Genomic DNA, 56273 nt, shown 5'->3' on the forward strand with positions numbered 1-56273 from the left:
TTTGAGGACGAGGCCGTCCAGGCCGAAGCGGGGGTCTGGGGGCGGCAGCCCCCAGAAACAAGGGACGGGCAGGGGCGGAGGGGGCGAAAACAGCCCTGCCCGGACCCCGACGACGACACAGCCGCACGGATCCGGACCCAGGCCACCGCCGCCTACGACCTCACCGTCGACGCAAGGCCCCCGACCCTCAGCCCAGCACCTCGACATCGCGCCTGGAGAAGACCAAGTCGCTCTCGCCGAGCAGCGGCCCCCGATGCCGCACCGGAGCACGCGGCGTGCCGCTCAGCGCACGCGGGTAGCTGTGCGAGGCGTAGTCGTTCTCCATCCGGTACACGTGGAAGCCGGCGCCGACCATCGTCTTCATCAACTCATCGGCCGAGTCGCCGAGTTGAGCCATCCGGTCGGGCGTGACCTCGATCGAGATCTCCGCGTCCGGCCGAAGCTTGTCCAGGAGGGGCGCCAGGCCGCGGACGACCTTTCCTTCCGCGCCCTCCACGTCGATCTTGATCACCCGGGCCCTGGCGACCTCTGAGGGATCAAGCAACTCGGGCAGCGGACGTGCCTCGATCTCGAACGTGGATTCCGCCGGGCCGTCGTAGGGAACGATGCTGTTCGCTCCCATGTTGCGCGAGCTCGCCAGCACGAACGTCAGCGTCCGGCGGCTGTCCGAGACCCCGGCGTTGACCGCGCGAAGGTTGCGGCACCCGTTGAGCCGGGACTCCTGCAACAGCCGTTGGTGGAACACCGGCGAGGCCTCGATCGCGACCACCTGGCCCTCCTCGCCCACGAGTTGCGAGGCCAGCACGCTGAACACACCGATGTTGGCTCCGACATCGATGAAACCGTCCCCCGGCTCCAACCGGCTCTGGAGCCAGCTCGTCAGGTGCGGCTCCCACACCCCGAACAGATACAGATACCGCTGGATCAGATCCTGGGTGTCCACGGCGAACCGGGCGCCGAAGCGCGTCTCGACGACCCTGCGGCGCGGATGCTCCCTCAGGTGGGGGTTGAGGAGGCGCGCGGCCAGGAACGCCTTGCCGAACGAGCCCGGGGCGCCACGCACGTACCCGCGACCGAGGGTGACCAGGGCCTCCGAAATGGGACTGCTCATCCGCTCGCCTCTCCGCAGGTCCGGCGGAAACCGTAGCGCGCCGATCCTCCGAGGTCCCGGCGGAGCCCGGTGCCCCGGATCACCGGCGGAGCCCGGTGCCCCAGCTCCTACTCAGTTATCACGATGGCCTGGGACGGACACCAGTCGGCCGCCTCCCGGACCTGCGGATCGTCGCCGCTGTCCTCGCGGCCCGGCAGGACGGAGCCGTAACCGGGGTCCACGAGGGCGAAGACGGAGGGGACTCGGTGGGCACAGTCGCCGGAGCCGTAGCAGACGTCGCGGTCGACGGAGACCTTCATTCGTACTCCAGTTGCCAGGGGGCGCCGTCCCTGGGAGCGGGCCGACGAGCCGGTCGGAAGCCGGCGGACTTCCGGCTTCCCCACTTGACTGCCCGCCGGGCAATTGACTGAATCGGCCGGGCAATCAACTGAATCGACGGCGCGCCCCGCCGTCTACCTGCCCTGGTCAAACGGAAGTTGCAGCATCCGGATCGCGTTGCCCCGCAACAGCTTGTACGTCACCTCTGCGGAGAGCCCGGCCACATGGTCCGCCGCCACCTCCTTCGTGTGCGGCCAGGTCGAGTCGACGTGCGGATAGTCCGTCTCGAAGGTCGCGTTGTCCACGCCCACGGTCTCGATGGACGCGATGCCGTGCTTGTCGCGGAAGAAGCAGCAGAAGATCTGCCGGTAGTAGTACGTCGAGGGAGGCTCCGGGATCAGGTCCTTCACCCCGCCCCACGCCCGGTGCTCCTCCCACACGTCGTCGGCGCGCTCCAGGGCGTACGGGATCCAGCCCATCTGACCCTCGCTGTACGCCAGTTTGAGGCGGGGGAACTTCACCAGGACCCCGGAGAAGAGGAAGTCCATCATCGACGCCATGGCGTTGTTGAAGCTCAGCGAGGCCTGGACGGCCGGCGGTGCGTCCGGTGACGCCGCCGGCATCTGGGACGACGAGCCGATGTGCATGTTGACCACGGTCCCGGTCTCCTCGCACACCGCGAAGAACGGGTCCCAGTAGCCGGAGTGGATCGACGGAAGCCCCAGGTACGTCGGGATCTCGCTGAAGGTCACCGCCCGCACGCCACGGGCCGCGTTGCGCCTGATCTCGGCGACCGCGAGGTCGATGTCCCACAGCGGGATGAGGCAGAGCGGGATCAGCCGCCCTCCGCTGTCGCCGCACCACTCCTCGACCATCCAGTCGTTGTAGGCACGGACACACGCGAGCGCGACCTCCTTGTCCTTGGCCTCCGCGAAGGTCTGCCCGCAGAACCGCGGGAAGGTCGGAAAGCAGAGCGAGGCCTCCACATGATTGAGGTCCATGTCCTCCAGGCGCGCCTTCGGGTCCCAGCAGCCGCGCCGCATCTGCTCGCGCGTGATGCCGTCGAGGGTCATCTCGTCCCGCGAGAAGCCGACGGCCGCGATGATGCGTTTGTACGGGAAGACCTCGCCCTCGTACCTCCACCAGTCGGTCATCTGGCCCTTCGGGTCCGTGGTGAACCGGTACTTCCCGCCGACGTACTGAAGGTCACCGATACCGGCGGTGAAGGGCTGCGGCCCCAGGTCGCGGTACTTGCCCGGGAGCCATGTCTCGAAGAGGTGCGCGGGCTCGATCACGTGGTCGTCCACGCTGATGACCCTGGGAAGGTCCCCGGTGCCGCTCTCGGTACTGACCACGTCCTACCCCCTGCTGCCTGTCCCTGCCCGTCGAATCCTCGACTCGAATCCGGCAAATCTGACGGTCCATCAGATTCGCGAATCCAGGCTAGGCGACCACTCCCCCGACAGCAAGAGCAAGGGCCCACGCCCCCACACGGCTCTGATCTCCTCGCGCCCCCACCCGGCTCGGGCCCTCTCAACGCCCTCTCCATATCCACTGGTCAGCCCGCCCGTTCACCTCCCGCTCGGCCACGGCGTTTCTTTCCGATCATCCGAATCGTTGGTCCAGTCGTGTCCGCCCCTCCACTGACCTGTCAGCATCCCGAGGGCATGCGAACGGAGAGCTCTGTGCGATTGACCGACATCCAGCGTTGCGAGATCCGGCCCGGATGTCTCGTGGAGTGGACCTTGCATCCGAAGGCCGTCGAGACAGCGGCCGAACTGCCGGAGGACGGCCGACCACCCGCGTACGTGCAGGAGTCGCATGTCCGGACGGCGCGAACGGTGCGGGAGGACGGATTGTTCGTGCCCACCTGGCTGGGCACCGCGTTCGACATCCCGGGAAAGGTCGACCTCGACGTACTCCAACACGCCTTGAGGGACTGGACCCTTCGGCACGAGACGCTGCGCAGTGGGTTCCGCTGGGTCGGCGACGACATGCGCCGGTTCACGCTGGACGCCGACGCGGTCGCCCTGCACCGCGAGGACGTCGGCGACTTCGCCGAAGCGGCCACGCTGACCCGGTATCTGCAGGACCGTTTCGACGTCGCGGCCGACGCGCTCAGCTGGCCGAACTTCATCTACACCGCGGTCGTACGGGAGGACGACGCGAGCGTCTACATGGCGTTCGACCACAGCAACGTCGACGCGTACTCGCTCCAACGCATCGCCGCCGAGATCCACGAACTCTACGAAGCCGGCCTCGAAGGCCGCGCGTTGGACACGGCACCGGTCGCCAGTTACGTCGACTTCTGCGCGATCGAGCGCGCGCAGGCCGACCGGATCGACGACACGCACGCGATCGTCGCCCGCTGGCGGGAGTTCATCGCCCAGTGCGACGGGAAACTGCCCGGCTTCCCCGTCGACCTCGGACTCGATCCCGAAGGGCCCTTGCCCGCACAGAAGTTCATGCACGAGATGATGGCGGACGACGCGGACGCGGCGGCCTTCGAGGCGTACTGCAGGCCGTACGGCGGCAGCCTGGTCGGCATCCTCGCGGCCACCGCCCTCATCGTCCGCGAGATCGGCGGGCAGGACGTGTACCGCACCGTCGTGCCGTTCCACACCCGGGCGAAGTCCACGTGGTCGGACTCGATGGGCTGGTACGTGGGCGGTGCGCCGATCGAGATTCCGGTGGCCCGCGCGACGGACTTCGACAGCGCGCTGAGGATGGTCCGCGCCGCACTGCGGGAGAGCCGGCCGCTGTCGCGGATGCCCATCGCCCGCGTGCTCCGCCTGCTGGGCTCCGACTTCCGGCCCACCTCCCCCGACCTGTACTCGATCGTCTCGCTCGTCGACTCGCGCGCCACCCCGGGCTCGGAGCGGTGGCAGGAGCTGAAGGCGTACGGGCTGATCCGGATCTCCTACGGCGACCAGGTGTGCGTCTGGCTCACCCGGGTCCACGAGGGTCTCCAGTTCGCCAGCCGCTACCCGGCCACCGACATCGCGTACAAGAACATGCGGCTCTACGCCGAGGGGCTGCGGGAGTACATCGTCTCCGTCGCGGGCGGCCGGGAGCAGGAGTTGACTGCCCGCGCCCGGGTCTGAGGTACGGGGACAGCCGCCACCGGACCGCTCCTCGTCGGTACGTCCGTCACAGACCTGCCGCGTCCACCACAGCACCCGGGACGACGAACCTGAAGCCCGTCGCCGTACGCGTACCGCCCTCGGCATGCCGCGTTGGTGTCGCCCCTTCTGTGCGGGTCGTCGTCGGCAGGCCTGGTGGAACCGCTCGTACAGGTGAGGCAGTCTTCTCTCCCGTGGTGAACCTTCCGTCTCAGAGCGCATCGAACGCATCGAACGCACCGGGCACATCGCGTCCCTCGGGCTCGTCGGGCTCGTCGGGCTCGTCAACTGACGTCACCGCGCACATGATCGTGTCCGGGGACGACGCCCTGGCGCACCGGTTGGCCGCCGAACTGCGCGGGGTGTACGGGGAGCAGGTGACCCTGGTCGTGCCGCCCGCCCATCGCAGCGTGCTTCCGCCGGTGGTGGGGCGGACGCGGGCCACCGCGCTGTTCGACCGGGTGTCCGCGGCGGTGAACCGGGCCGCCGGGAACGGCGATCCGGCGAACGCCCGGGCGGCCGAACCCCCGGGCACCGAGCGTGTGTTGGAGGCCGCCGAGCTCACCGAGGCGGTGCTCTCCGACGCGGGAGTCGAGCGGGCCGCCGCGCTGGCGCTGGTCCATGACGACGACGAGACGAACATCCGGGCCGCGCTCACCGCCCGGCGGCTCAACCCCCGGATCCGACTGGTCCTGCGCCTCTACAACCGGCGCCTCGGCCAGCACATCGAGGCCCTCCTCGACCAGGCCTCGGCACTGGCCGCCGCCGGCGAGGGCGGGGACACCGGCGGGTTCGACGCGTCCACCACTGTCCTGTCCGACGCCGACACCGCCGCGCCCGCACTGGCCGCGACCGCCGTGGCCGGCACCAGCAAGGTCGTCCAGACCGACGGGCTGATGCTGCGCGCGGTGGAACGCCCGCCGCCCGCTCCCGGAGAGGTCGCCGACCCCGGGCTGTGCACACTGGCGCTGCTGTCCGCCACCGCCAGCGATCCCGCGGGCGCCGACGGGTCCGAGAGCAGTGGCGCGCAGGGGCCCCGGCTGCTGCCCGACGAGAGTGCGATCGCCGCCGCCACCGGGCGTGGCACGGTCGTACTGGAGACCGTCTCGTACTCCGGGCCCTCCTCGTCACCGGGACGCAGCGTCGTGCCCTTCGGCTCGCTGATGTCGCGGCGGCTGCGGTGGTCGTTCGCGGGGCTCGTGGCGTGTGTGATCGGCCTCGCGGTCGCGTCGATGTTCGTCACCGGGGAGCATCCGCTGCGTGCCACGTATCTGACACTGCTCGATCTCTTCGGCATCAACGACCCCGCGATCGGGCGGCCGATGGGTGAGCAGGTCCTTCAACTGCTTTCCGGGCTCGTCGGGTTGCTGCTCCTTCCGGTGCTCCTCGCCGCCGTCCTTGAGGCGCTCGGCACCTTCCGCAGTGGGTCCGCGCTGCGGAGACCGCCGCGCGGTCTCTCCGGGCACGTGGTGCTGCTCGGGGTCGGCAAGATCGGCACGCGCGTGCTGGCGCGCCTGCGTGAGCTGCACATTCCTGTCGTCTGCGTCGAGGCCGATCCCGAGGCGCGGGGGCTGGCGCTGGCCCGACGCTTGCGGGTGCCTGTGGTACTCGGTGACGTGACGCAGGAAGGGGTACTGGAGGCCGCCAAGATCCATCGGGCCCACGCGCTGCTGGCGTTGACCAGCGCGGACACGACGAATCTGGAGGCCGCGTTGTACGCCCGGACCGTGCGGCCCGATCTGCGGGTGGTGCTTCGGCTGTACGACGACGACTTCGCGACCGCCGTGTACCGGACGCTGCGGGCCGCGCATCCGGGTGCTCTCACTCGGAGCCGGAGTGTGTCCCATCTGGCGGCGCCCGCGTTCGCCGGGGCGATGATGGGGCGGCAGATTCTCGGCGCGATTCCGGTGGAGCGGCGGGTGTTGCTGTTCGCGGCGCTGGATGTGGGCGGGCATGCGCAGTTGGAGGGGCGGACGGTGGGGGAGGCGTTTCGGGCGGGGGCGTGGCGGGTGCTCGCGCTGGACACCGACCCGCCCGCGTCGTCCGCCAGGCCCGCGTCGTCCGCCAGGTCCCCGTCGTCGCCGAGGTCCCCTCGGTCGTCTTCTGGGCTGGTGTGGGACCTTCCCTCCACGTACGTGCTGCGAGCTGAGGATCGGGTGGTGTTGGCGGCGACGCGGCGGGGGCTGGCGGAGTTGCTGGGGAGGCGGGCTCGGGAGCGGGCGGGGGCATGAGGGGGGTGGGGCTGGTTTGTTCGCCCCCTCCGCCCCAGACCCCGCTCCTCAAACGCCGGAGGGGCTGGATTTAGCCCGTCCGGCGTTTGAGGACGAGGCCGTCCAGGCCGACAGCGGGGGCCTGGGGGCGGCAGCCCCCAGAACCAAGGGACAGGAAGGGGCGGAGGGGGCGAAGAATCCGCCCGCTACCCGCCGAGGTGCCGCTCCGCGAAGTCCAGTTCCAGCCGGACCTGCTTGATGCGTTCGTCCACGACCAGGGACCCGTGGCCCGCGTCGTAGCGGTACACCTCGTGGACGGCGTCGCGAGCGGTGAGACGGTCGACGTAGTTCTCGACCTGGCGGATGGGGCACCGGGGGTCATTGACCCCGGCCGAGATGTAGACCGGCGCCTTCACCGCGTCGACGTACGTCAGCGGGGACGACGCCGCGAAGCGTTCCGGGACTTCCTCCGGGGTGCCACCGAGGAGGGTACGGTCCATGGCCTTCAGCGCCTCCATCTCGTCGTGGTACGCCGTGACGTAGTCGGCGACCGGCACCGCGGCGATGCCGAGGGTCCAGACGTCCGGCTGGGTGCCCAGGCCGAGAAGCGTGAGGTACCCACCCCAGGAACCGCCGGTGAGGATCAGCCGGTCGGGGTCGGCGAGCCCGGACGTCACCGCCCATTCGCGGACGGCCGCGATGTCCTCCAGTTCGATGAGACCGACGCGGTGCTTGAGCGCGTCCGTCCACTCACGCCCGTACCCGGTGGAACCGCGGTAGTTGACCCGCACCACCGCGTACCCCTGGTCCACCCATGCCGCCGGCCCCGCCGCGAACGAGTCGCTGTCGTGCCAGGTCGGGCCGCCGTGGATGTCGAAGACCGTGGGGAGGGGCCCACTGGCGCCCACCGGCTTCTGGACGAGGGCGTGGACGCGGCCGCCGGGGCCTTCCACCCAGACGTCCTCCACCGGGACGGATCCCGGGGACTTCAGGCCCGGCGGGTCCAGGACCACGGCGCCCGTCGTCGAGCGGACCACCGACGGCTCGGCCGCCGACGACCACAGGTACTCCACCGTTCCGTCCGGCCGGGCCGTCGCCCCCGACACCGAGCCCGGCGGGGTCGGCACGGGGATCAGCTCGTGGGACGCCAGGTCGTACTGCCACAAATCGCTGCGCGCCTCGAAGCTGTGGGCGACGAGCAGCGCGGAGCCGTCCGGATACCACTCGGCGCCCACGTCGCCGGGCAGGTCGAGGGCCAGCTCCGTCTCCTCGCCGGTCGCCACGTCCCACACCAGGGGCTCCCAACGGCCGCGCCGCTGATGCCCGATGAGCAGCCGCGTGTCCCCGTCGACCGGGGCGAAGCCCAGCACCTCCAGGCCCAGCTCGACCGTGCCGCCCTTGGTGTCGTCGAGCTCCGCGACCGCCGAACCGTCCGGGCGCAGCACCCGCAGCGCCGAATGCATCGCGTCACCGTGCTCGGTGTGCTCGACGGCGATCAGCGAGCCGTCGTGCGAGAGGTCGCCGACGCCCGCGGACTCGCGGTGGCGGTAGATCTCCACAGGGTCCTCGCCGGCCCTGGCCACATGGATCGTCGAGCCGTCCTCGTCGGTGGAACGCCCCACGACAGCCGTACGCCCGTCCCGGCCGATCGCGAGTCCCCCGGGGTAGGAGGGCTCAAGGCCCGGGGCCGCGGGCTCGTCGGGGCCACCGGAGGCGTCGGAACCGTCGAAGCGCTGGCGGCGCCAGATACCGAACTCGTCGCCGTCCTTGTCGTCGAACCACCAGATCCACTCGCCGTCGGGCGAGAGCACCCCGTCCGTCGTGCCGTTCGCCCGGTCCGTGACCTGGCGCTGCTCCCCCGTCGCCCGGTCCCACGCGTACAGCTCATACGTCCCCGTCGCGTTCGAGACGAACAGCGAGCGGTGCGGTGCGTCCTCCGCCCAGTCCGGCAGCGACACCCGCGGCGCCCTGAAGCGCTTCTCCCAGTCCGGCATGGATCCGTCCTGCGCTGCGGTCGCTTTCCCCTGGAGGGGCCCGTTGCTCTCAGTCATGGCCCCATAGTGCCTGCCCCACCCGGCAATCCGCTGCCGGGGTCCCCAGCCTGTGGATAACTTCCCGGCATCGTGGACGCCGTCCTGCGAAACGGCGCCGTACCCCGACGCCCGGCCCCGCCCGGCGGCCCCGTACCTTTGAAGGCGTGTACCGGTTTCTGCTCACACCCCGCTGGTGGGGGATCAACGTCTTCGTGCTGTTGGCCATCCCCTTCTGCATCTTCATGGGCTCTTGGCAGTTGGGGCGGTTCGAGGACCGGGTGCAGAGCAGCAGGGACGCGGACAAGCAGGTCGAGGCGGCGAAGACGGAGGCGCCGCGGCCGCTGGCCGAGCTGCTCCCCGTGGACAAGAGCACGTCCGGCAACCAGGCCATCGCGACCGGCCGCTACGCCGACCAACTGCTCGTGCCGGACCGCGACGTGGACGACAAGCAGGGCTTCTACGTACTGACACTGCTGCGGACCGACGACGGCAGGGCGCTGCCCGTCGTCCGGGGCTGGCTGCCCGGCGAAGCGGACCCGGCGAAGGCCCCGGCCCCGCCGAGCGGCGAGATCACGGTGACGGGCGCGCTCCAGGCGTCCGAGAGCCCGGGGTCGAACGGGGTGAGTGCCGTCGGCGGGCTGCCCGAGGGCCAGACCGGCGCGATCAGCGCGGCGTCGCTGGTGAACCTGGTGCCGTACAAGGTGTACGACGCGTGGATCACCCTCGACAAGGCCGACAGCGGGATGACGGCCGTGCCCGCGACCGCCCCGCAGGACACCGGCCTGGACCTGAAGGCGTTCCAAAACCTCGGCTACACCGGTGAGTGGTTCGTCTTCGCGGGCTTCGTGCTCTTCATGTGGTTCCGGCTGCTGCGCCGCGAGGCGGAGTTCGCGCGGGACTCGGAACTGGGCCTGCTCCCGGACCCGGACCGGGATGTCCCGGCCGAGGAGCCGGTACCGGACGCCACCGCCCGTACACCGGTCTCGTAGACCTTCCCCGGTCCACAGTTGCACCGGTCTCGTAGGCCCGCCTCAGCCCCGGTCCTCAGCCCTTCGCGAAGACCCGTGGGAGCCGGTTCAGGTCCCCCCGGCCGCCAGCACCCCCGTGCGGTACACCGTGCCCGCGCACGCGTTGGAGATCGTCGTGGCCGCCGTGGCCGTACCCGTCTGATCCGTGTGCGAGACGGTGACGCTGCCGTCGGTCGCCCCGTCCTCCGTGACCATCTGCGTCGAGGCGCCGCCGGAGTCCGTGGAGGTGCCGCCGGTGGTGCCGTCGCCCGTCGGGCTCGGGTCCGGCGAGGGCTCGCTGGTGATCGGACAGGTCTCCGAGGGCACCCAGGCGAACCTCACGACGTACGAGGTGCCCGGCTGAAGTACCAGCGAGGTGACCTCCGTGGAGGGGTCGGGCAGGCCGGTGGCCGCGTCGCCCGTCACGTGGTTCACCACGCTGACCTTGGCGGCGTCCGCCGCGCCCTGCGTGACGGTGCCCACGCTGCCCGCGCCGCTGACCGCGCACGCCGTGGTGGAGACGTTCGAGACGGCGAAGGAGCCGTAGACCGTGCCGGTGGAGTCCGGGTCGCCGAGGGCGCTGGTGGCCCCGCCGAGTTGGGCCGCGGTGCACAGGGGCGCGCTCATCGTCGAGGGCACCGTCTCGTCGGCGCCCCCGGTGCTAGCCCCGCTCCCCGCGTCCTTGCTCGCCTCCGGCGTGCTCGTCGTGCCTCCTTTGCCCGGGTCCGTGACCCTGCCGGAGGAACCGCCCACCGCACGTTCCCCCCCGTCCGCGGTCTTGCCCTCGCCGGAGCCGCCCTGCGTCTGCGAGCTACTGCCCGCGATGTGCGGATTGTCGTTCGATCCCGAAGCGTTCGAGACGTGCAGCAGAGCCGGCACCGCGGTGCCGATGAAGAGCGCGGCGGCCGCCATGCCGACCACGGCCTGGCGCTTGCGAGCTCGCCTGACCGGCACCGCACGGCGCAGGTGATCAAGGGTTCCGTCGGTGGGCTCGATCTCCTGAACGGCCTGGCGCAGCAACAGCCGCAGCACCTGCTCGTCCGAACCGAACCCTTCGAGGTCCTGTCCGTCGGAGCCAAGTCCTCCGGAGGCGGGTCCGTCAGGACCGAGCCCTCCCGAGCCCAGACCCGCCGAGCCCAGTCCCGCCGAGCTCTGTCCCGCCGAGCCCCGTTCCTCCGGGCCGACTCCGTCGCGGCCATGTGCTTCGGGGCCGTGATTCACAATTCCGTTCCCAGCATGCGATTGCTTGTGCTTGTCCTCGGGGCGCCGGGGTTCCCCGGGACGCCATTGCTCGTCGTACCCACTCATACCGGCGCCTCCATGGCGACACGGAGCGCCGCTATACCGCGCGAGCCGTACGCCTTGACCGATCCCAGCGACACCCCGAGCGTCTCGGCGACCTGGGCCTCGGTCATGTCGGCGAAGTAGCGCAGGACAAGGACCTCGCGCTGGCGGCGCTGGAGTCCCTTCATCGCCTTGATCAGCGCGTCGCGCTCCAACTGGTCGTAGGCGCCTTCCTCGGCGCTCGCCATGTCGGGCATCGGCTTGGAGAGGAGCTTGAGACCGAGGATGCGCCGACGCAAGGCGGAACGCGAAAGGTTCACCACGGTCTGACGCAGGTACGCGAGCGTCTTTTCCGGGTCGCGGACGCGTTTGCGCGCCGAGTGCACCCGGATGAAGGCCTCCTGGACGACGTCCTCGCAGGAGGCGGTGTCGTCGAGCAGGAGTGCCGCGAGACCCAGGAGCGAGCGGTAGTGCGCGCGGTAGGTCTCGGTCAGATGGTCGACGGTGGTTCCGGCGGCCGTGCTGTCCTCGGCGCCGTCGCGCTGGTCCGGAATGCGGGTGGGCCGCGCTGAAGGCATGGGCGCGATCACCGGCATGCCACCGGGCGCACCGGGACTACGGAGTCGGCGGGGCGGACGCAGGGCGCTGCCCCTTGTCTGTACCGCTGTGAAATCGAGTACCTCTGCCACGCCAGTTGGACACGCGTCCCCCCGCCAGGGTTGTACGCATCAGGCGTCGCGTTTGCGTCAGGCACCCCTTTTGACAATGCGTCAAATGCCCTCATGCGACCAGCTCATCCCCTATGTCCCGTTTTACCGCGACGTCCGACCACCCCTGAACGGCGACCGCAAAGACGCTCCCCGCCCTCCGCACGGTTGCGGAGGACGGGGAGGAAAATCTTCGAACGACTTGATGACTCGTTTCAAGTGGTGTGGACCATTACCCTCACCACACATCCGGCCGACCGCACCGGCCACACGAACACCGGGAAGCCCCTCCGGACCCACCGACCACCTGAAGACCGAGACGCCCGCACAGACCCACCGACCACCTGAAGGCCGGAGTTTCCGTCCAGACCCACCGGTCACCTGAAGACCGGCGCGTCCATCCAGACCCACCGGTCACCTGAAGACCGGCGCGCCCATCCGATGCTCGCACCACGCATCTGACACAGATCCTACAAACGAATCCTTCTGTCGCCACCAGGATTCCGACTTTCGGACACTCCGAACGCAGAACTCAGGCCCGCGTGATCTCCGCCGCCACGAGCTCCGCGATCTGTGCCGTGTTCAATGCAGCACCTTTGCGCAGGTTGTCCCCGCAGACAAACAGTTCAAGTGCCGTCGAATCGTCCAGCGAGCGGCGTACCCGTCCGACCCAGGTCGGGTCCGTGCCCACCACGTCGACGGGCGTGGGGAATTCACCGGCGGCCGGGTTGTCGAACAGCACGACGCCGGGCGCGGTGGCGAGGATCTCCCGCGCCTTGGCGACGGTGACCTCACTCTGGAAGCGGGCGTGGACGGTGAGGGAGTGCGTGGTGACGACGGGGACGCGTACGCAGGTCACGGCGACGGGAAGCGTGGGGAGCCCGAGGATCTTGCGGGACTCGTTGCGTACCTTCATCTCCTCCGAGGAGAAACCGTCCTCGGCGAGGGACCCGGCCCACGGCACCACGTTCAGCGCCACCGGCTCCGGGAACGGCCCGGTGTTGTCCCCGACCGCACGCCGTACGTCACCGGGTTTGGTCCCCAGTTCCGTACCCGCCACCAGCGACAGTTGCTGGCGCAGGGTGTCGATGCCCGCGCGGCCCGCCCCGCTCACCGCCTGGTAGCTGGACACCACCAGCTCGCGGAGCCCGAACTCGGCGTGCAGCGCGCCGAGGGCCACGATCATGGAGAGGGTCGTGCAGTTCGGGTTGGCGATGATCCCGCGCGGACGGACGCGCGCCGCGTGCGGATTCACTTCCGGTACGACGAGGGGCACGCCCGGGTCCATCCGGAAGGCGCCGGAGTTGTCGACGACGACCACGCCCTTGGCGGCGGCGATCGGCGCCCACCGGGCGGCGACATCGTCCGGTACGTCGAACATGGCGACGTCGACCCCGTCGAAGGCCTCCTCCGTGAGGGCCACGACCTCGACCTCCTCGCCGCGCAGGGCCAGCTTGCGGCCGACCGAGCGCGGGGAGGCGATGAGACGGATCTCGCCCCAGATGTCGGCGTGCTGGGACAGGATCGGGAGCATCACCGTGCCGACGGCTCCGGTCGCACCCACGACCGCGAGCGTCGGCCGTTCGGTCCGCGCCCCGGTATGGGCACCGGTACGGGCCATCAGTGGCCCGTACCTCCGTACGAGTCGCACAAGTCGTACGAGAGGACGGTCATCGTCCGGTGCCTCCGTAGACGACGGCCTCGTCGCTGTCGGAGTCGAGGCCGAAGGCGGAGTGCACGGCGCGCACGGCCTCGTTCACGTCGTCGGCGCGGGTGACGACCGAGATGCGGATCTCGGAGGTCGAGATCAGCTCGATGTTCACGTTGGCCTGGGTCAGGGCCTCGAAGAAGCCGGCCGTGACACCCGGGTTCGTCTTCATACCGGCGCCGACGAGCGAGATCTTGCCGATCTGGTCGTCGTAGCGCAGGGACTCGAAGCCGATGACGTCCTTCGCCTTCTCCAGGGCGTCGATGGCCTTGCGGCCGTCGGTCTTGGGGAGGGTGAAGGAGATGTCGGTGAGGCCGGTGGAGGCCGCGGACACGTTCTGCACGATCATGTCGAGGTTGATCTGGGCGTCGGCGATCGCACGGAAGATCGAGGCGGCCTCGCCGGGCTTGTCCGGGACGCCGACGACCGTGACCTTGGCCTCGGAGGTGTCGTGCGCAACACCCGAGATGATGGCCTGCTCCACCTTCTGGTCCCCTCGCTGAATCGGTTCGCTGCTGACCCAGGTGCCCTGCAGTCCACTGAAGGAGGAGCGCACATGGATCGGGATGTTGTAACGGCGCGCGTATTCCACACAGCGGTGGAGCAGCACCTTGGAGCCGGAGGCGGCGAGCTCCAGCATGTCCTCGAAGGCGATCCAGTCGATCTTCCGGGCCTTCTTGACCACCCGCGGGTCGGCGGTGAACACGCCGTCCACGTCGGTGTAGATCTCGCACACCTCGGCGTCGAGAGCCGCCGCCAGCGCGACGGCGGTCGTGTCCGACCCGCCGCGCCCGAGCGTGGTGATGTCCTTCTTGTCCTGCGAGACGCCCTGGAAGCCGGCGACGATGGCGATGTTGCCCTCGTCGAGCGCCGTACGGATACGGCCCGGCGTGACGTCGATGATCCGCGCTTTGTTGTGGACCGAGTCGGTGATGACACCCGCCTGGCTGCCCGTGAACGACTGGGCGCTGTGGCCCAGGTTCTTGATCGCCATGGCCAGCAGCGCCATGGAGATCCGCTCTCCCGCGGTCAGCAGCATGTCGAACTCCCGCCCGCTGGGCATCGGAGACACCTGCTCGGCGAGATCGATCAGTTCGTCCGTCGTGTCGCCCATCGCGGAAACGACCACGACCACCTGGTGGCCGTTCTTCTTCGCTTCCACGATTCGCTTGGCGACACGCTTGATGCCCTCGGCATCGGCTACGGAGGAACCTCCGTACTTCTGCACGACAAGGCCCACGTGCGCTCCTCGATCAATCCGTCTCTGCACCGCACAACTGCGGTCGGCTCAGTCTAACGAGCGGCCGGAATTCCCCTCCGGGGTATCGCATCGTGAGATGTCCCGCCCACGAAGTGATCACCCGGTCCGTCAGGCCGGCGGAGTCCTCCGGCCGCTCCGCACCGCACCTGCCCGCGGCCGGGACCCACCATTCGGAAAGTGCGCCGCGTCACACCCGAGCGCGCTGCGGCGGAAGTCGGCGGCTTCTTCGTATACGAGGACGTGGAGCAGGCGACTTCCGAGGCGGTACGGGATGGGCCGCTTGGTGAACGGCCTGCTCGTGGCCGCCCGGGCAGCGGCGAAGGTGTCCGCGGCGGAGGTATCCGAGCCGAAGGTGTCCGCGGCCGAGGTATCCGAGCCGAAGATGTCCGTGGCGGAGGTGCTGCCGCTGCGGGAGCTCGTCGAGGAGCGGCCGCACGCGTGGCGGCCGGCCGCCGAGGAGCGCGGGGTCGGGCATCGCGCTGGAAGACAAGTTCGTCGGCCGGCCGGCCGACCGTGTCGGCGAGCCCCGGGCACCTGGAGCAGGTGCTCTCCAACGCCCTGGAGGTGTCCTCCGACGGCACCACGATCACCGTACATACGGGTGTCAGCGGGCCCCGACTCGGTCGAGCCGGCGGTCCTCGACCAGAGCCCCGGCATGTCGGACGCGGACAAGTCCCGCGCCTTCGACCGCTTCTGCCTTCGACCGCTTCTGGCGCGGCCAGGGCCTGACCGGGCGCCGCGGCTCCGGTCTCGGCCTCGCCATCGTCAAACAGCCAATGACCGACGACGGCGGGACCGTGGCCTTGCGTTGCGGAACGCGACCGGAACCGGGAGCGGCCTGTGCGGGGCGGTCAGCTTGCGGCGGGCAGCAGAGAGGAGTGGTGGTTTTCGATCAGCCAGTGGCCGTCCTGCTTCTCGTACTCGAACGTGTAGCGCGCCTCGACAGTGCTCACCACGCCGGTATCGGGATCGGTGAGTTGGAACTCGTAGAGCCCCGTGTCGATGGCCTCGTTGTTGTCGAGAACCTTGATCACGGTCTGGACCTTCGAGGCCACGGGCTTCTTGGCGAGGAAGCTCGTCATGTAGTCGACGATCCCCGCGCGGTCCGTACGGATTTCGGGCGAGAGGGTGGGGAGCAGCACCGCGTCGCTCGCGTATCGGTCGGCGACGATCTCCGGGTCGCCCGTCGCCAGCGCGGCTCTCCAGCCGTCGAAGAGGCCGGCGATCTCCGCCGTGGTGGGCTTGGTGCTCTTCGCCTCAGGGCTGGCCGTGCTGACACCGGCGGTGATGGTGCCCGCGGCGATCAGGGCCGCGGCGGCGGCTATGGCCGCGCGAGTCCGTATGTGACGCATCACAACTCCTGTGCAGGTTAAGTTAGTTGCTCCCGCTTGGTGCCTTCCGGGAGCGGTTTCCACTTTCCTCTCGTGCAGGCAAAGACCCGCCCAGGAAACGATCAGCGCATGGCCAAGACTTCCCGGGGATTCAGCGGGAGTCCCGGCCGGCGCGGCCAATCGTGACGGTCAGCCCACGGGCGGAAGCAGAGCGGAGTGATGGTTCACGGTGAACTCGTAAAGCCCCGTCTCGATGGCGGAGTTGCTGTCGACGTGGGAGGGAGACGAGTTGCTCCGCTGCGCCATGGGAAGAGAGGTGGGTTGCTCCGCTGCTACGGGAGTTGTTCCACCTTCTCCGCGCACTGGTTAGGGGCTGTGCGGCGGACATGCAGGGGACGGCCAGGGTCTGTCCACTTCAGGCGGGAGGTTCGGGGGACGCCGGAGGTGCCGCCGACGGCGCCGGTGGCTCGGGAGGCTCAGCGGGCTGCGGGAAGAGCGACCTGAGCAGCATCCCCGCGAGCGGGCCGTCGCCGAGTGCGCTCTCGATGTCCGCCGCGATGTCCGGTACCAGCGCGTGGGCGCGCGCCTCGTCTCCGGCCGCCCGCAGGAGCACGACCTGCAGAGCACGGGCGTGCAGGGTCGGCATGCCGGTGTCACCGAGGATCCTCCGGTTCACGGCCACGGCCTCCCCGACCAGCCTGAGAGGCTCGTCGATCTCACCGGCCTTCCGCAACGCGAAGAGGAGCTCCATCCTCAGGTCGGAGACGGTGGAATGGTCTTCCCCCAACGTCGCCACCGCACGGGAGAGCTGGTCGGTGAGGGTACGAACGAAGGTGTCCCCCTCCTGTTCCCCTCCCCCTCCCTCTTCCGTTCCCCCTTCCGTTCCCCCTTCCGCTTCCTTGGCGGAGTCCCGCTGGATGGAGTGCAACGTCAGCCGGGCGTCGTGGGTTTCGGGGTGATCCTCACCCAGCACCCGCGCCGCAGCCTCGGCGTTCTCGCGGGCGAGCGTCAGCGCGCGCTCATGGTCGCCGGACGCCGCGAGCATGTCGGCCGTGGCGCCACGAGCCTCGAAGGTCTGCAGGTGATCGGGGCCAAGCGCCCGTTCGCAGTCCGCCAGCACCTGCGTGATCAGGGTGAGAGCCCGGTCCAGCTCCCCCGCGGCCCGATAGCTCAGGGCCAGCCAGCTCCGGGACTCAATGGTCCTCTCGTGGTCCGGTCCGCAAAGACGCAGGGCGGTGTCCGCCGCCCGCTCGCACAGCGCCACCCCACGCACGCCGTGACCGTCCAGCGAGTACTGCAGCCCAGCGGTGCCGTAGAGCTCCGCGGTCACCACGGTGTCCGTCTCCGGTGCGGACCGGGACGCCAGAGCCTCGACGTGCGTCGCCCAGACGCGACGGGAGCCCACCGGCTCGCCGTCCTCCTCGTCCGCCGCCTCCCTGTCCTCCAGCAGCCGTACGGCGATCTCGCGACCGGCCTCGACGAGCCGGGGAGACCGGTGCGCCCCGGTGAGCTCCGGCGTGCGCGCCACCGCCTGCACCAGCCGGTGCACCGAAATCGTGCCGTCGCCGCGCAGCGTGATCATGCTGTGGGCCGCGAGACGCCGGATCGCCTCGGTGACCTGGGGCGGGCTCCCGAGCGGTTCGAGGTACGTACGCGGAATGCCGTCCGGCGCCCACCAGGCCGTGACCAGCAGGATCATCCGGGCCTCGGGGGTGTCACCGAGCCGGTCCAGCGTCATGCGCCAGACCCGGGCCACCGCGCGCTGTGCGTCACCGCCTTCGGCCGTGGCCGCGTACATGTCCGCGGGATAACCGGCGAGCAGCTTCAGGTACTTGCGCGGAGTGATCCCCGCTTCCCGGCAGTACGCGGCGGCCTGGTCGACCGCCAGCGGCAGGCACCCCAGTTCGCGGCACAGCTCCTCGACACCCGCGTTGGGCCCCTGGTGGACGCCCGTGAACAGTTCGACCGCCTCCGCCAGTTCGAGCACGTCGAGGTCCAGCGGCTCGGCGATCCCCCGCCAACTCGTCGCGCTTCGACGGGTGGTGATCAGAAAGCGCCCGCCCGGCACCCGAGCGAGCAGGGGCTGGATGTCGGCAGGGTCGGAGACGTTGTCGAGGACGAGCAGCCAGCCGTCGTTGGCGGCCAGCCATTGGAGGGTACGTTCGCGGAAGGCGTCCTCGGACAGGAGGTCGACCAGGGCGGGCTGAAGAGCACGGCCGAGGGCGGCAAGGCCCGCCTCCACGTCGGTCCGGGACTCGGCGGTGATCCACCAGACCGGGTTGAAGTCCGCCGCCCGGCCGGTCGCCCAGTGCGCGGCCAGCGTGGACTTCCCGATCCCGCCCAGCCCGTGCACGGCATGCACGACCACGCCGCCGGGTGCGCCGAACGACCTGTCCAGCAGGGCGAGTTCACGCGCCCGCCCGACGAACTGCGCACCCCGCGGGGGCACGTTCCGCACCGGAAAGGTGCAGGGCCCCAGCGTGAACGCCTCCGCCGGCAGCACCGTCGCCCGCTCGGCCAGCGTGACGAAGTCCCCGGTCACCACCTGCCCGATGTCCCCGCCCGCGGCAACCGACCGCTCCCCGGACGCCTCCACCGAACCGCCGCTCACGCGTCGCCCGTCGACACGCTGCCGATGTCACCGCCGGCGGAGACGGAACGCTCACCGGAGGCGGTGACGGTCCCGCCGGGGGCCGGTGGCGGACCGGGCATGGCCGGTGGAGTCGCAGCCGCGGTGCCGTTTCCGGTAGCCGCGGATCCAATACTCCCGCCCGCGGCAACGGACCGCTCACCACCAGCGGTCACCGAAGACATGGACGCCGCGGGCGCCGACGACGACGGCATGACCAGCACGTACAACGTGAGCGCAAGCCCCACCAGCCCCGCGGCCCCTCCCGCCACACTCGCCCACGGATCAGCCGCGTCGACGTCGAGCAGACCCCCGACGACCAGTCCCACGGCCCCCGCCGTGCACAGCCCAATCCCGGTCCACAGCACTGCTTTTGAGCTCATACGTCCATGATGACGTGCCGGAGTGCCGAACGTGAGGGGCTGGTGGGGGAAGGTTGCAGGCGAACCTCTCCCGGAACCCACGGGAAGAGCTCGGGTCCCGGGGCTCAAGCTCCGGGGTGAACTGCGGAGATGAAGGCGGTCCAGGCGGGGGACGTGATGTGGAGTTCGGGGCCGGAGGGGACCTTGGAGTCGCGGATGTGGATACGAGCGGAGAACGCGACTTCGACGCAGTCACCGCCCTCGTTGTCGCTGTAGCTGGATTTGAACCACGTCAACTGGTCACTCATGACTGCTCCACCATCCGCTCGATGAATCGGGCCGACTCAGCAGGGCTGAGGGCCTGCGCGCGGATCATGCTAAGCCGCTCGGTCACGCGACTGACAACATCCGGATCGGCGGACAACTCACTGGCGAACGGCCCTTCCGTGAAGGCGAACCGCTCGTGGTCGCGGGTCTCCAGCACCACCATCGGGCCCATGAGCGCGTCGCTGATGGCCCTTTCGAAGGGGAGCACTTGCAACGAGACGTTCCGCAGCCGTGAGGCCTTCAAGAGGTGGCGAAGTTGTTCGGTGTCCACCTGCGGGCTACGCAACACGGCCTCGTAGAGGACAAAGTTCAAGGCCACGGGAGGCTTGCGCTCCGTGAGAATGGCCTGTCGCTCCATCCGGGCCGCGATCCGCTCCTCCACCGTCTCCTCGTCCAGAGGCGGGTAGCGGTTCTCGATCAGCGCCCGGGCGTACCCCTTCGTCTGCAACAGCCCGGGGATCAGAGTGACTTCGTGGGACCAGCGACTGATCGCCTCCTTCTCGCGCTCCATGAAGTCCTGCGCCCGCGGCGGGAACTTCTCCCGGTTCAGGAACTCCTTCGCCGCACTCAGCATCCCGTCGGCCCGGCACAACTCGTCGGCCGCATCGAGCACTCGGGACGTCGGCATCCGGGCGCCCTGCTCCATCGCCGCGATTGTGTCCGGCGAGTAGTTGGCGGCGGCGGCGAGTTCCTCTCGGCTGACGCTCGCCTTCGTGCGCCAGCGCTTCATCTGATTGCCGCTGTAGCGCCAGGCCACCGGCGACTGGGAGTTGGAGTTGGAGTTGTACAGCCCTGGCACAGCGCCACCTCCGACAGATACACCCTGGCGTGTAGGACCTCGGTCACTACCGAGCGTAGCCTCGCGACCGTCACCGTGTGACCATGATGAACGCAATTCACCAGCCCGACTGGATCCCCGCCTCCGGGCATCAACTCCGTGTGACCGGCGTCTACTTCGACGCCGTACGAATCGAGGGTCCCCGAGGGGAACGGGTCGCCGGGCGGCTCATCGACACGACCGATGGTGACGCAGGACCGATCATCTGCGAGGCGACCGGGTACCGGTGGATGTACTTCCTGCTCGCTCCGGGGGATGTGCGACGGCACGACTGGCCCCTGGGCGTGCAGCAGTTCGGCGGGAGGAGCACGCTCACCCTCACGTACATCGGCATCCCGGCGCTGGACGGGAACACCTGGCCGCTGCGCTGGTACAGCGAACCGACGGCTACGGCGCCTTACGTGGAGGCGGGGCGGCTGCTCGCGCTGATGTGAGATCGGGAGGTCAGGCCTCAGCGCATCAAAGACGACCGCTACTGGACCGTCCGCAGCCCCAGCGGCTCCGCGATCTCCTCCGCCATGACCTTGCCGGCCTCCTCCGCGAGGGCTTCCTCGCCGAGGTCCTGGTCGGTGTCGAGGCCGTCCAGTTCTTCCAGGGGCTGGTTGAGGCGGACGTGGGCGACCACGGACTGGAGGGCGCGGAGGGTGGCGGAGGCGGTGGAGCCCCAGTTGGAGAAGTAGGAGAACTGCCACCACCAGAGGGCTTCCGTGGTGCGGCCGGCGCGGTAGTGGGCCATGCCGTGGCGGAGGTCGGCGATGACGTCGGCGAGGTCGTCGGAGATGCGGGCCGGGACCGGGGCCTTGCGCGGCTCGTAGGGGTCGAAGACCTCCGAGTACACGTCGATCGGCTCCAGCATCACCGCCAGGCGCTCGCGGATGTCGTCCACGTCGGGCTCCGGGCCCAGGTCGGGCTCGTAGCGCTCGTCGGGAAGGATGTCCTCGTGCGCGCCGAGGCGGCCGCCGGCCAGCAGGAGCTGGGAGACCTCCAGGAGGAGGAAGGGGACCGCCGAGTCCGGCTCGTCGCCCTTCGCCACCTCGGAGACGGCGACCAGGAAACTCTCCACCTGGTCCGCGATCTGGACCACGAAGTCGTCCGGGTCCTGGCTGGTCGCGTGAAGCGTGGCGTCAGACATCTAGGAGTCGTCTCCCCTCGAAGGCGCGGCCGAGCGTGACCTCGTCCGCGTATTCCAGGTCGCCACCCACCGGGAGGCCGCTGGCCAGGCGGGTGACCTTGAGGCCCATTGGCTTGATCATGCGGGCGAGGTACGTGGCCGTGGCCTCGCCCTCCAGGTTCGGGTCCGTGGCGATGATCAGCTCCGTGACCACACCGTCGGCGAGACGGGCCAGCAGTTCCCTTATGCGCAGGTCGTCAGGGCCGACACCCTCGATCGGGCTGATCGCTCCGCCCAGGACGTGGTACTTGCCCCGGAACTCGCGGGTGCGCTCCACCGCCACGACGTCCTTCGACTCCTCGACCACGCAGATCACCGACAGGTCGCGGCGCGGGTCGCGGCAGATGTTGCACAGCTCCTCCTGCGCGACGTTCCCGCAGGTCGCACAGAAGCGGACCTTCGCCTTGGCCTCCATCAGGCACTGCGCGAGACGGCGGACATCCGTCGGCTCGGCCTGGAGGATGTGGAAAGCGATCCGCTGCGCGCTCTTGGGACCGACGCCGGGGAGTCGCCCCAACTCGTCGATGAGGTCCTGGACCACGCCTTCGTACAACGGACTGCCTTTCCTGGGTCCTCACGTGCGTGCTTCGGCGGTACGTACGTACCGTAGTTGGCCCTTGCCCTTCTTAGAAAGGCAGGCCACGTCCCAGAACCGCATGCCGTGTCTCAATCGGCACGCCTTGTCTCAGAACGGCAGCCCGGGGATACCGCTGCCGCCGCCCAGACCCTGGGCGAGCGGGCCGAGCTTCTGCTGCTGGAGCGCCTGCGCGTTCTCGTTCGCCGCCTGGACCGCCGCGACGACCAGGTCCGCAAGGGTTTCGGTGTCGTCCGGGTCGACGGCCTTCGGGTCGATGACCAGGGCCCGCAGCTCACCGGAGCCCGTCACCGTCGCCTTCACCAGGCCGCCGCCCGCCTGGCCGTCGACTTCGGTGCGCGCGAGTTCCTCCTGCGCGTTCGCGAGGTCCTGCTGCATCTTCTGGGCCTGCTGGAGCAGCTGCTGCATGTTGGGCTGGCCACCACCGGGAATCACGATCAGCTCCTGGTTTCGTACGGCTGTGAGTGCGGTTGTCATACCGCTTCGGGTACGGCTGCGAGTACGGCTGCGAGTACGGGATTTTCCCTCTCGGCACGAGCCTACGTGGTCCGCGGGCCCGTCGCTCAAGCACTCTTTCGAGTGAGACGGTCCGGAAGCCTATACCTGATCAAGCCCCACTTCCGATCAGAAAAGCGGTGAAACCCGGGCCATCGCCACCCATTGGGCGGTAAGAAGAGTGCGACGCTCCTGCATCATGCGTCACGTGACGTCACGGAACGTCATCACCGTCGTCAGTAGGGAGTGCCGGGTGAGCCAGCCGGAGATGCAGCCCGAGGGGCCGCCCCAGGACGGCCGGGGCGGGCCGGGCGGGCGCGACGACGGCGCCGCGGGGGCCCGGCCTGGCGGCGACCTGACCGGGCGGCCGTTTCCGCTCGGGGACTGGGGCGAGCCGGCGGAGCGGCTCGACGAGCTGTACCGGTGGGTGGAGCGCGGGGCGCTCGACACCGCTTCCTGGTATCTCACGGACCGGGTACGCAAGCGGCGCGGGGCGCGGGTGCTGCGGTGCGGGGCGGCGCTGGGCGCTGTCGCCGGGGCCGCGCTGCCGCTGCTCGACCTCACGGGCGTGGTCGGCGGGGTGGCCCCCTGGGGGTATCTGGCGCTGCTGCTCGGGGGCGCGTGCGTCGCGGGGGACCGGTTCTTCGGGGTGACGTCCGGGTGGATAAGGGACGTGGCCACGGCTCAGGCGGTGCAGCGGCGGCTTCAGGTGCTCCAGTTCGACTGGGCGTCCGAGAGTGTGCGGGAGGTTCTGGGGCCGACGGAGGGGACGGCCAGTGAGGCCGCCGATCGGTGTCTTGGGGTTCTGCGGCGGTTCTCGGACGATGTGACGGAGCTGGTGCGGGCCGAGACGGCGGACTGGATGGTGGAGTTCCGGACGGGCTCGGCGCCGATGGGGATCCAGTCGGCCCTGGCCGGGTCTCCCCGGCCCGAGGGGGCACCGCCGGGGCGGTTGCCGTTGCCGCCGGGGACTCGGCCGAACATGCCTCGGCAGCGGCCGCCTGAGCCGCGGTAGCGGGGCTGGGGTGGAGTTTTTTTCGCCCCCTCCGCCCCTACCCGTCCCTTGTTCCTGGGGGCTCCGCCCCCAGACCCCCGTATCGCGCTGAACGCGCTCGTCCTCAAACGCCGGACGGGCTGAAAGACCGCCCCCATGGGTGGGGATCGGGACGGCTCCGCCTCGTCCTCGAATGCCGGACGGGCTGAAAGATCTCCCCCGGCCGGGACCGGAGACGCCGTCAGCTGCTCTTCGTGTACGTCAGCGCCTCGCCCGAGTCCGTGTTCACGCGGCGCAGGCTGCCGTCCGGGAGAAGCGTGACCTCGGAGGCGGCGCCCGGGGAGCAGGCGGTGGCCGGTTCACCGACGGTGACCTCGGAGGGGCCGATCTCCAGCGGTCCGTCGGCGGTCGGGGTCTTGGCCAGTGCGGCCTGGAAGACACAGTGGTACGTGCCGTTGCCGGCCGGGCCCTCCGCGGTGAGCGAGAGAACCGTGTCACCCACCTCGCCCTGCTGGATGACCAGTTGGCGGGTGTTGGAGCCCGAGTCGTTGTCTATGCCGGAACTCCAGGTGCCGAGGTACACCTCCGGAATCGCGCCGCCCTCGGGTGCCTGCGTCGTCGGCGAGGCGCTTGCCGTGGTGGCGGACGGCTCGGGTGTGATCGGGCCGGGTGTCACGGGCGCGCTGGAGACGGGCGGCGGCTTGGAGTCGTCGGTCGTGTCGCCTCCGCCGCCGCTCATCAGCGCGTAGACGGAGCCGCCCGCGCCGAGCGCGACGACCAGCGCCACGACGATCAGGGCCGCCGTGGAGCGACTGCTTCTGCCCGAGCGGTCGGGCTGAGGGGCGAAGGGAGAGAAGGGGGCAACTCCGGGGCCGGGGCCGTACGGGGGTGTTGTCCCGGCTGGCTGGATCCAGCCACCCGACTGCGGATAGCCGTACGCGGGGTGCGGGGCCTGGGCGGGGGGCGCCGACGGCTGCGGATGCGGGTACGGCTGGGGATGCTGCTGGGGATAGCCGTACGCGGGGTGCGGGGTGGTCGGCGGCGCCGGCGGGGGTGACGCCTGGCCCATCCCCGTACCCGCGATCATCGTGGGCTGGTGCTCCACGGGAGTCGGCCTTCCCGGCGGGGGCGGGGTCGGGCCCTCGTCGGACCGGGCGGGGGCGTGCTCCGGAGGGGTCTGGGGAGGAGTCGCAAACCTCGGCGGCTTGGACAGGTCCGGAGCCGGTACCGGAGCCGATGTCGGGGCCGGAGCCGGAGTCGACGCCGGGGCGGCCGGGACGCGTCCCAGTCGTGTCGTCGGGGCACCCGACCCCGACCCCTCGTCCGGGTCCTCCGTGTCCAGCAACTGCACGGCATGCCGCCCGAGTTGAGCGACCAGAGCACTCGGCAGCCAGGGGTCGCGCGACCGCCCGTCCGAGACGGTGTCCTGCGCGCCGGACAGTTCAAGGATCTCGCCGAGGCCGGGCCGGGCGGCGGGGTCCTTGTGCAGGCAGGCGCGTACGAGGTCGACGAGGCCCTCCGGAATCCCCTCCAGGTCGGGTTCCTCCTGCGCGATGCGGAACATCACCGCGTGCGCACCGGAGTCGGCGCTGCCGAAGGGAAGGGCGCCCGTCGTGGCGTACGCGAGGACCGAGCCCAGGCAGAACACGTCGCACGCGGCCGTGATGCGGTCACCGCGGACCTGCTCGGGGGCCATGAACCCGGGCGAGCCGACGAGCGCGCCGGCGCGCGTGAGACCGCTCTCGGTCACGGTCTCCAGGGCGCGCGCGATCCCGAAGTCGATGACGCGGGGCCCGTCGATGGTGACGAGGATGTTCGAGGGCTTGAGGTCCCGGTGGATCAACCCGGCGGCGTGGATGTCCTGGAGTGCGTGGGCGAGCCCGGCCGCGAGGATGCGTACCGACCGCTCGGGGAGTGCCCCGTGGTCGTGGCCCACGACGGTCTGCAGGGTGGGACCCGCGACGTAACCCGTGGCCAGCCAGGGGATCTCGGCCTCGGTGTCCGCGTCAAGGACGGGCGCCGTCCAGTACCCGCCGACCCGGCGCGCCGTCAGCACCTCCTGCCGGAACCGCGCCCGGAACTCCTCCTGCTCGGCGAGCTCCTGGCGTACCAGCTTGACCGCGACCGTACGCCCCCGGTCGGACCGGGCGAGATACACGTGCCCCATCCCGCCGGCACCGAGCCGCGCCAGCAGCCGATACGCGCCGATGCGCTGCGGATCCCCCGCTCCCAGCTTGTCCATGGCTGCGCCCACCCTCCCCCGTACCAGTGCGACAGCCTGAGGATAGTGCGGTCGTACGGGGAGGTGGGCGGGGCGGTGTCTACGGTTCCGTAACGGGGTGTTCCGTCTCTGTGACACTCGGAGCGCTGTCCGTAGTCATGGCGTCGAGGGTCGCCGACAGGCGTTCCAACACCCGTACGGTCTCCGCGAATTCGTCCTCCCCAAGGGCCTCGGCCAGTTGGTCGGCCAGGTCCGCGTGGCCGGGGTCGACCTTGGTGATGGCGGCGCGGCCCTCCTCGGTGGGGGTGAGGAGTTTGGCGCGGCGGTGGGCGGGGTTGGGGAGGTACTCGGCCAGCCCCTTGGCCACCAGCAGGTCGGCGATTCATTTCGACAGCATGCTGTCAATAAATTCCGAGGGTCTTCCTCACTCCGAAGCCCCGAAGCCCCGAAGCCCCGAAGCCCGACAGACTGTCGCGGAAAGCCCCCGACCGCAGACAAGACGCCGATGTCGCGCCCGTACCGTGGACATTTACGCTCGCCGCATGACCCCTCAGCCCAACCCCCAGGTCGGCGCCGCCGTGAAGGCCGCGGACCGTGCGCACGTGTTCCACTCCTGGTCCGCGCAGGAGCTCATCGACCCGCTCGCCGTCGCCGGTGCGGAGGGGTCGTACTTCTGGGACTACGACGGCAAGCGGTATCTGGACTTCACCAGTGGGCTCGTCTTCACCAACATCGGCTACCAGCACCCGAAGGTCGTCGCCGCGATCCAGGAGCAGGCCGCGACCCTGGTCACGTTCGCGCCCGCCTTCGCCGTGGAGGCGCGTTCGGAGGCGGCCCGGCTGATCGCCGAGCGGACCCCGGGCGATCTGGACAAGATCTTCTTCACCAACGGGGGTGCGGAGGCCGTCGAGAACGCCACGCGGATGGCGCGACTGCACACCGGGCGCCCGAAGGTCCTCTCCGCCTACCGCTCGTACCACGGCGCCACCTCCGCCGCGATCAACCTCACCGGCGACCCCCGACGCTGGCCGAGCGACAACGGCGCGGCGGGTGTCGTCCACTTCTGGGGGCCCTTCCTCTACCGCTCCCCCTTCCACTCGGAGACCGAGCTGCAGGAGTCCGAGCGGGCGCTTCAGCACCTTGAGGACACGATCGCCTTCGAGGGGCCGGGCACGATCGCGGCCGTGATCCTGGAGACGATTCCGGGTACGGCGGGCATCATGACGCCGCCGCCGGGCTACCTCGCCGGAGTGCGCACGCTCTGCGACCGGTACGGGATCGTCTTCATCCTGGACGAGGTGATGGCCGGGTTCGGGCGTACGGGCAAGTGGTTCGCCGCCGATCACTACGGCGTGACACCGGACCTGATGACCTTCGCGAAGGGCGTGAACTCCGGGTACGTGCCGCTGGGCGGTGTCGCCATCTCCGGAGCTGTCGCGGAGACCTTCGCGCGGCGGCCGTACCCCGGTGGGCTGACGTACTCGGGGCATCCGTTGGCCTGTGCCGCCGCCGTCGCCACGATCAACGTGATGGAGGAGGAGGGGATCGTCGACCAGGCCGCGTATGTCGGGGAGACGGTCATCGGGCCCGGGCTGCGGGAGCTTGCCTCGCGGCATCCGAGCGTGGGTGAGGTGCGGGGTACGGGGGTCTTCTGGGCCCTTGAGCTGGTGCGGGACCGGGAGACCCGGGAGCCGCTGGTGCCCTACAACGCCGCCGGGGCGGACAACGCGCCCATGGCCGCGTTCGGCGCGGCCGCCAAGGCGGGTGGCCTGTGGCCCTTCATCAACATGAACCGCACCCATGTCGTGCCGCCGTGCAACATCACCGAGGGGGAGGCCAAGGAGGGGCTCGCGGTGCTGGACGAGGCGCTGGCTCTGGCGGACGAGTACGTGGTGTGAGGTGGGGTGGTTTTTCGCCCCCTCCGCCCCTGCCCGTCCCTTGTTCCTGGGGGCTGCCGCCCCCAGACCCCCGCTGTCGGCCTGAACGGCCTCGTCCTCAAACGCCGGACGGGCTGAACCCCGCGCAGCGGGGGCGAGAAACCTCCCCCCTGCCCCCCACCGCGTAAGGTGACTGGCTCCGAGACATACGCGACAAGGGGAGCCCGACACCATGCCCGGCACCGGCGCCAAGGGCGCCGTAACCCGCAGCACCCTGCGCCAGCAGCTCGCGGACGCGCTCCGCGACGAGGTGCTGGCCGGCCGCCTCCAGCCGGGCCAGGCGTTCACGGTGAAGGAGATCGCCGAGCAGTACGGCGTCTCCGCGACCCCGGTCCGCGAGGCGTTGGTCGAGCTGTCGGCGCAGGGCCTGCTGGAGGCGGACCAGCACCGCGGCTTCCGGGTGCACGAGTACTCCCCGGCCGACTACCGCGGCATGATCGAGGCGCGGAGCCTTGTCACGGACGGCATCTTCCGTTCCATCACCGTCGGCGTCCTGACCCTGCCCCAGGACCCCCGCATCGCCGCCGCCCTCTCGGGCGTCCGCCGCCGCGCCGAGGAGGCCCAGCGCGCCGCCGCCGCCGGCGAGCTGAACATCCTGATCGGCTACGACCTCCGCTTCTGGCGCGAGCTGAGCGGCCTCTTCGGCAACCCCTACCTCGCCGACTTCCTGCACCGGCTGCGCATCCAGTCCTGGGCCTGCGCGGTCCAGCACCTGCGCGAGGTGGCCGACCTCAAGGGCCACCTGTGGTCGGCCCACACGGAACTGGTGGACGCCCTCGCCCGCCGCGACCCGGCCGAGGCGTACTCGATCGTGACGGCGTACAACGCGCACTCGCTCGCGCTGATCGAGCGCCTGGCCGCCCGGTGAACCTCCCGGGCGCCGAGTGACGCGCCCTGCCGCCGAATGAGGGGGCTGCGCGGCCCGCGGCCGGAGATCTCTTGACCGTCCCGCGTTTGAGGACGAGCCCTTCGGGCGATCGGGGGTTTGGGGGGCGCAGCACTGAGGAGCGGGACCCGCCCGGGCCGCCACCGGGAAGCCAACTTGCGCACCGGGGCCTGACCAAGACCGCCGCGCGCATTACGCTTCCCTGACCACCGTGCACACCAAGAGCTAGAGGAGCCGTCTGTTGGCCTGTGACCTGTGGCTGGTCCCGCTCGTCGACGTCTTGTGCCACACCCCCGACAATCCCTTCGCCGAAGAACTCGCGCTGTACGACAAGACGCTGGCGGAGGCAGGACTCCCGCCGGTCCCTGTGTACGCGTACATGCCGGGCCTGTCCGGCGACGTGGCCCCGGTCGCGGGGTTCGACTACGACGCCCTGCACTTCCTGCGCCGTGCGTACCTGCTTCAGATGTGCGGCCTCGCGGTGACGCCCGTGGACGAACTCGGCGGCGACTACGAGCAGTTGCTGGAGATGTTCGGGACGAACGCCCAGCAGTCGCACCTGGTCTGGCACTACGACCACGCGGGCGCGTACGTCCCGGTGGACTTCCCGCACCCTCTCGCCAACGACGAACTCCTCGCGGGCGGCGGCCCCCTGGGCTCCTCCCAGACGCTGCTGCGCGAACTCGAATTCGTGGCCCCGTCGATCGGCATCGACCCGGCCAACCCGCCGGCCGCCCCCCAGCCACCCATGGCCCCCACGGACCTCGAGGAACCGGCGGCCCCCGCCCCCTACGACGCCAGCCCCTTCGCCCGCGAACGCCACGTCTGGCTGGGCCTGCACGCGGCCGCGACGCGCAGCCTGGCACAGGGGTCGATGATCATCTTCAGCTGAGGCGGCGTGGTGTGGTGCGGTCCGGGCGGTAAGCGGCCCGGACCGCACCACACCATCCGTCGGCAGCCGTCAGCGTTGCTCGACGATGCGGATCGTCCGGATCCCCGTGCCCCGGTACCGGGTAGGCGTCCGGGTCAGGACAGGACGGCCACGCGGCCACTCGACAGTGGGCAGGGCGAGGTGCAGCACATGAGCGCCACTCCAGTCCGGCTCGTCCTTGCCGCTCTGTTCCTCGTCCCCGGAAGCCGCCGTCCGCAGACGCTTGCCCACGGCGGTCGCCGCCGCGAAGTCGAGCCCCTCGATGTTGACCGACGGCAGTGCGCCGACATGCTCGGCAACCCCCGCCCGTTCACGCTCGGCGGCGGCCAGGCTGAGCGCCGGGATATAGACCCGCAGCGCCGGATCCTTCTCGGCCTCGACGACGAGCCGGGAGGCCATGCTGTTCCCCGCGCCCAGCGCGAGCGCGGCGGTGTCGTCGAAGATGACGGCACGCGGCAGCGGGTACCTGTCCTCGTCCGTCACTGGACCTCCCCGATACGCCCCGCCTCAAGGTCGGCCCACAGCTTCTCACCGGCCTTCTCGTCCTCTTCCGTGTAGGGCCTGCCGAGGAAGTGCTCCTCGACGTATGCCCTGGTCTCCTCGTACCGCTTGCGCAGCTCTTCCTTGGTGGGCGTGGCCCCAGCCAGCTCCGCCACGAGATCCCGCATGCTGATCCCGCGCTCCCGGGCCAGCTCCTGAAGGCGATCTCGGACAGCGGGGTCGACCTTGATCGTGGTGTCAGCCATGAGGAAAGTATACTCGCGGTATACCATCTCTGGGCGTACGAGTGTGACGGCCATCGACACTCCGTTTCTCTTGAGGGACCCGGCCGCACGGACGCACGGCCTGGAGTCCTGGTGGGCCTACGCGGGCGCCGCCCGCCCGCTCAGCAGCGCGCGGGCCAGTGCGCCGCCCCGGCGCGCGGCGTCCCGGTAGGCGGGCGCGCCGGGCTTGCGGATCTCGGCGGTGCTGCGGATCTCGACGGTCGTGACCGGAGGCCCCGCCGACTCGGGAGCGCCGGCCGGGCGTTTGCGGCGCAGGCGGTCCTCGACGAGGGCCCGGGGCGAGTACACCGGCGACGGCAACCCCTGCGTCAGCGCGGCCCGCACCGCCGCACTGCTCGCACCCCGCTCCCACCACTCCTCCACCAACGGCGCGAGCCGCAACGCCTCCGCCGCGCCGAGCGCGAGCCGGGGTTCGGCGCGGCCGAGCGAGCCGAGCAGCTTCGCGGCGAGCGCGGTGCGCTCGCTCGGCGGCGGCAGCGGTGCCGACTCCGGCGTCGACTCCGCTGCCGACTCCGCCGTCGGCGGGGAGGGAGGTTCTTGTTCCCTGGTTTTTTCTCCCGAAGGGAGCGGGCCCGAGGCGGCGGATTCCGACTCGCCGGAGGCCAGGTTCTGGATTTTTTCGGGTTCACCCGAGGGTGGTTCGTCGTCGTACGGAGTGTCGAACACCTCGTACACGGTGAAGAGTTGGCCGCTCTCCGGGTTCTTGTGCAGCACCCGCCGCAGATACCTGGATTCCTCCAGCTCATGCAGGGCGGCCGCGATCCGCGCCCGCCCTTCCTTGCGCTGCTCGGCAAGCGTACGGATGGTGGCGCGGGCGCCGTTCGGGAGGCTCAGGAGGTACGTCAGTACGCCGACCGCGCACCAGGAGATGCTCCGGTCGCGGAGGAGGGCGTTCGCGAAGACTGAAAAGGCGCGCGTGGGCGTCGTACGATGAATTCGCATCGGGAGGTCTTGCTCCTGGTGTCGAGCCCCCGGGTGTTGGCGCACCGCGGGGGCGTTTTCGTTGGCGTGACTCTATGGGCACGCACAGCGACGAAAGCAAGCCACAACTGCCTTTTCCCAGGTGGAAGTTCGCGTTCTTCATCCCTGGGGGTGAATCGGACGCCTCTGCGTCAGCGGAGCTGGGACAGGCCCTTCTGGAGGTCCTCGGCGTTCATGATCGGGCTGATCTCGACCTTGGCGTTGAACTGGGTGAGGAACGGCTCACCGACAGGAGGCAGGTCGGAACTGTCCTTCATGTCGAAGACCAGGAGGCAGGTTCGGCTGCCGTCCAAAGGCGCGAAGTACGCCGCCTCTGGCTTGAGATGGTCCAGGATCTCCTTGATCAGCTCCGGCATCTTGCCGCTGCGGATCGCTTCGTTCGACTTCTCCGTGTCGAGAGTGGCCTTGAGCAGGACGCGCATCGCACTCACCTTCTCCTGGTCGACGCACGTGCGTTTGCACTTTCAGCGTATGCCCGTTATGGGAGATACGCCCACTTCTGTGACTTATGCGCCGAGCGCCGGAGCAGGGTGTGCACGGGGTGCCTTCGACGCCGACCTGTTGGCGCGCCGACTCATCCGCCATGTCTGCCCGTTGAGCGCAGGCACAGGGACATAAGAGGCGTGGTTCGGGCCTGCGTCGAGGCCGCCACCTGCCCCGACGCCGCCACCTTCCACGTCCGCGGCTCAAAACCCTCGGCGGCCCAGCCCACACCGTCTCCGGCAAAGCCTGGACCGCCTTTCTCGGGGGATCAGGCCTGCTGACTTGCGAGCCGCTTCGCCGCTTCGCGGCGTTGGGGCTGGAGGGTGTCGACCAGGACGCCTGAACCCCGGCCAGGGGTGAACGCCCAGCCGCGGATCTTCCGGGCGACCTCTGCGAGCCGCTCGTCGCCCGGCGGAACATCGATGTAGAAGAGCGACTCGTCCGATGTGCTGTCGTCGCCGCCCCAGCGGACGACGCCCTCGCACTCGGCGAGGACGTCCCGGATCACCAGCTCCTCCATGGGATAGAACCCACCGCGGACTCCGGAAGGGTAGGAGCCGGGCCGGATCCGCACCGCCGTACCGGATGCCAGGTTGGACTCCGCCAGCCCCTTCCGCACCGAGCCCGGCGTGCGCCAGCCGACGACGTCGCCCTCACGGAGGGTGTCGATCTCGTAGTGGAAGCGGCTGACCACGTGGACGAGGACGGTCTCGACCTCTGCCATACGCACCTGGATGCCGACGAGCGGGGTTCCGGGAACCGGTCTGGTGTAGATGTGGCCGTGCTTGTCCACGACCTTCTCCATCTCCCAGCCGTTCTTCGACGAAATACCGCTCAGGACACGTTTGTTGCGTTCCTGCGCCTTCCGTATCTGCTCACGCAGCTTGTCCGGGTCGGGGCCCTTTTCCGCCGCGTGAGCGGGAGAGGACAGCACCTGTGAGCCGATCGCCACGCCGGCCGCCACGAATGCGACACGGCGCAGAGCGGTGCGGCGGGAAATGTTCACGGTCACTATTTCTTCGTCTCCTCGTGCTGGTGTTGGGAGCGCACAACGAATGTCAGGGCGACGGCTGTTGCTCCGAGAATCCCCGCCACAGGATTCACGTATCCGGGCACAACGGCTGCGTATGTCTGCCCGCCGGTGACACGGCACCTGAATTGCAGGGGAAGGAAGGAGTACTCGTATCCGTCGACGGACTTGACCTGCGCAGAACTCAATCTCTCGCTACACGCCAGGGCTTGGTTGCTTTCATCCAGCATCAGGAGATGGAGCATGCCCCAGGTGTACATTCCGGCCATGCAGGCCCACGCCATGACAGCAGCGCCCCTCACGACTGTGCGCGTGGTCCGCTCTCTGCGTGCGCGGACCAGCAACACCACTCCACGGATGGCAAGCCACGGCGTGACGACGACACCGGTCACGCTCAGCAGGAGCACGAGACCGATATAGAGGTCGTTGGAAGCGTCTATCATGCGGCGTAGCCTGTCAGACGTTCCGGGAGATGGAGTTGTACTTCTCCATGATCTGGTACAGCGCCATCCGCTGCTGGGCATGGGGAGTCGCCTCCGATTCGGCAGGCCCCTGGTATCGGCGCAGAATCTCGAATATCTCGTCCTCCACGTAATCCAGACGCATTGGGCGGATCGGCTCCTCCTCGATGGTGTTGCCCGGGGCCCCGTCCGCGTTCCACATGTGGATCAGCGGGACAGTGGAAATGGCGAACTGGTCGTCGTCCATGCAGTCGCGCCAGATGTTGTACTTGTCCTGGTCGCTGGTGACGTCGCGGATGGTGCCCGCCTCATATCCCCTCTGTATGGCGTGATTCCATGCCAGAACAGCCGTTTTGCCAAAGATCTGACATATACCGGTGGAGCTGTCCCTGAACGTCCCGAGCGTGTTGAACTGGGCCATCACTTCCAGGTCCACGCTCACGTCGACCGCGTCGATGTGCCGCATCTCCCAGTACGCGGACGTCTGGATGAGGGCCTTGCGCATCTGGTATCGGTAGGCGAGCTGGGTGATGACCGTGTCGTACTCGACCACGACCGTCTGAAAGCACGTCTCGTGCGTATGCGACCTCAAGCCACCGTCGTTGGGGAAACCGATCGACTCCATGTACTTGCCGACGTCCGTCTGCATGGAGGGGATGACGTCCGAGGCGAGGCGGATGTCCGCGAGGGCGCCACGGGGCGGGTTGAACGAGCCCTGTCCGGTGTCGCGCCCTGAGGCGATGTCGATATCGATGTTGATCGCACCGTCGCCGGACCCGATCGTGCGGGTGACGATCTGGTCGTAGGCCCAGTTCTCGGGCAGGGGATAGCCGAAGTTACCGGAGAATCCCGAGGACATGTCGGACACGAACGACGCGGTGGCGTGACCTGCCTCGGATACCCGGGTGCACACGTTGCGCGGTCCGTAGACGCCGATCCCGAACCGGTTACCGTCGTCGGTGATCGCGTCCTGAATACCTTGGAAGTGCGGCAGGACGTTGCCACTGACGTCCTGGTCGAGGGCGTCGAAGTCCACGGCGAAGAAGATCCGGGACCCCGTCTTGAAGCCATGGTCGAGTGCCGCGTTGATGGCAGCCTGGCCGGCCGCACGCCCCTGGGGGTAGCTGAAGTCGGCGGCGCCACGTCCGAAGGTCTGATAGATCGGGAAGCAGCGCAGGCCGTTCTCGGCGATGGTCTGGAGTTCGCCGGGCTGGATCGCCTTGTGCTTCAGCTGGTCGTCCGGCGTCGGGTCCGGGTTGGTGAGGTAGCGCCCCAGGTACGTGATGCCCTGCGCCTTCAGCGTCGCCGCACGTGCCGCGGTGATCAGAGTCACGCCGTCGCAGGCTTCGCCGTTACGGGCCTGATCTCCGTAGGAAACCAGGAGGGAGGCCCAGGTCGAGAAGTTCCCGGTGCCGGTGACGGGAAGCTTCACGAACGACTGGAAGGTGGAGACGGCCGAGGCGAGGGTGCTGGTGAAGGTGGAGGTGAAAGCCACAGGCCGCTGATTGAGGATCATCCCGGCCGAGAACAGTTGCACCCACGGGCCGGAGTCTCCGGTGGCGACGGTGTGGCTCTTCAGCCCGGCCTGGGTGCCGGGACCGAAGACGCCGTTGGCCGTGCCGTCGGCCATACCTATCTCGTACTGGACGGCGAACAGCATGGACTTGGCGACATCGCGGGAGTGGTGACCGTCCGCCGGGATGATGAAGAAGTCACTGCGGTTGACGTACTGCCCGTTCAGCCATCTCTGCACGGACCGGATGGTGTCGGAGCCGCTGTTGACGGTGACGTAGGCGTCCATGTTCAGCAGGCCCTTGAACACCTTCGGCACCAGATTGCCGCCGGGGTAGGCGAAGTCCACACCCATGTTCTGCTTGAGCTGCGTGATCGACGCCACCACGCGGGAGTTGTACGTCCCGTCGATGTCACCGCCGTCGTAACCCTTGCAGTACAGGGCGGACTGGATGATCTTGGCGAAGTTCGCGGACGGGACCGTACCGTTGTTGAGGCTCGGGTACTTCGACGTCAGCGTGGACAGCGTGGTGGGGCCGAACGTGTCCGACAAGGCGGTGATGCCCAGCTCGTACTGGAGAGCACGGGTGAGAGCGAACATGATGGACCACCCGGTTTCCCCGTTCTCGGACAGGCGGTCGATGCCGAGCTTGCCGTCATAGGCACCGTTGATGAACTGCTGTGCTTTGCGCACCATCTCGTCGGCCACAGAGGCCCTCCTTCGTGGGTTGGGTCGGGAGTTGGGGCCTGGATCGGCTCGGGTCAGGTGTGTTGGGCGCGCGTTTGAGCTCGGGTCGCGCCCCCCGTCGGGCTGATCCGTCGGCGTGGTCTGGTCAGCGGGTTGGTCCCGGTCATCTGCGGAGTGCTTCGACCGGCTGGATGCGGCTGGCACGCCAGGCGGGGTAGAGGCCCGCGAGCAGCCCGGTGGCCAACCCGATCGCGGGAGCGGCCAGCACGGTCATGGGGTGGATCACGGGAGTCCAGTCACGAGCGACCGCGACCGCGACGACGGTGAGCAGCCCGAAGGAGGTGCCGACCAGCCCCCCGAGCGCCCCCAAGGCGCCGGACTCGGCGAGGAACTGGGCGGTGACGTGCCGTCCCCGCGCACCGAGCGCGCGGCGCAGTCCGATCTCGCCGGTCCGTTCCAGGACGGCGACGAGCGTGGTGTTGGCGATTCCGATGGTGCCGATGAACAGACAGATCGCCGCGAGCAGCAGAAAGAGCTGGTCGAGATCACCGGTGACTTCGGACCGCAAGGTCTTGGGGTCGGGTGGCGGAACGGCCCTGAAGTACTCGGGGTGAGCCGGATCGATCGCGACCGCGGCCTCCTGGGCGACTTGTGCGGCCGCTCCCAGCTCGGTCGCGATGATCATCTTGGCCCCGCTCTTGGGCGATCCCCAGATCTCCAGCGCGGTGGAGCGCGGGACGATGACGGACAGCAACAGGTCGGGTTTGCGTCGCGTGTCGTCGATGATTCCGACGACGGTGAACGCCTCGTCGCCGACGAAAACCGTCGGCTGCGTCTCCAGGGTGGCGATGCCGAGCCGGGCCGCAACGCCCGTGCCGACGACGGCAACCCGCTGGCGGGTTCGGTCGTGCCAGGTGTCGAAGATCCTGCCCTGACTGAGAACGGGCTCGGCCGCCTGAAGGACTTCCGAGGAAGCGGCGACCACCTCGGTCTCACCACCGCTGCCAGGTGTCCCGACGGGCGCGGAACGCACGGCACGGTCGCCGTTCGTCTGCACGGACCAGTAGACGCCCGCGTGCTGCACCCCGTTGAGTCGGCGGACCCTGCCCTCGGCGTCGTCGGGAAAGGCCAGGTCCACGAACTCGTTCCGCTCGTGGGAGACGTCCTCGACGGCTACTTCCGTCGCGGTCAGCACGTTGAACCGGTCGTCGATCTGGGAAGAGGCGGTGGCGGTCAGACCCAGGATGGCGACGAACGTGCCGACGCCGAGCACTGTGCCGATCGACGTCAGTACAGATCGAGAGGGCCGCTGCAGAATCCCGGCGAGCGCCTCGGCGGCGATGTCCCGCCACGACATACGGGTCGACCGGAGCGAACCGCGCAACTGCTCGTCGTCGGCGCGGGCGAGCGCTCCTCGGAGGAGGCCGATCACACCGGCACCCGCTCACGCGCGACGCCGTCCCGGATGGAGATGGTCCGTTCACCGCGCGCGGCCACCGCCAGGTCATGGGTGATGACCACGATCGTCATGCCGTCGCTGTGCAGTTCGTCCAGCAGCCCGAGCAGCGAGGCGGTGGTGGCCGTGTCGAGGTTGCCTGTGGGCTCGTCACACAGGAGCAGGGAGGGCTGACCCACCAGAGGACGGGCGATCGCCACACGTTGGCGTTCGCCCCCGGAAAGCGTGGTGGGCAGTGCGTCCACTCGGTGTTCCAGACCGACACGGGCCAGCGTCCGGCTGGCGCGGGCCATCCGTTCCTTGCGGCCCACACCCTGGTAGACCAGCGTCAGTGCCACGTTCTCGCAGGCGGTGCGATGGGGCAGCAGGTGGAAGGACTGGAACACGAATCCGATGCGTTGCCCGCGCAGCGAGGTCCGGTCCGCCTCCCGCAACATGCCGGTGTCAAGACCGTCCAGCAGATAACTGCCGCTGGTTGGGATGTCGAGCAGGCCGATGATGTTCAGAAGCGTGGACTTGCCGGCTCCCGACGGGCCGACGATCGTGACGAATTCACCCCGGCCAACGGTGAGATGGCAGGGTTGGAGAGCTTCGACCGGAGGGGGTCCCGGATAGGTCAGTCCCGCCCCTCTCAGCTCGATCACCGGTGAACCGGCGGCCTGATGAAGGCTCACCCGGCACGCTCCTCGGAGGAGACATCCGTTTGTACGCCGGTGATCGCACGCTCGCCTTCCGACAACTTGCCGCCTGCGAGCGGTTTGACCTCCACGTAGCCGTCTCCAGTGGTGCCCGTCGCCACCGGTACTCGCCGTCGAACCCCTTCACCGGTCAGCACGGTCACGGACGGTTTCCCGTCAGCACCCGCCGCGACGGCGGAGACCGGTACCACCAAGGCCTTGCTCCCCGTCGACGCGGCCTGCACCGTCAGACGCACGTCCTGCCCCGCCAGCGACGGATCCAGGTCCTCGGTGGGCCTGACGACCATCAGGTAGCCGGTGGTGCCGGTTGTCTGAACTGCTTGGCCATCCGCTCCGACCGCCTGCTCCTGCGCGATCGATTCCGCGACCGAGGACACAGCCGCCGAAGCGGTCTCACCCGTCACCTCGGACAGAACCTCCACTTTCTGCCCGGAGCGCACCAACCCCTTCTGGTGCTGTTGCAGAAAGCCGTTCACCACCAAGGCCCCGGCCGAGACAGTCAGTACCCTGCCGTCCACCTGGGCACCAACCCGGGAGGCCACGCTCTCGACCCGCGCCGGGAACGTCTCCAGGAAGACGACCTCCGAAGCCGGCAGCATCGGGCCGTTCGCGGCCTCGACCTCGGCGAGTTGTTCGCGTGCGCCGTCCAGGTCCTGCCGCGCTCGCTCCTCCTGCTTCGCACGGTCTTCGGCCTCCGACTCCTGGCTGTCCTCCACCGCGCGTTCGGCCGCGGTGACCGCGTCCCGCGCCTCGTCCTCCAGCGCGTCGCCGTCCGGCTGGGCCGGCCTGGGGTCGTAACCGATGCTCGTGTAGAAGGCAGCCAGGGCGGACTTCGTACCTGAGCCGAAGTACCCCTGCCGGTCGTTGCCCGAGCCGTGTCCAAGTCGCCGCAGAGCCTCCTGCAGTTGTGCGACGTCCTCGCCCTCCACCCCCGGCTTGAGGTCCCGGTACACGGGCAGTTCTCCCTCAAGGGCGAACACGGGGCGTCCCGAGACTTCGAGCAGCACCCGGCCGGCCTTGAACGGGCTGCCCGCCGCCAACGGAAGCTTGGTGACGACAGATGTGCCCGACTCCACCGCACCGGTGGGTGCCACGTCGACGGTCTGCTCGGCGATCACCGTCCCGCGAAGGATCACGGAGTCGGTCAGCACTCTCCGCTCGACCGGCGCCGTCAGCACGCTCGGAGGCGGCGCCGCGGAATCCGCGATGGCCTGCGCGGGAGACCTGATCATCTGCGCCACCGTCAGCCCGCGCCTGACACGAGTATCGCGCCGACCGCCACCCCAACAGCCCACCGCCGTCGACGCGACAGCCCACCGGCCGTGGCCTGCCGTCCTTCTCCCCGCACAGCGATTCCTCCCCCCTTCCGTAGCTCACCCGTCGCCGATTCGGCCGTTCAATTCCCCAGAAGGCCGGCGACGACCCCCTCATGCAGATCGGTGGGAGCCTGCGCGATCACCGCACCGTAATGAAGACACCCGGTACGCAGAGCAGGGTCGGACGGATTTGCCGAGCACTGCGATTCCGTGTATCCCGACTCAGCCTCCAGAACCTTCTCCGCGACAGCGCGCAGGGTCGCGTATCCAGTGCTGGAGCCCATCTCGTCGAGGGCGGCCCGTGCGGCGCTTCCCGTAGCCGTCACCGAATCCTGACATTGGCTTGTGAATAGTTCGGAGGACGAGGACGAACAAGGCGAGTTCACTCCTTCGCCGAATGCGTTGCGGAGATCGGAAATCAATGGATCCATCCGACTCTTGACACGCTGGGCCGCCTCGACCTTGCTCTCCTCGCTGGGCTCCGCGGCCTCTGCACTCGGAATCTCCGCCGGACTGGCACTCGATTCCACGTCTCCCACCGTGGGGCTGTCCGCCGATGAGCCTGAACACCCCGTCAGCCCAAGCAGAACGACAGAAAACACCGTAAGAAGTACGGGGGTTTTCATAGCGCCTTCCCCTCAAGTATTCTCGAGGCATTCTTCAAGGACTGATCCGTCTCTCTACGCGCCTCTTGCAGAACCTCCTCATTTTCGCCGATCATGGCCTTCTGAATAGACACTTCTACGGAACTCCATACACCAAGCAGATTAGTACCGTACTTGCAACCGACATCGGCTTTTGCCATTGCCGTCTGGTCGGGCGTCGAAGCCTCTGCCCCTTGGCTCTTCAGAGGGTCGAGCGGCGATTCGAAGTCGTACCCTTCCCCTCGCATGCAGTCCGACCATGTCGCGATGGCCGACTTCACCTGCTCATCGTTGAGGGAGACCTGGAAGCTTTCTAGATTTATATCGAGGGCTTCCGGGTTGCTGAGGCCGTCACCTACCTCCCTCTTCGCCTCACCGGCGCAGCCGCCCTTTGGTATTTCCTTGCCACCCACCTCGGCACCTTCGGCAACATCCAGGAGCGGATCAGAATCCCCCAGGAAAACACGGTTGGCCGCTTCGCTCATCTCACCGCTCGGATTCTCGGTGCTTTCCGCAACAGCGGTCGAAGGAAGCCCGTAGCCGTACATGGCCGCCAACTCAATATCCGTGATTCCGTAGCGTCGCGATCTGTTGGCGGCATTGTCATCCGCTTCGACCTGGTATCCGGACGCGTCGGACCATGAAAAATCGAAACCGAAACCGGCCATGCACTCCTTTGCGACGATCCGATACGCCTTGAGTATTTGTTCCTTCTCCTCCTGAGAGACCAGGTATCCCTCGATCGGAAGAGCGGGGATGGCAGCGGAATCGATCCGCTGAGGGTTAACCGGCTTCGAGTAGTCGACCGGATTCGTTCCGGAGCCTTCTCCCGAACCGTCCCCCTGGCCCTTTTGACCGGCACCTGAGCAGCCGACCGCGAGCGTGGAGACCACGAGGAAAGCGACACCACCGAGCATGAGAGGTCTGCACCTCGGCATGATTCAAGTCCATTCAAATGAAATCCGACTGACGTGCTGACCGAGACCCTCTCGGCCAGCACAAGATTCGGCTTCGTCAGCATTCGCCGCAGACACGCGCCTGAGAGGCATTGTCGTTGTAGGTGGCTTCGAGGTTGCCGAAGTACGTACCCCAGCCGTAGGGATCGAATTCGTCAGCAGGGCCGGTGTATCCACTGTTGAAGAAGACCCGGGTGCTGGTGTCGTTGTAGTTGTACACCGAGGCCGCATTGTTCTTTACGTCCTGGCCGTACCCATCGAGCGTGGAGCCCTCCTCGTAGAAGTAAGAGAAGCATCCCTCACAGCTCTGATGGTATTCGTAGTTGTAGACCTTTCCGAAGATTCCGACCTTCGCGCCCTTGAGGTTCGAGTTGTAGTACAGGCAGAGCGGGAAGTTCCCGTTGCGCCCGCACTTGTAGATCGTGCCGTCATCCCAATGGTCTCCGTAAGAGGCCGAACTCGGCGACGCACTCACGAGCAGAAGCGTCGCGACGGATGCGAATACGGCACTGACAGACCTGAGTCGCACAGTTATCTTCCCTTCCGGTTCCAGTAGAGACTCATGCGTCCCCGGAAGGATCGTGGCGCTTCGAAATCGAGGCAGCAAGCGATTTTCTACCTTCGGCGTAAATACGCCAAGAAGTGCGTTTCACGATATCTGGCCACGGGCGTCACTCAACGGGAAAATAGGCGCGCAACCACAGTGGACTCACGCGCTACGGGACAAGGAATCGCAATCCTGGCAGAGCAGCCCGAGCTCTCCCACAAGAAGTCCGAGCTCAAAGCGGATTCGCGCCCCAACCCGTTCCATCACTCCACCCACTCGCCGCTGCACAGTGCGATGCCCCAACCTCAGATGATGCGCGATAGATCGATCGGAAAGCCCATCACGCATGAGGCAAAGAATCGCCAAGTCGATCTCGTCGACGCAAGGCTCAAGCGACATGAGCCTCCCCACCTCCCCCTGACACGCTCCCCCACATCTTCCACTTACCTCAGTTTACGTTACCTTTACGATCAAGCAAGGCCCATAAAGATCACTTAACCATCAATATAGGACATAGCAGTGGCGTAAGTACGCCAATTCGACTTCCCCGCGAAACCACCCACTGATTTCCTTAAGCTCGGCTCCAGATTGAGTCAAGGGCGACAGGGCGTGAACCGGTTGGATGAATCTCTCCAGGTGGGCATGCACGCTGGGCGTCAATATCAAAGCCTCGGGGGAGCCGCCATCATCCACTAATCTGGGAATTCCGTGGAGATTTACTGTGGAGATAGAAAGCTCCCGCGGCCGGTGTAAACGCGTCACTCGTCTGCGGTGCCCGCTGTCCGGCGAGGCTGAACGTGCTTCGGACGAGGTCGCGCCGGTCGGTCGGGAGCACGGGGGGCGGCGCGGGGACGACGAAGCCGCTCGGCCGGCGAGCGGAAGGAAGGGACAGCCGGGCCGGTGCGCCCTGACCGCAGCGGCAGGCCCAGGCCCAGGTCAGGAAACAGCGATTGGCGCACTCGAGCCACATTCGAGGCATACAACACCCTCGTATGTGGCCCAGGTGCGCCAATCGCTTCCAGGCGGAGGCTAGATGAACGAGTTGATCTCGATCGTCTCGTCGCGGCCCGGGCCGACGCCGATCGCGGAGATCGGGGCGCCGGACATGTCCTCCAGGGCCCTGACGTAGGCCTGGGCGTTCTTCGGGAGGTCGGAGAAGGACTTCGCCTTGGTGATGTCCTCGGACCAGCCCGGGAGGGTCTCGTAGATCGGCTTCGCGTGGTGGAAGTCGGTCTGGGAGTACGGGAGTTCCTCCACACGCCTGCCGTCGATCTCGTACGCCACGCAGACCGGGATCTCCTCCCAGCCGGTCAGCACGTCCAGCTTGGTGAGGAAGAAGTCGGTCAGGCCGTTGACGCGGGTCGCGTAGCGGGCGATGACCGCGTCGAACCAGCCGCAGCGGCGGTCGCGGCCCGTCGTGACGCCCCGCTCGCCGCCGATGCGGCGCAGCGCGTCGCCGTCCGCGTCGAAGAGCTCGGTCGGGAACGGGCCCGCGCCGACCCGGGTCGTGTACGCCTTGAGGATGCCGATGACGCGGCTGATCTTCGTCGGGCCGACGCCCGAGCCCGTGCACGCGCCGCCCGCGGTGGGGTTCGAGGACGTGACGAAGGGATACGTGCCGTGGTCGATGTCGAGCAGCGTGCCCTGACCGCCCTCGAAGAGGACGACCTTGTTGTCGTCGAGCGCCTTGTTCAGGAGCAGCACGGTGTCGGCGACGTACGGCTTGAGGCGGTCCGCGTAGGTCAGCAGTTCCTCGACGACCTGGTCGACCTCGATGGCGCGGCGGTTGAAGACCTTGGTGAGGAGCTGGTTCTTGCCGTCGAGGGCCGCTTCGACCTTCTGCGTCAGGATCGACTCGTCGTACAGGTCCTGGATGCGAATGCCCACGCGGTTGATCTTGTCCGCGTACGTCGGGCCGATGCCACGTCCGGTGGTGCCGATCTTCCGCTTCCCGAGGAAGCGTTCCGTCACCTTGTCCACCGTCACGTTGTACGGCGTGATGACGTGCGCGTTTCCGCTGATGAGGAGCTTGGACGTGTCGACGCCTCGCTCGTTCAGTCCGTTCAGCTCGGAGAACAGGACCGACGGGTCGATGACGACTCCGTTTCCGATGACCGGAGTGCACTCCGGTGTGAGGATTCCGGAAGGGAGAAGGTGGAGGGCGTACTTCTGGTCGCCCACGACTACCGTGTGGCCGGCGTTGTTGCCGCCCTGGTAGCGCACCACATAATCCACGGAACCGCCGAGCAGGTCCGTGGCCTTTCCCTTGCCTTCGTCACCCCACTGAGCACCGAGCAGCACAAGTGCGGGCACGCGCGTACACCCCTTCCGGGCGGGGCATGTCCAAGGTCGGGGACGTACGCGACCGATGTGTGTGCACGGCTGCGTATGCCGGCGACCTTCTTTGGCCGCGACCTTCGGACCGGATGCCCCGGAATAGACCAAGCCCCTGGCGCAATAGCGCAAGGGGCTCTTGCACAAAGATGCTACCCGAGGAAGCGAGGCATGACCGAGGTGGCGCCTTCCGACCAGCTCCTGGTGGTCATCGACCCGGTCGCCCATCGCAGTGACGGTGAGTCGGTACGGATCGCAAAAGACGTGCTCAGCGCCGGTGCGGCCACGAAAGTGTGCCTCCCGGCCGGGCCTGAGGAATTTGCTCGTGTGCTCGCCCGTCGGGGGTCCCGGCGCCCCGTTGTCGTCGGGGACGACCGGGCGCTGCTGCGCGCCGTGTCGCTTTTGCACCGGCAGCGGGCGCTGGGGGCGTGCGCGGTGTCCCTCGTGCCGGTGGGGGGTGTGCTGTCGCTCGCCCGGTCGCTGGGGGTGCCCATGGGGGCCGTCGCGGCGGCTCGCGCCGTGCTCGACGGGGTGGAGCGACGAATGGACCTGCTGGTGGACGACAGTGACGGGGTGGTGGTGGGGGCGCTGCGGATTCCGTCGGTTGCCCTGCCCTCTCCGGGGGCGGTCCCGTTCTCCGTCTCCGGGGAGTCGGACGCCGTCCGGCCGCCCTGGCTGCGGACCTGCCAGTCGCTGGTCCGCACGCTGGCCTCGCGGCCGGGGCGCCTTGTCGCCGCGCCCTCGCCCGAGCCCTCGCGGCCTTCGCGGCTGCGGGTCGAGGTCGACGGAGTGCTCCTCGTCGACCTCGACCAGCCCGTGGAGTCGGTTTCCGTGACGCCGGGGGTTCTCGGCGGTGCGGAGGTCGAGATCCGGCCGGTGTCCGTGGGGGCGGCGGTCGCGCCGCTACGGGTCGTAGGGCGACGGGTGACCGTCTCCGGGGCGGATTTCCGGTATCGGGCGGACGCGGTGGTCGGGGGGCCGGTGCGGACTCGGACGTGGGTGGTGTGGGAGGGGGCTTGGGGGCTTACGTTGCCGGCGGGGTGAGGGGGGGGCGGCGCGGGCGGCTGGGGGAGTTTTTCGCCCCCTCCGCCCCTGCCCGTCCCTTGTCCCTGGGGGCTGCCGCCCCCAGACCCCCGCTTCGGCCTGGACGGCCTCGTCCTCAAACGCCGGACGGGCTAAAGGCTCGCGGTCACCCCGTCCGACTCGTCCTTCAGAGCCACCCCCGTCCCCCCGAGCTCCCGCGCCCGCCGCATCAGCGCCGCCAGCTTGGCGGCAGCCCCCGCATGGGACAGCCCCAGCGGCGGCCGGATGTTGGAGAGGCAGTTGCGGTCGGCGTCCGTCGTGGCGCCCGGGACGGGGGCGTAGGTGAGATACGCGCCCAGCGAGTCCGCCGCGGACATACCGGGACGCTCGCCGATGAGGACGACGGCCATCGTGGCACCCAGCGCGTGGGCGATGTCGTCGCCGAGAGCCACCCGGGCCTGCTCGGCGAGGACGACCGGGGCGATTCGCCAGCTGCCGGGCAGCAGCGAGGTGGTCTTGTGGATCACCGGCGCCGCGTGCTCGTGCACGGCCCGGCTCGACAACCCGTCGGCGACCACGAACACCACGTCCCAGTCGTCCCGGGGCAGATGGGCCCGGTCGAGGTCGTCGAGACGGCGGCCCAGGTCGGGGCGCTGGAGATAGGTGAGCCGGTCGGGGGCGGCGCTCCGGACCCGTACGGTCGGAACTCCCGTCAGCGCGGCCGCCACCACCTCCGGTTCGAACGGTGAGTGCACCGCGTCCCGCGCGGCGGCGTGCGCGGCCTGGAGCTCAAGCCGGTGCCGCGTCGGCAGGGCCGAGCCCGCCCTGCCGAGGCCGATCCGGGCCTGGGTGTGCCGGCGCAGGGTGGCCCACATCGCGGCGTCGGACTCGGGCGCCACCAAGGCCCGTACCAGCTCAGCCAATTGACGATCCGTCATGCGCTCCAACTCCCAGCAACCGATCCACAACCATCACAGGCGCCAACTCCCAGCAAGAGATTCGCAATCCGTCACGCCGCCAACTCCCAGCAAGGGATTCGCAATCCGTCACGCCGCCAGCTCCCTGCCGATCGTCATCAGGGGATGGGCCGTGCCGGAGACGTCGCGTATGCCGCCCGTGCCGTCCAGGAGCCCGATCCCTTCCAGCCACGCCTCGAACTCCGGTGCCGGGCGCAGGCCGAGCACTTCGCGCAGGTACAACGCGTCGTGGTAGGAGGCGGATTGGTAGTTGAGCATGATGTCGTCGCCGCCCGGCGTGCAGATCACGAAGGAGGCGCCCGCGACGCCGAGCATCGTGAGCATGGTCGCGATGTCGTCGTCATCGGCGTCGGCGTGGTTGGTGTAGCAGATGTCCAGGCCCATCGGCAGGCCGAGGAGCTTGCCGCAGAAGTGGTCCTCCAGTGCCGCCCGCAGGATCTGGCGGCCGTCGTACAGGTACTCAGGGCCGATGAAGCCGACGACGGTGTTCACGAGGAGTGGGTCGTAGCGGCGGGCCACGGCGTACGCGCGTGCCTCCACCGTCTGCTGGTCCACACCGTGGTGCGCGTCGGCGGACAGCGCGCTGCCCTGGCCGGTCTCGAAGTAGAGGGCGTTGTGCCCGACGGTGCCCCGGCCCAGCGCCTTCGCGCCCTCGTGCGCCTCGTCGAGGAGGCCGAGGGTGACGCCGAAGGAGGCGTTCGCGGCCTGCGTACCGGCGACGGACTGGAAGACGAGGTCGACGGGGGCGCCGCGTTCCATCAGGTCGATGCTCGTCGTCACATGGCACAGGACGCAGGACTGGGTGGGGATGTCGTACCGGGCGATCACACCGTCCAGGAGGTCCAGGAGATCCCGTACCGCCTTGGGACTGTCGGTCGCCGGGTTGATGCCGATGACGGCGTCGCCGGAGCCGAGGAGGAGCCCGTCCAGGAGCGCCGCGGCGACACCCGCCGGGTCGTCGGTGGGGTGGTTGGGCTGGAGGCGGGTCGCCAGGCGGCCGGGCAGGCCGATGGTGGAGCGGAAGGCGGTGACCACGCGCACCTTGCGGGCGACGGCGACCAGGTCGGCGTTGCCCATGAGTTTGGAGACGGCGGCGACCATTTCCGGTGTCAGACCGGGAGCCAGGGCGGCGAGGGCCGCCGCGTCCGCCGTCGCGGACAGCAGCCACTCGCGGAACTCGCCGACCGTGAGCCCGGCCACCGGCATGAAGGCCGCCGCGTCGTGCGTGTCCACGATCAGCCGGGTCACGTCGTCGTCCTCGTACGGGATCACCGGCTCGGCGAGAAACCGTGCGAGCGGCACATCCGCGAGAGCCCACCGCGCCGCGACCCTGGCCTGCGCGGATTCGGCGGCGAGACCGGCGAGCCGGTCGCCGGACCGCTCGGGGCTCGCGGCGGCGAGCAGCCGGGCCAGTCCGTCGAACCGGTAGCTCCGGCCGCCGAGGGCCGCGGTGTAGGTGGTCATGTCGGCGACCGTACGAAGGGCCGGGACCCGGGGTCCATGGCCGGCCGGAGAGTTTACGCAGACGTTCGATCCTCAGCCGGTCTAAAGGTCTAGTTGACAAACATTTAACGCCCCGACCTGCGGGGCGAATCATTCGGCCAGCAGGATTCCGGCCCATTGAGCACGAGCAGTAGCGGGCAGTGACCAGCAGACAGTGATCGAGGAGAGGGGCCACCCCATGGCGGTTCAAGAGGGCGTAGCCCCCGGAGGTCCGGATACCGCCGAGGCTTCCGGAGGCACCGTCCACCGGCTGAAGCCGAACGCGATCGGCCTGCTCGGCGTGGTCTTCATGGCCGTCGCCACCGCGGCCCCGATCACCGCCATGACCGGCAACGTGCCCTTCATGGTCTCCGCCGGCAACGGCATCGGCGCCCCCGCCAGCTACCTCGTCGCGATGGCCGTACTCGCCGTCTTCGCGGTCGGTTTCACCGCGATGGCGAAGCACATCACGTCCACCGGTGCCTTCTACGGCTTCATCTCCTACGGTCTCGGCCGCACCGTCGGACTGGCGTCCGGGCTGCTCGCGACCTTCGCGTACGTCGTCTTCGAGCCCGCGCTCATCGGCATCTTCTCGACCTTCGCCACGACGACGCTGAATGACCAGACGGGACTGGACATCCCGTGGTGGGCGTTCGCGATCGTGATGCTCGTGGTCAACGCCACGGGTACCTGGTTCGGTGTCTCGGTCGCGGAGAAGCTGCTGGTTGTGCTGCTCGCCACCGAGGTGACGGTGCTGGCCGCGATGGCGATATCCGTCGCCCTGCACGGCGGCGGCCCGCACGGCTTCACCTTCGGTCCCATCAACCCGGTCAACGCCTTCCAGGGAACCAGCGCCGGGCTCGGCCTCTTCTTCGCCTTCTGGTCGTGGGTCGGCTTCGAGTCGACGGCGATGTACGGCGAGGAGTCGCGCGACCCGAAGAAGATCATCCCCAAGGCGACGATGATCAGCGTCCTCGGTGTCGGCGTCTTCTACGTCTTCGTCTCCTGGATGGCCATCATCGGCAACGGCGAGACGGAAGCGGTCGCCGCCGCCTCCTCCTCGAACCCTCTCGCGCTCTTCTTCAACCCCACCGAGCGGTACGTCGGCCACTGGGCCGTCGACGTCATGCAGTGGCTGATGATCACCGGCTCGCTGGCCTGCGGCATGGCCTTCCACAACTGCGCAGCCCGCTACATGTACGCCCTGGGGCGCGAGGGTGTCCTGCCCTCCCTCCAGCGGACGATCGGGCGGACCCACCCCGAGCACGGCTCCCCGCACATCGCGGGTCTCGTCCAGTCCGTCGTCAGCGCCGTCCTGATCGGCGCGTTCTGGATCGCCGGCAAGGACCCGTACACCGGTACGTACGTCCTCCTCGCCATCCTCGGCACCATGGCCATCCTGGTCGTCCAGGCCGTCTGTTCCTTCGCGGTGCTCGCCTACTTCCGCACCCACCACCCCGAAAGCAGGCACTGGTTCAAGACCTTCACCGCCCCCCTCATCGGCGGCCTCGCGATGCTCGGCGTGGTCGTCCTGCTGCTCTCCAACATGGGCGCGGCGGCGGGGGCGGAGTCCGGCTCGCTGGTCCTGAAGGCGACCCCGTGGATCGTGGCGCTGGTCGCGGTGGGCGGCCTCGGGTACGCGACCTATCTGAAGCGACGTGCTCCGGAGCGGTACGCGCTGCTGGGGCGGACGGTGCTGGAGGAGACGAAGGAGCGTTGACCTGCTCTCCCTGCTGAAGGCAGGGAGATTCCGGCCTTCCGGTCCGGAGCCCTGCCGCTACGCGGCACGAGCTCCGGACCGGATTCCGTGGCTTCCCGCCTCGCCGATCAGGCGCGGTCGTGGAGAGTGACCTGGTAGCCGTCGGGGTCGGCGAAGGTGAAGGTCCGACCGAAGGGGCCGTCGATCGGTGCGGAGACGATCGTGTGACCGTCGGCGACGAGAGCATCGTGAATGGCCTGGACGTCTGTGGCGTGGAGCCAGATCGCGGCCCCGATGCCGGGCTGGGCAACGGATGCGAGATCGGTGCCGGGAACGACGTCGCGAAGTGCGAACGCGATCGGCTTCGTCTCGAAGACGACGGCGTGCGGAGGTCCGGCCTGCGAGCGGACGAGGCCTAGGTACTGCTCGTAGAACGCCTGCGAGGCGTCGAGGTCGCGCGCCTGGAGCGAGATGAAGTCGGGGCCGGTGGCAGGCATGATGATGCTCCTTCTCTTCGTGTCAGCTTTCTGACACAGGTCAATCTATGTCAGAATGCTGACATGAATCAAGACGGTGTAGACCTGGAGAGGTCACTGGGCTACCTGCTGAAAGAGGCGTCGAGCGTCCTCCGCGCAGCCATGGAGGAGGTGCTGCGGCCGCTCGGGATGAGCGTGACGCACTACTCCTGCCTCGAGCTGCTGGCTCAACGACCGGGCTTGTCGAACTCCGACCTCGCGCGGGGCGCGTTCGTGACACGGCAGTCGATGAACGTGCTGCTCCAGGCCCTGGAACGAGAGGGCTACGTGACCAGGCCTGCGGAGGCACCCGTCGGGAAGGTTCTTCCCACGCGGCTCACGCCTCGCGGCCGACGGAGCCTGGAGAAGGCGACCGTAGCTGTCCGGTCCGTCGAGGTCAGAATGCTGGCCGGCATGACCGAGGCCGAGCAGTCAGGCGCGTTCCGGATCCTGCAGAGCATGATCCATTCCCTGCGCGATGGCAACGACGGTGCATAGCTCGTTCCCCGGCGCACGTCTCGTCGCGCCCGGACAGGAGCGCAGCCGAGCGCAAAAATCCGTGCCGGCGACCTCGAAACCGACAGACACCGACAGACACCGACTACACCCTCTTCTGCGATGAGCCGGTTTGCCATCGCGCGGGGCGACCTGCCAGTGCGTACACGGGAGGCATCCTCCAACGCATCGCCGTCGGTCTTGGCCAGGGCCCGGCCCCAGGTCGTGGTGACCGGCACCAGGCCGTCGACGCCCTGCCGTCGACGCTCCGCGTCGACGCGGGTGCCCATGCCGTTGCGGATTGGCAGATGTGTACCAACGGCAGCCGCGGTAACGCCTGTTCACGGCCCACATGTCCGGGACAGATCTGCCAATCAGTGGCCGAACTCACCGGCCTGCGCGCCCGTGACGAATGCCCGCCAGCTCTCGCGGGAGACCGCGAGCAACGGCCCGGCCTGCGCCTTGCTGTCGCGTACGGCACGGCCGCCGGTTGCTGTGGCGGCGACCTCGAGGCAGTTGCCTTCCTGCCCGGAGTACGAGGACTTGCGGAAGGTGCTTATGACCTCGGTCACGATGGGGCTTCCTTGCTACTTCACAGTGCGCTGCGGATGAGTCGCGCACTGGCGTCCGGTGCCATGGCTGCCGATCGTAGTTGGTCGTACGCGTTGGCGTAAGCGGCAAGATCCTCGGGGGCCTCAAGTACCGAAGTACCCCGCAGGTTCTCCATGGTTACGGCCTCTACGGTCGGCTCGGATTCGAAGCTGAAGGAGGAGAAGGCGTACGTCGAACCCGCCACCGCGCCCGCGCTGAACGGCAGCACCTGAACCGTGACGTTCTTCCGCTTCCCGACCTCAAGGATCGCGGATAGCTGGTCCCGGTGAATCCCGACGCTCACCAACGGGTGCGCGATGACCGCTTCCCAGAGGATGGCGGTGTACGCGGCCCCACCTTCCTCGATCTTCGCCTGTCGTCCTTCGCGCACCTTCACCAACTGGGCAACCCGTTCAGGAGCAACGTAGTTGGGGCCCTCCGTAATGATCGCCTCCGCGTAGGCCGGAGTCTGAAGGAGCCCCGGGACCAGAACCGGCTGCCACTCGCGGATGTACGTCGCGTCGTCCTCCAACGCGATGTGGTCGAGGTAGTCCGGCCGCAGGTGTTCGGCATGCTCGAGCCACCAGCCGCGCCGGTTCGACTGTTTGGCCAACGCCTCCAGTTTCTCGCGGACTTCGGGCTCGTCGACGCCGTACGCCTGCAGCATCGCCCGGATCTCGATGGGGCGGGCGATGACATGTCCGGTCTCGATGCGGCTGACCCTGGTCTGATGTGCCGCGATCACCTCGGCTGCCTGCGGCTGGTCGAGCTTGGCGAACAGCCGGTACCTCCTGAGCGCTGCGCCAAGTCGCCTGCTGCGCACGGTCGGTCGTCCCCCTGCGGGCATCGCACACCTCTCTCCTTCGCAAGCCCACTGTAGAGCAAGGCAAGTACAGCACATTTGTACGACAGCATGTATGCGAATTTACTGGTTGCGGTTTTCCCTCTTGCGCCCCTAGCCTCAAAGTCACGCGCCCACACCCGGCGCCGTCTTGACTGCCCGTCAGGAGGGAAAACCGCCATGCCCACCGCCACCTTCCACATCCCCAAACACAGACGACACGTTCCAACCGCACGGCAGCACGTACGCCGAACCCTCGCCGACTGGGGACTCACCGGCGAACTCGCCGACAGCGTCACCGTGTCGGCGAACGAACTCGTCACCAATGCCGTGGCCCACTGCCGTGTGACGCTCGCCCGGATCGAGGTCACGCTCTCCGTGCAGGGTCCTGACCTGGTCCTCGAAGTCTCGGACCCCGACAGGGACAGGCTTCCGCAGGCCCGCGACCACGGCCCGGACGGCGAGGGCGGGCGCGGCCTGGTCCTCGTCGGGCGGTTGGCCGACGCGTGGGGGCACAGGCAACAGCCGTACGCGAAGTGCGTGTGGGCCAGGTTCGCCATTGCGGAGAAACCCTGCCTAGAAGGCAGCAGTTGAGTGGCTGTGTCAGAGGCTGTGTCAGTGGCTCTGTCAACGGCCGGACCGGAGTTGTCGGCATTGCAGAACGCCATCCTGTGCATGGTCGCCCTGCTGGGCGCGTTGCTTCCCTTTCAGCCGCGCAGGCCGGTCGGACACGCGACGTCGGATCCGCACAACGTCGCCCAGCCCGTACGGACCCCGGACCCGTACGTGGGGCCCGTGCCGAACCCGCGCGTTGAAGCTTGGCTCCCGCCCGAGCCGTGGCAACGCGGCTGGGGCGACGCCGACGACGCCGACGCCGACCCGGTCCGCCCGTACGTGCGCGAAGCCATGGGCGAGGAGTGGTCCCCGGGCGGATGGCGGCCAAGGCATGAGTGAAGCGAAGGACAGCGTGCGGGTGTCGGACGCGCCGGAGGAGCGGGAGTGGCTCGCGTGGCTCAGTCATGTGAAGACATGCACCGGTGACTGCCGACACCACGGCAGGGACTGCGCCACCGCGGCCGAGCTGCGCAAGGCGTTGCGCGAGGCGCGGGCCCTGATCGAGAGCGTCACGCCCCGATGACTGCCGTTCCGGAGGCGCCGCAGCAGTTGGGCGGAAGCCGCGCCCCCAGCGCTGGGCAGTGCAACACCCCTGGGGACTCAAGTAGTTCACACAGGGACACAAGGCAGCGGCGCCACGGGAACCCCGAGCCTCCGCGCCACGTCCGTGACAGGCATGGGGCAACGGATGCAGGCCGCCGGCGGATGTCTGATCGCCGTCGTCGGCGCGGGCGCGGGGCTGGCGGTGTGGACCATCGGCTTCCAGGGGCGGTTCCGGCGGTTCGAGCAGGGGCCCGACTGGAGTGTGGTCTACGCGGAACTGCCGTTGATGGTTCTGGGCGGGGTGGCCGCCTCACTGGGACTCTGGGCCCTCGGCCGACGGGTCAGAGCGCGACGCTGAGTCCCTCCAGCCCCCGGATCACAAAGGCTGGCTTGCGCTGCGGCTCGGCGGCGAGGGTGAGGGTCGGGGCCTGGTCCAGCAGCGCACGCAGGGAAGCCGTCAGTTCCAGACGGGCAAGCGGCGCACCGATGCAGTAGTGGATGCCCGCGCTGAAGGAGATGTGCGGGTTGTCCGCGCGGGAGAGGTCCAGCTCCTCCGGGGCGGCGAAGACGGCCGGGTCGTGGTTGGCGGAGCCGAAGAGCATGGCGATCTCGGAGCCGCGGGGGATGGTCGTACCGTCGATCTCGATGTCGTCGAGCACCCAGCGCTCGAAGAGCTGCAACGGGGTGTCGTACCGCATCAGTTCCTCCACGGCCGTGGGAACCAGCGAGTGGTCGCCGCGGAGGGCGGCGAGCTGACCGGGGTTGCGGAAGAGGGCCCACCAGCCGTTCACCGTGGCGTTGACGGTCGCCTCGTGCCCGGCGTTCAGGAGCAGGACGCAGGTCGAGATCATCTCCTGTTCCGTCAGCCGCTCCCCGTCCTCGTACGCGGCGATCAGGCCCGAGATCAGATCCTCGCCCGGTTCCTTGCGGCGGGCCTCGATCAGCCCAAGGAGATACTCCGTGAACTCCTCCGAGGCCCGGACCGCCTTCGCCGCCGTCTCCTGCGACGGGTTCATCTCGTACATCCCGCAGATGTCCGCCGACCACGGCCGCAACGGCGCCCGGTCGGACTCCGGGATCCCCAGCATCTCGGCGATCACCGAGACCGGCAGCGGCTCGGCGACATCCGTGAGCAGGTCCCCGCCGCCCGCCGCGACCAGCCCGCTGACCAACTCGCCGGCCAGCCGGTCCACATACGGCCTGAGCTGCTCCACCGTGCGCGGCGTGAACGCCTTCGACACCAGCCGCCGGATCCGCGTGTGGTCCGGCGGCTCCAGGTCGAGCATCCCGTTGTCGTTGAGCACGTGGAACGGCTCGTGCTCGGGCCGCGGCGCCGCGCGTCCGAAATCCTCGTGCGTGAAACGGTGCTGGTAGGTCCGGCCGAGGCGGCGGTCCCGCAGCAGCGCCGACACGTCCGCGTGATGCGGGACCACCCACTGCTTCGTGGGCTCGAAGTACTGCACCCGGCCAAGGGCACGCAGTTCCTCGTACACGGGGTACGGGTCCGCCAAGAACGCCGGGTCCCACGGGTCGAAGGCCTGCGGAGTCTGCAAAGCTGCCATGAACGGACGCTAGCCCGACCCGCCCCTCCCTGACCAGGGGCGTCTCCACGGACCGCCCCTATCGGACCACCGCGCCCACCCCCTGCTCACCTGGGCGTGACCAGCCGTGCCTCGTACGCGAACACCGCCGCCTGCGTACGGTCCCGAAGGCCCAGCTTCACCAGGATCCGGCTCACATGAGTCTTGATCGTGGACTCGGCGACGAACAGCCTCGTCGCGATCTCCGCGTTCGACAGGCCCTGCGCGATCAGGACGAGCACCTCCGTCTCCCGGTCGGTGAGTTCGCCGTACGCCGCCTGCGCCGTGGCCGAGAGCCTGGGCGCGTCCGCGAGCTTGGAGAACTCGGTGATCAACCGTCTGGTCACGGAGGGAGCGAGCAGCGCCTCCCCGGCCGCCACCACCCGCACCCCGTCGGCGAGCTGGCGTGCCGAGGCGTCCTTGAGGAGGAAGCCCGAGGCTCCCGCCCGCAGCGCCTGGTACACGTACTCGTCGAGGTCGAACGTCGTCAGGACCAGCACCTTCGCGGCGCCGTCCGCCGCGACGATCTCCCGGGTCGCCTCGATCCCGTTCATCTCCGGCATCCGGATGTCCATCAGCACCACGTCCGGGGCGAGCTCGCGGACCCGCTCGACCGCGTCCCGGCCGTTGACCGCCTCGCCCACCACCTCGATGTCGGGCATGGCGCCGAGCAGCACGGAGAAGCCCTCGCGGATCATCACCTGGTCATCGGCGATCAGGACGCGGATGGGAGCGCCGCCTGTCATGAGGACTCCTCCGCGGCGGGTACCGGCAGGAACACCGCCACCTCATATCCCCCGTCGTCCGTCTCGCCCGCCGTCATCTCGCCGTCCAGCATCGTGACGCGCTCGCGCATGCCGGTGATGCCGTGCCCCGCGCCGTGTGTCGACTTCGCCAGGCTCGTCTTCGGTGCGGGGCCGTTGACTATGCGCAGGCCGAGCCCGCCGAGGACGTAGCCGATCTCGACGCGGGCCGCCGCGCCCGGCGCGTGCCGCAGGGCGTTGCTGAGGGCCTCCTGGACTATGCGGTACGCCGACAGCTCGACGCCCTGCGGGAGCCCGCGCACCGCGCCGGTGACCAACTTGTCGACGGTCAGGCCCGCGTCCCGCACATTGGCGAGGAGCGCGTCGAGGTCGGCGAGGGTGGGCTGGGGGGCGTCCGGCGCCTCGTAGTCCTCCGCCCGGACGACACCGAGCACGCGGCGCAGCTCGGTCAGGGCCGCCACCGCGTTCTCCCGGATCGTGACGAAGGCCTGCTCCAGCTCGGGCGGCGGGTTCTCCACCCGGTAGGGGGCGGCCTCGGCCTGGATCGCTACCACCGACATGTGGTGGGCGACCACATCGTGCAGCTCGCGGGCGATCGTCGTGCGCTCTTCGAGAAGGGTGCGCCGGGAACGCTCGTGCGCCGTCTCCGACTGGTGGGCGGTCACCTCCTGCTGGGCATCCCGGCGTACATGAAGGACGGTGACGACCAGGAGAGCCACGGCGGAGACGAAGAGCAGCGGCACGGTGTTGGTGCCGATGTAGTAACCCCCGTGGAAGAAGGTCTCGGCGACGATCCCGTACAACGCGGTCAGCGTCCACATCCACGCGGCGGTGCGCGGCCTCGTCCGTAGCGCCACGACCGTCAGCACCACCAGGTGGGTGGCGAAGCTGCCTGTCGGCCACGGCCAGTCGCTCCAGCTGTCGCCGAACACCGCGGCGACCGGCGTCGCCGCGAACGAGAACCAGAAGGCACCGACCGGCCGGACCAGCGTCAGCAGGACCGGGAGCAGGGCGAGGAGTGCGCACACCAGCGTCACTATGTTGCCGCTGCCGGCGGTGGCGGCGTTCGCGACGGTCATCGCGAACAGTCCGGCCGCCGCCACCACGGCGTGCGGGGTCCAGGCCGCGTACTTCCGTATGCCCGCGGGCAGCCGTCGGGTGAGCGGGCCGTCCACCCGCATCCGCGGCAGCGGACGGTAGGCGAAGGCGTCATGGAACAGGTCCTGCCGCAGCCCGCGCAGGGCGTCCGCGGCCAGCCGGAACTCCGGGCTGCGCGGCTTTGCCCCGCCCGGCGGCGTCATCTGCGTCTGGGTCGTCTCGGTCACATTGAAAAGGTAGGCCGACTGCGGGGTCGCGGTCGTCACCAGGGAGGAGGGTCCTTCGGGGTCCGTCTCAGGTACTACGGGTATCGCCGCAGTCCGTACGACGGAGGAGAGCGGAGGGGAGCTGTGGGGAGCGGAGGAGGCGGAGGGGAGCCTCGGAGGCAGAGGGGAGCTGAAGGGATGGCGGGCTGGACAGTCGCGGCTCAATAGCCGGACGGGCGTACCAGTCCTGACTCGTAGGCGAAAACCGCCGCCTGGGTGCGGTCGCGCAGGCCGAGCTTTACCAGGATGCGGCCCACGTGGGTTTTCACGGTCTGTTCGGCGACGACGAGGCGCTCGGCGATCTCCGCGTTCGACAGGCCTTGGGCGATGTGGGCGAGGACCTCCGTCTCGCGCTCGGTCAACTCGCCCACGCGCTGTTTGAGGGGGGAGCGGGGTGTGGAGTCGAGCCGGGAGA

General features: G+C 68.9%; 54 protein-coding genes and 1 pseudogene (1 of these 55 running past the window's edge). 15 read left to right on the plus strand and 40 right to left on the minus strand.

Annotated features, from left to right (window positions below):
• Positions 1 to 187: 187 nt before the first annotated feature.
• The 3 genes from ACFWP7_RS14710 to ACFWP7_RS14720 form a co-directional block, all read right to left on the minus strand.
• On the minus strand, positions 188 to 1111 hold the full coding sequence (locus tag ACFWP7_RS14710) for an FkbM family methyltransferase (RefSeq protein ID WP_384381317.1): 924 nt from the start codon (positions 1109 to 1111) through the stop codon (positions 188 to 190).
• 107 nt (positions 1112 to 1218) lie between these two features.
• Entirely contained in the window at positions 1219 to 1410 is a 192-nt protein-coding gene (locus ACFWP7_RS14715) for a ferredoxin (RefSeq protein WP_384381319.1), read from the minus strand.
• A 153-nt stretch (positions 1411 to 1563) separates the two neighbouring features.
• On the minus strand, positions 1564 to 2784 hold the full coding sequence (locus ACFWP7_RS14720; protein ID WP_384381321.1) for an amidohydrolase family protein: 1221 nt from the start codon (positions 2782 to 2784) through the stop codon (positions 1564 to 1566).
• 330 nt (positions 2785 to 3114) lie between these two features.
• On the opposite strand from ACFWP7_RS14720, the gene ACFWP7_RS14725 reads away from it, so the two are divergent.
• Both ACFWP7_RS14725 and ACFWP7_RS14730 read left to right on the plus strand, forming a co-directional pair.
• Entirely contained in the window at positions 3115 to 4533 is a 1419-nt protein-coding gene (locus ACFWP7_RS14725; protein WP_384381323.1) for a condensation domain-containing protein, read from the plus strand.
• Positions 4534 to 4856: 323 nt separating this feature from the next.
• Positions 4857 to 6782, plus strand: coding sequence for an NAD-binding protein (locus ACFWP7_RS14730; protein ID WP_384381325.1), 1926 nt, complete (start codon positions 4857 to 4859; stop codon positions 6780 to 6782).
• A 185-nt stretch (positions 6783 to 6967) separates the two neighbouring features.
• Here ACFWP7_RS14730 and ACFWP7_RS14735 read toward each other — a convergent pair whose 3' ends face one another.
• On the minus strand, positions 6968 to 8812 hold the full coding sequence (locus tag ACFWP7_RS14735) for a prolyl oligopeptidase family serine peptidase (RefSeq protein ID WP_384381327.1): 1845 nt from the start codon (positions 8810 to 8812) through the stop codon (positions 6968 to 6970).
• 146 nt (positions 8813 to 8958) lie between these two features.
• Between ACFWP7_RS14735 and ACFWP7_RS14740 the strand changes: the two genes are divergently transcribed.
• Positions 8959 to 9783: an SURF1 family protein gene (locus tag ACFWP7_RS14740; RefSeq protein WP_384381329.1), complete on the plus strand. Its 825-nt coding sequence runs from the start codon at positions 8959 to 8961 to the stop codon at positions 9781 to 9783.
• An 87-nt stretch (positions 9784 to 9870) separates the two neighbouring features.
• Here the strand turns inward: ACFWP7_RS14740 and ACFWP7_RS14745 are convergent, their stop codons facing one another.
• The 9 genes from ACFWP7_RS14745 to ACFWP7_RS14785 form a co-directional block, all read right to left on the minus strand.
• Positions 9871 to 11022 (minus strand): hypothetical protein, encoded by a 1152-nt coding sequence (locus tag ACFWP7_RS14745; RefSeq protein ID WP_384381331.1) that lies wholly within the window; start codon positions 11020 to 11022, stop codon positions 9871 to 9873.
• An 83-nt stretch (positions 11023 to 11105) separates the two neighbouring features.
• Positions 11106 to 11774, minus strand: a complete 669-nt coding sequence (locus ACFWP7_RS14750; RefSeq protein ID WP_384381333.1) for a SigE family RNA polymerase sigma factor — start codon at positions 11772 to 11774, stop codon at positions 11106 to 11108.
• Positions 11775 to 12324: 550 nt separating this feature from the next.
• Positions 12325 to 13413: an aspartate-semialdehyde dehydrogenase gene (locus ACFWP7_RS14755; RefSeq protein ID WP_384381335.1), complete on the minus strand. Its 1089-nt coding sequence runs from the start codon at positions 13411 to 13413 to the stop codon at positions 12325 to 12327.
• A 49-nt stretch (positions 13414 to 13462) separates the two neighbouring features.
• Positions 13463 to 14740: an aspartate kinase gene (locus tag ACFWP7_RS14760; protein WP_384381337.1), complete on the minus strand. Its 1278-nt coding sequence runs from the start codon at positions 14738 to 14740 to the stop codon at positions 13463 to 13465.
• Positions 14741 to 15612: 872 nt separating this feature from the next.
• Complete coding sequence (locus tag ACFWP7_RS14765) at positions 15613 to 16116, minus strand: SgcJ/EcaC family oxidoreductase (RefSeq protein ID WP_384381340.1); 504 nt, start codon at positions 16114 to 16116, stop codon at positions 15613 to 15615.
• A 391-nt stretch (positions 16117 to 16507) separates the two neighbouring features.
• Positions 16508 to 18703, minus strand: coding sequence for a tetratricopeptide repeat protein (locus tag ACFWP7_RS14770; protein WP_384381342.1), 2196 nt, complete (start codon positions 18701 to 18703; stop codon positions 16508 to 16510).
• Complete coding sequence (locus ACFWP7_RS14775) at positions 18700 to 19104, minus strand: hypothetical protein (protein WP_384381343.1); 405 nt, start codon at positions 19102 to 19104, stop codon at positions 18700 to 18702. Before ACFWP7_RS14775 ends, ACFWP7_RS14770 begins: the two co-directional genes overlap by 4 nt.
• Positions 19105 to 19208: 104 nt before the next feature.
• Positions 19209 to 19391 carry a DUF397 domain-containing protein gene (locus ACFWP7_RS14780; protein ID WP_384381345.1) on the minus strand — a complete coding sequence of 61 codons (183 nt, stop codon included), beginning with the start codon at positions 19389 to 19391 and terminating at the stop codon, positions 19209 to 19211.
• Positions 19388 to 20140 (minus strand): helix-turn-helix transcriptional regulator, encoded by a 753-nt coding sequence (locus tag ACFWP7_RS14785; RefSeq protein WP_384381549.1) that lies wholly within the window; start codon positions 20138 to 20140, stop codon positions 19388 to 19390. The genes ACFWP7_RS14780 and ACFWP7_RS14785 overlap by 4 nt, the downstream gene beginning before the upstream one ends.
• 146 nt (positions 20141 to 20286) lie before the next feature.
• On the opposite strand from ACFWP7_RS14785, the gene ACFWP7_RS14790 reads away from it, so the two are divergent.
• Positions 20287 to 20682 carry a hypothetical protein gene (locus ACFWP7_RS14790; RefSeq protein WP_384381347.1) on the plus strand — a complete coding sequence of 132 codons (396 nt, stop codon included), beginning with the start codon at positions 20287 to 20289 and terminating at the stop codon, positions 20680 to 20682.
• A gap of 38 nt (positions 20683 to 20720) precedes the next feature.
• Here the strand turns inward: ACFWP7_RS14790 and ACFWP7_RS14795 are convergent, their stop codons facing one another.
• The 3 genes from ACFWP7_RS14795 to ACFWP7_RS14805 form a co-directional block, all read right to left on the minus strand.
• A complete protein-coding gene (locus ACFWP7_RS14795; protein WP_384381349.1) occupies positions 20721 to 21380 on the minus strand; it encodes a DUF5063 domain-containing protein in 660 nt (219 codons plus the stop codon).
• Complete coding sequence (gene recR, locus ACFWP7_RS14800) at positions 21373 to 21972, minus strand: recombination mediator RecR (protein ID WP_365429881.1); 600 nt, start codon at positions 21970 to 21972, stop codon at positions 21373 to 21375. Before recR ends, ACFWP7_RS14795 begins: the two co-directional genes overlap by 8 nt.
• 132 nt (positions 21973 to 22104) lie before the next feature.
• Positions 22105 to 22449 carry a YbaB/EbfC family nucleoid-associated protein gene (locus ACFWP7_RS14805; protein WP_384381551.1) on the minus strand — a complete coding sequence of 115 codons (345 nt, stop codon included), beginning with the start codon at positions 22447 to 22449 and terminating at the stop codon, positions 22105 to 22107.
• A gap of 313 nt (positions 22450 to 22762) precedes the next feature.
• Here ACFWP7_RS14805 and ACFWP7_RS14810 point away from each other — a divergent pair, with 313 nt between their 5' ends.
• Positions 22763 to 23524 carry an SLATT domain-containing protein gene (locus ACFWP7_RS14810; RefSeq protein ID WP_384381553.1) on the plus strand — a complete coding sequence of 254 codons (762 nt, stop codon included), beginning with the start codon at positions 22763 to 22765 and terminating at the stop codon, positions 23522 to 23524.
• 220 nt (positions 23525 to 23744) lie between these two features.
• On the opposite strand, the gene ACFWP7_RS14815 is transcribed toward ACFWP7_RS14810, so the two are convergent.
• Both ACFWP7_RS14815 and ACFWP7_RS14820 read right to left on the minus strand, forming a co-directional pair.
• Positions 23745 to 25745: a serine/threonine-protein kinase gene (locus ACFWP7_RS14815; RefSeq protein WP_384381351.1), complete on the minus strand. Its 2001-nt coding sequence runs from the start codon at positions 25743 to 25745 to the stop codon at positions 23745 to 23747.
• A gap of 79 nt (positions 25746 to 25824) precedes the next feature.
• A pseudogene (locus ACFWP7_RS14820) lies at positions 25825 to 26106 on the minus strand (MarR family winged helix-turn-helix transcriptional regulator); the annotation flags it as partial.
• Between the two features lie 160 nt (positions 26107 to 26266).
• Between ACFWP7_RS14820 and ACFWP7_RS14825 the strand changes: the two are divergent.
• The 3 genes from ACFWP7_RS14825 (at position 26267) to ACFWP7_RS14835 (ending at position 29439) form a co-directional block, all read left to right on the plus strand.
• A complete protein-coding gene (locus tag ACFWP7_RS14825) occupies positions 26267 to 27622 on the plus strand; it encodes an aspartate aminotransferase family protein (RefSeq protein ID WP_384381353.1) in 1356 nt (451 codons plus the stop codon).
• A 211-nt stretch (positions 27623 to 27833) separates the two neighbouring features.
• Positions 27834 to 28529: a GntR family transcriptional regulator gene (locus ACFWP7_RS14830; protein WP_384381355.1), complete on the plus strand. Its 696-nt coding sequence runs from the start codon at positions 27834 to 27836 to the stop codon at positions 28527 to 28529.
• Between the two features lie 259 nt (positions 28530 to 28788).
• On the plus strand, positions 28789 to 29439 hold the full coding sequence (locus ACFWP7_RS14835) for a hypothetical protein (RefSeq protein WP_384381357.1): 651 nt from the start codon (positions 28789 to 28791) through the stop codon (positions 29437 to 29439).
• A 69-nt stretch (positions 29440 to 29508) separates the two neighbouring features.
• Here the strand turns inward: ACFWP7_RS14835 and ACFWP7_RS14840 are convergent, their stop codons facing one another.
• The 13 genes from ACFWP7_RS14840 to ACFWP7_RS14900 all read right to left on the minus strand — a co-directional run bounded on the left by ACFWP7_RS14840 (position 29509) and on the right by ACFWP7_RS14900 (position 43348).
• A complete protein-coding gene (locus ACFWP7_RS14840; RefSeq protein WP_384381359.1) occupies positions 29509 to 29961 on the minus strand; it encodes a hypothetical protein in 453 nt (150 codons plus the stop codon).
• A complete protein-coding gene (locus ACFWP7_RS14845) occupies positions 29958 to 30224 on the minus strand; it encodes a hypothetical protein (RefSeq protein ID WP_225859703.1) in 267 nt (88 codons plus the stop codon). The genes ACFWP7_RS14840 and ACFWP7_RS14845 overlap by 4 nt, the downstream gene beginning before the upstream one ends.
• A gap of 117 nt (positions 30225 to 30341) precedes the next feature.
• Positions 30342 to 31205 (minus strand): hypothetical protein, encoded by an 864-nt coding sequence (locus ACFWP7_RS14850; RefSeq protein ID WP_384381362.1) that lies wholly within the window; start codon positions 31203 to 31205, stop codon positions 30342 to 30344.
• Positions 31206 to 31375: 170 nt separating this feature from the next.
• Positions 31376 to 31666, minus strand: coding sequence for a hypothetical protein (locus ACFWP7_RS14855; RefSeq protein ID WP_384381363.1), 291 nt, complete (start codon positions 31664 to 31666; stop codon positions 31376 to 31378).
• A 329-nt stretch (positions 31667 to 31995) separates the two neighbouring features.
• Positions 31996 to 32739 carry a twin-arginine translocation signal domain-containing protein gene (locus tag ACFWP7_RS14860; protein WP_384381365.1) on the minus strand — a complete coding sequence of 248 codons (744 nt, stop codon included), beginning with the start codon at positions 32737 to 32739 and terminating at the stop codon, positions 31996 to 31998.
• Positions 32739 to 33200, minus strand: coding sequence for a hypothetical protein (locus ACFWP7_RS14865; RefSeq protein WP_384381367.1), 462 nt, complete (start codon positions 33198 to 33200; stop codon positions 32739 to 32741). The genes ACFWP7_RS14860 and ACFWP7_RS14865 overlap by 1 nt, the downstream gene beginning before the upstream one ends.
• A gap of 13 nt (positions 33201 to 33213) precedes the next feature.
• A complete protein-coding gene (locus ACFWP7_RS14870) occupies positions 33214 to 35439 on the minus strand; it encodes a glycoside hydrolase domain-containing protein (protein ID WP_384381368.1) in 2226 nt (741 codons plus the stop codon).
• A 142-nt stretch (positions 35440 to 35581) separates the two neighbouring features.
• Positions 35582 to 36775, minus strand: a complete 1194-nt coding sequence (locus ACFWP7_RS14875; RefSeq protein WP_384381555.1) for an ABC transporter permease — start codon at positions 36773 to 36775, stop codon at positions 35582 to 35584.
• Positions 36776 to 36846: 71 nt separating this feature from the next.
• Positions 36847 to 37548, minus strand: a complete 702-nt coding sequence (locus ACFWP7_RS14880) for an ABC transporter ATP-binding protein (RefSeq protein WP_384381370.1) — start codon at positions 37546 to 37548, stop codon at positions 36847 to 36849.
• The gene (locus ACFWP7_RS14885; protein WP_384381372.1) at positions 37545 to 38804 is read right to left on the minus strand and encodes a peptidoglycan-binding protein; all 1260 of its coding nucleotides are present in this window, start codon (positions 38802 to 38804) and stop codon (positions 37545 to 37547) included. Before ACFWP7_RS14885 ends, ACFWP7_RS14880 begins: the two co-directional genes overlap by 4 nt.
• 706 nt (positions 38805 to 39510) lie before the next feature.
• Positions 39511 to 40449: a hypothetical protein gene (locus ACFWP7_RS14890; protein WP_384381374.1), complete on the minus strand. Its 939-nt coding sequence runs from the start codon at positions 40447 to 40449 to the stop codon at positions 39511 to 39513.
• 97 nt (positions 40450 to 40546) lie between these two features.
• Entirely contained in the window at positions 40547 to 40963 is a 417-nt protein-coding gene (locus tag ACFWP7_RS14895) for a hypothetical protein (RefSeq protein WP_384381376.1), read from the minus strand.
• Positions 40964 to 42064: 1101 nt separating this feature from the next.
• Positions 42065 to 43348, minus strand: coding sequence for an adenylosuccinate synthase (locus ACFWP7_RS14900; protein ID WP_384381378.1), 1284 nt, complete (start codon positions 43346 to 43348; stop codon positions 42065 to 42067).
• 192 nt (positions 43349 to 43540) lie between these two features.
• Between ACFWP7_RS14900 and ACFWP7_RS14905 the strand changes: the two genes are divergently transcribed.
• Positions 43541 to 44413 (plus strand): diacylglycerol kinase, encoded by an 873-nt coding sequence (locus ACFWP7_RS14905; RefSeq protein WP_384381380.1) that lies wholly within the window; start codon positions 43541 to 43543, stop codon positions 44411 to 44413.
• Positions 44414 to 44544: 131 nt separating this feature from the next.
• Here ACFWP7_RS14905 and eutC read toward each other — a convergent pair whose 3' ends face one another.
• Both eutC and eutB read right to left on the minus strand, forming a co-directional pair.
• Positions 44545 to 45330 carry an ethanolamine ammonia-lyase subunit EutC gene (eutC, locus tag ACFWP7_RS14910; protein WP_384381381.1) on the minus strand — a complete coding sequence of 262 codons (786 nt, stop codon included), beginning with the start codon at positions 45328 to 45330 and terminating at the stop codon, positions 44545 to 44547.
• 108 nt (positions 45331 to 45438) lie between these two features.
• Positions 45439 to 46833, minus strand: a complete 1395-nt coding sequence (gene eutB, locus ACFWP7_RS14915) for an ethanolamine ammonia-lyase subunit EutB (RefSeq protein ID WP_384381383.1) — start codon at positions 46831 to 46833, stop codon at positions 45439 to 45441.
• 217 nt (positions 46834 to 47050) lie between these two features.
• Between eutB and ACFWP7_RS14920 the strand changes: the two genes are divergently transcribed.
• Positions 47051 to 48571, plus strand: coding sequence for an APC family permease (locus tag ACFWP7_RS14920; RefSeq protein WP_384381385.1), 1521 nt, complete (start codon positions 47051 to 47053; stop codon positions 48569 to 48571).
• Between the two features lie 107 nt (positions 48572 to 48678).
• Here ACFWP7_RS14920 and ACFWP7_RS14925 read toward each other — a convergent pair whose 3' ends face one another.
• Positions 48679 to 49047 carry a VOC family protein gene (locus tag ACFWP7_RS14925; RefSeq protein ID WP_020549970.1) on the minus strand — a complete coding sequence of 123 codons (369 nt, stop codon included), beginning with the start codon at positions 49045 to 49047 and terminating at the stop codon, positions 48679 to 48681.
• A 63-nt stretch (positions 49048 to 49110) separates the two neighbouring features.
• Here ACFWP7_RS14925 and ACFWP7_RS14930 point away from each other — a divergent pair, with 63 nt between their 5' ends.
• Complete coding sequence (locus ACFWP7_RS14930; RefSeq protein WP_384381387.1) at positions 49111 to 49563, plus strand: MarR family winged helix-turn-helix transcriptional regulator; 453 nt, start codon at positions 49111 to 49113, stop codon at positions 49561 to 49563.
• Between the two features lie 371 nt (positions 49564 to 49934).
• On the opposite strand, the gene ACFWP7_RS14935 is transcribed toward ACFWP7_RS14930, so the two are convergent.
• Together ACFWP7_RS14935 and ACFWP7_RS14940 are read right to left on the minus strand one after the other, a co-directional pair.
• Positions 49935 to 50132 carry a DUF397 domain-containing protein gene (locus ACFWP7_RS14935; RefSeq protein ID WP_384381390.1) on the minus strand — a complete coding sequence of 66 codons (198 nt, stop codon included), beginning with the start codon at positions 50130 to 50132 and terminating at the stop codon, positions 49935 to 49937.
• Positions 50133 to 50152: 20 nt separating this feature from the next.
• Positions 50153 to 50998 (minus strand): helix-turn-helix domain-containing protein, encoded by an 846-nt coding sequence (locus ACFWP7_RS14940; RefSeq protein WP_384381392.1) that lies wholly within the window; start codon positions 50996 to 50998, stop codon positions 50153 to 50155.
• 174 nt (positions 50999 to 51172) lie between these two features.
• Between ACFWP7_RS14940 and ACFWP7_RS14945 the strand changes: the two genes are divergently transcribed.
• The 4 genes from ACFWP7_RS14945 (at position 51173) to ACFWP7_RS14960 (ending at position 52508) form a co-directional block, all read left to right on the plus strand.
• On the plus strand, positions 51173 to 51586 hold the full coding sequence (locus tag ACFWP7_RS14945) for an ATP-binding protein (protein WP_384381394.1): 414 nt from the start codon (positions 51173 to 51175) through the stop codon (positions 51584 to 51586).
• A gap of 24 nt (positions 51587 to 51610) precedes the next feature.
• A complete protein-coding gene (locus ACFWP7_RS14950; protein ID WP_384381396.1) occupies positions 51611 to 51946 on the plus strand; it encodes a hypothetical protein in 336 nt (111 codons plus the stop codon).
• A complete protein-coding gene (locus ACFWP7_RS14955; RefSeq protein WP_384381398.1) occupies positions 51939 to 52130 on the plus strand; it encodes a hypothetical protein in 192 nt (63 codons plus the stop codon). Before ACFWP7_RS14950 ends, ACFWP7_RS14955 begins: the two co-directional genes overlap by 8 nt.
• Before the next feature lie 153 nt (positions 52131 to 52283).
• Positions 52284 to 52508 (plus strand): hypothetical protein, encoded by a 225-nt coding sequence (locus tag ACFWP7_RS14960; protein WP_384381400.1) that lies wholly within the window; start codon positions 52284 to 52286, stop codon positions 52506 to 52508.
• On the opposite strand, the gene ACFWP7_RS14965 is transcribed toward ACFWP7_RS14960, so the two are convergent.
• The 4 genes from ACFWP7_RS14965 to ACFWP7_RS14980 form a co-directional block, all read right to left on the minus strand.
• Positions 52492 to 53712, minus strand: coding sequence for a cytochrome P450 (locus ACFWP7_RS14965; protein ID WP_384381402.1), 1221 nt, complete (start codon positions 53710 to 53712; stop codon positions 52492 to 52494). The two genes, ACFWP7_RS14960 and ACFWP7_RS14965, sit on opposite strands and share 17 nt — an antisense overlap.
• Before the next feature lie 86 nt (positions 53713 to 53798).
• The gene (locus ACFWP7_RS14970; RefSeq protein WP_384381404.1) at positions 53799 to 54476 is read right to left on the minus strand and encodes a response regulator; all 678 of its coding nucleotides are present in this window, start codon (positions 54474 to 54476) and stop codon (positions 53799 to 53801) included.
• Positions 54473 to 55819: a sensor histidine kinase gene (locus tag ACFWP7_RS14975; RefSeq protein ID WP_384381406.1), complete on the minus strand. Its 1347-nt coding sequence runs from the start codon at positions 55817 to 55819 to the stop codon at positions 54473 to 54475. The genes ACFWP7_RS14970 and ACFWP7_RS14975 overlap by 4 nt, the downstream gene beginning before the upstream one ends.
• Before the next feature lie 200 nt (positions 55820 to 56019).
• Positions 56020 to 56273 carry the final stretch of a response regulator gene (locus ACFWP7_RS14980; protein ID WP_384381408.1) on the minus strand. Its footprint extends 424 nt past the window's final position, so 254 of the gene's 678 nt are visible here — the last part of the coding sequence; the start codon falls outside the window, past its right edge; it ends in the stop codon at positions 56020 to 56022.

The sequence above is a fragment of the Streptomyces sp. NPDC058470 genome (genome assembly GCF_042721055.1).
Taxonomy (GTDB): Bacteria; Actinomycetota; Actinomycetes; order Streptomycetales; family Streptomycetaceae; genus Streptomyces.

Excerpts from the sequence above, each read along its gene's own strand:
- ACFWP7_RS14710 (WP_384381317.1), bottom strand. The coding sequence starts at position 1,111 with ATGAGCAGTCCCATTTCGGAGGCCCTGGTCACCCTCGGTCGCGGGTAC.
- ACFWP7_RS14715 (WP_384381319.1), bottom strand. The coding sequence starts at position 1,410 with ATGAAGGTCTCCGTCGACCGCGACGTCTGCTACGGCTCCGGCGACTGT.
- ACFWP7_RS14730 (WP_384381325.1), top strand. The coding sequence starts at position 4,857 with ATGATCGTGTCCGGGGACGACGCCCTGGCGCACCGGTTGGCCGCCGAA.
- ACFWP7_RS14735 (WP_384381327.1), bottom strand. The coding sequence starts at position 8,812 with ATGACTGAGAGCAACGGGCCCCTCCAGGGGAAAGCGACCGCAGCGCAG.
- ACFWP7_RS14755 (WP_384381335.1), bottom strand. The coding sequence starts at position 13,413 with ATGGCCCGTACCGGTGCCCATACCGGGGCGCGGACCGAACGGCCGACG.
- ACFWP7_RS14775 (WP_384381343.1), bottom strand. The coding sequence starts at position 19,104 with ATGAGCTCAAAAGCAGTGCTGTGGACCGGGATTGGGCTGTGCACGGCG.
- ACFWP7_RS14780 (WP_384381345.1), bottom strand. The coding sequence starts at position 19,391 with ATGAGTGACCAGTTGACGTGGTTCAAATCCAGCTACAGCGACAACGAG.
- ACFWP7_RS14785 (WP_384381549.1), bottom strand. The coding sequence starts at position 20,140 with ATGAAGCGCTGGCGCACGAAGGCGAGCGTCAGCCGAGAGGAACTCGCC.
- ACFWP7_RS14795 (WP_384381349.1), bottom strand. The coding sequence starts at position 21,380 with ATGTCTGACGCCACGCTTCACGCGACCAGCCAGGACCCGGACGACTTC.
- ACFWP7_RS14815 (WP_384381351.1), bottom strand. The coding sequence starts at position 25,745 with ATGGACAAGCTGGGAGCGGGGGATCCGCAGCGCATCGGCGCGTATCGG.
- ACFWP7_RS14825 (WP_384381353.1), top strand. The coding sequence starts at position 26,267 with ATGACCCCTCAGCCCAACCCCCAGGTCGGCGCCGCCGTGAAGGCCGCG.
- ACFWP7_RS14830 (WP_384381355.1), top strand. The coding sequence starts at position 27,834 with ATGCCCGGCACCGGCGCCAAGGGCGCCGTAACCCGCAGCACCCTGCGC.
- ACFWP7_RS14845 (WP_225859703.1), bottom strand. The coding sequence starts at position 30,224 with ATGGCTGACACCACGATCAAGGTCGACCCCGCTGTCCGAGATCGCCTT.
- ACFWP7_RS14850 (WP_384381362.1), bottom strand. The coding sequence starts at position 31,205 with ATGCGAATTCATCGTACGACGCCCACGCGCGCCTTTTCAGTCTTCGCG.
- ACFWP7_RS14855 (WP_384381363.1), bottom strand. The coding sequence starts at position 31,666 with ATGCGCGTCCTGCTCAAGGCCACTCTCGACACGGAGAAGTCGAACGAA.
- ACFWP7_RS14865 (WP_384381367.1), bottom strand. The coding sequence starts at position 33,200 with ATGATAGACGCTTCCAACGACCTCTATATCGGTCTCGTGCTCCTGCTG.
- ACFWP7_RS14875 (WP_384381555.1), bottom strand. The coding sequence starts at position 36,775 with ATGTCGTGGCGGGACATCGCCGCCGAGGCGCTCGCCGGGATTCTGCAG.
- ACFWP7_RS14885 (WP_384381372.1), bottom strand. The coding sequence starts at position 38,804 with ATGATCAGGTCTCCCGCGCAGGCCATCGCGGATTCCGCGGCGCCGCCT.
- ACFWP7_RS14890 (WP_384381374.1), bottom strand. The coding sequence starts at position 40,449 with ATGCTCGGTGGTGTCGCTTTCCTCGTGGTCTCCACGCTCGCGGTCGGC.
- ACFWP7_RS14905 (WP_384381380.1), top strand. The coding sequence starts at position 43,541 with ATGACCGAGGTGGCGCCTTCCGACCAGCTCCTGGTGGTCATCGACCCG.
- eutC (WP_384381381.1), bottom strand. The coding sequence starts at position 45,330 with ATGACGGATCGTCAATTGGCTGAGCTGGTACGGGCCTTGGTGGCGCCC.
- eutB (WP_384381383.1), bottom strand. The coding sequence starts at position 46,833 with ATGACCACCTACACCGCGGCCCTCGGCGGCCGGAGCTACCGGTTCGAC.
- ACFWP7_RS14920 (WP_384381385.1), top strand. The coding sequence starts at position 47,051 with ATGGCGGTTCAAGAGGGCGTAGCCCCCGGAGGTCCGGATACCGCCGAG.
- ACFWP7_RS14925 (WP_020549970.1), bottom strand. The coding sequence starts at position 49,047 with ATGCCTGCCACCGGCCCCGACTTCATCTCGCTCCAGGCGCGCGACCTC.
- ACFWP7_RS14930 (WP_384381387.1), top strand. The coding sequence starts at position 49,111 with ATGAATCAAGACGGTGTAGACCTGGAGAGGTCACTGGGCTACCTGCTG.
- ACFWP7_RS14940 (WP_384381392.1), bottom strand. The coding sequence starts at position 50,998 with ATGCCCGCAGGGGGACGACCGACCGTGCGCAGCAGGCGACTTGGCGCA.
- ACFWP7_RS14945 (WP_384381394.1), top strand. The coding sequence starts at position 51,173 with ATGCCCACCGCCACCTTCCACATCCCCAAACACAGACGACACGTTCCA.
- ACFWP7_RS14955 (WP_384381398.1), top strand. The coding sequence starts at position 51,939 with ATGAGTGAAGCGAAGGACAGCGTGCGGGTGTCGGACGCGCCGGAGGAG.
- ACFWP7_RS14960 (WP_384381400.1), top strand. The coding sequence starts at position 52,284 with ATGGGGCAACGGATGCAGGCCGCCGGCGGATGTCTGATCGCCGTCGTC.
- ACFWP7_RS14965 (WP_384381402.1), bottom strand. The coding sequence starts at position 53,712 with ATGGCAGCTTTGCAGACTCCGCAGGCCTTCGACCCGTGGGACCCGGCG.
- ACFWP7_RS14970 (WP_384381404.1), bottom strand. The coding sequence starts at position 54,476 with ATGACAGGCGGCGCTCCCATCCGCGTCCTGATCGCCGATGACCAGGTG.